This window comes from Arthrobacter celericrescens (assembly GCF_003614925.1).
Taxonomy (GTDB): Bacteria; Actinomycetota; Actinomycetes; order Actinomycetales; family Micrococcaceae; genus Arthrobacter; species Arthrobacter celericrescens.
In genome coordinates this window covers 57672-114348 of the sequence record NZ_QYLP01000100.1, presented here as the reverse complement: position 1 = coordinate 114348, position 56677 = coordinate 57672, and the positions used below count along the sequence as shown (strand labels likewise).

The window sequence follows — 56677 nt, the reverse complement described above, 5'->3', positions numbered from 1 at the left end:
TGGTGTCGTTCTTCACCACGGTGGGCAACTACGACTACGGCTTCTACTGGTACCTCTACCTGGACGGCACCATCGAGTTCGAAGCCAAGGCCACCGGCATCGTGTTCACTGCGGCCCTGCCGGACAATTCCTACGCCTACGCCTCGGAGATCGCCCCCGGCTTGGGCGCACCCTTCCACCAGCACCTGTTCAGCGCCCGCCTGGACATGATGCTCGACGGCGAGACGAACCGCGTGGAGGAACTCGACCTCGTGCGCCTCCCGAAGGGACCCGGAAACCCGCACGGCAATGCCTTCACCCAGAAGCGCACGCTGCTGGCCCGCGAATCCGAGGCCGTGCGCGACGCCGACGGCAGCAAGGGACGCGCCTGGCACATCAGCAACCCCGAATCGCTGAACCAGCTCGGCCACCCGGTGGGCTATACCCTCTACCCCGAGGGACAGCCCACGCTCGCCATGGCCGACGACTCCTCGATCGCCTCCCGCGCCGCGTTCGCCCGGCACCACCTCTGGGTCACCCGGCACGCCGAGGACGAGCTCTACGCCGCGGGCGACTTCGTCAACCAGCACCCGGGCGGCGCCGGCCTGCCTGCCTACGTGGCACAAGACCGCGACCTCGATGGCCAGGACCTGGTGGTGTGGCACTCCTTCGGCCTGACCCACTTCCCACGCCCGGAGGACTGGCCGATCATGCCCGTGGACACCACCGGCTTCACGCTGAAGCCGCACGGTTTCTTCGATGCCAACCCCACGCTCAACGTGCCGCCGTCGTCAGCGGGGCACTGCGCAGCGCCAGCAACGGCCGCCGCGGCCGCGGCGGAGCCGGCGAAGCACTGCCACTGATAAGGTGACGACGGCCGGGCGGTAACACGCATGACCAGGTGCCCGGCCGTCGTCGCACATCCGTCCCGGAAGGAGCAGCATGCCCCGCTTGGTCGACCACCAGGAACGGCGCCGTGCGATCATCGAGACCACGTGGCGGCTGATCGCCGGGCAGGGCATCGAGAACGCCAGCATGCGTGACATCGCCCGGGAATGCGGATACGCCGCCCCCGGCGTGCTGGCCCACTATTTCCCCAACAAGGACGCGCTGCTGCTGGCCTCCTATGAGCTGATCTGCGAGCGCACCAACGAGCGGATCGTCGCCGGCACCAAGGGACGCCGCGGGCTCGCGGCGCTGCGGAGCATGTGCCTGGAAATCATCCCGGCGGACCCGCTCACCGTGGTGGAGGCCCGCGTGGCCGTGTCCTTCTGGCAGCGGGCCCAGACGGAGGACGCGCTGCGCGCAGTCGGCCGGGAGGCGCTGCTGCACTGGCGGGGCCTGGTGATGGACTTCCTCGCGCAGGCCGAGCACGACGGCGAATGCGCACCTTTGGCCGATCCGGATGCGGTGGCCGATGAGCTGCTGAACATCATGATGGGCCTGCACGTGACCTCCATGCTGGACCCGGACACCGTCACGGGCTCCCGGCAGCGCCACCTCGTGGAGCGTGCCTTGGCGCGCCTTGCCCTGCAGACGGCACCGGCCTCCGGCTAGGAGCGCCTCCTGTACCGGCTGTTGCCGGGGTTGTAGGCTCGGGCACTATGGCTCTGCGACTCGTTCAGGTGAATTTCAAGGCCCGCGATGACGCGGCTCTTGGCCGTTTTTGGGCCGACGCACTCGGCTGGGGTGTTTCCAGCGAGGGACCCGGAGTGACCAATGTTGAGCCGCTGGGCTTCAACTGGCCGGATCCCACCGCGCTCTGCATCGATGTGGTTGCTGTTCCCGATCCCGAAACCGTGAAATACCGCGCCCACCTCGACCTCGCCACCACCTCTGCCGCCCACAAGGACGAACTGGTGGCACGCCTGCTGGAACTCGGCGCCACGCACGCCGACATCGGCCAGGGCGACGTGCCGTGGACGGTCCTGGCCGACCCCGAGGGCAATGTTTTCTGCGTCCTCGAGCCCCGGGAGATCTACCGGGACACCGGGCCGATCGCCACCGTGGTGGTCAACTGCGCCGATCCGCGCGCCATGTCCCGGTTCTGGAGCGAGGCCACCGACTGGACCCTGCACGAGGTGGACGACGATCATGCGAGGCTGCGTTCGGCCAGCGGGGTGGGTCCGTACCTGGAACTGCTCCGGACCGAGGGCCCGGAAACGGTATGGAACCGTGTCCATCTCGACGTGAAACCGTACGCCGGCGACGATCTGGACGCCGAGGTGGAACGGCTGCGGGCCCTGGGAGCCAGCGACGCCGATGTCGGCCAAGGCCCTGAGGTGTCGTGGCGGGTCCTCGCCGACCCGGAGGGCAACGAGTTCTGCGTCCTCGCACCGGACAAGGCAGGGGTTTCGGGCTGAGGCCCGGTTCCTACGAACGCGCCGCCTTCGCGGCGGCGATCTGGTGCCGGACCGCCTGCGCCACCGCACGCACCCGCGCCGTAGGGCGCTGCGTCCGCAGGTAGGCGAGCACGGTCTTCAGTTCCGGCACGTCGTCCCGGATTTCCACCGTGGCCAGCTTGCCGCCGTCGTACGTCAAACCGTGCTGCGGGCGCTGGTGCAGGATCGAATAACCCAGCCCGCGCGCCACGAAGGTGCGCACGGTTTCGTAGCTCGCAGAGCGGAACCTGATGTCCGGTTCCTTGCCGCCCAGCCGGGCGATGGACAGCATGAGGTCGCGGCTGTGCGGCAGGTCCAGCAGCACGAAGGGCTCGTTCTTCAGGGCTGAGAGCTTCACGCTGCCCGCGTCCGCAACCTTGTGGTCCGGGGGTACCGCCAGGTAGGGCCGGGCGGCATCAACCACGGAGGTTGCGATCGCGTCGGGGAGGTCCAGGTCGTAGCAGAGGGCGAGGTCGGCCTGTCCGCTGAGCAGCGCGGCCACGCATCCCGAGGTGTCGGATTCGATGACGTCCACTTCGAGGGCCGGGTGGTCTTCGCGCAGCTTGCTCAGGATGCCCGGGAGCAGGAACGGCGCGAGGGTGCTGAAGCAGGCCACGCGGACGCGCCCGGCGACGCTTTGGGTTTCGCCGCGGGCATGGTCAAGGCTCTCTTCGACGTGGGCCAGGATCGACTGCGCGTCGCGCAGGAACAGCTCCCCCGCCGGGGTGAGAACCAGTCCCTTGGACCTCTGCCGGATGAAGAACTGGGTGCCCACATGGCGCTCGAGCTGGGCGATCGCGGCCGACACCGCGGACTGTGCGACGTTCAGCCGGACCGAAGCCCCGGTCATGGACAGCTGGGCCGCGGCTTCGACGAAATACCGCAGTTGGGTGAGCGTGACATCCATTCCACAAGGATACCCGTTTCATCAATTTTTTCGATACAACTGTTCGAAAAAGACTGTTGGACAGATTCGGTTGGCGGAGGGAAGCTGAGTCTCAAGCATCCACCCAGCGAGACGAAGAGGCAGCGGCCACGTGAAACATCAGCGCATCCGTACGTTCAACACCAAGGAAACCTACCCGGAGCAGAACCTGGACAACGATCTCTGCCAGGCCGTGGTGGCCAACGGTGTGGTGTACCTCCGGGGCCAGATCGGACAGGACCTGGAAACGCGGGAGTCCGTGGGCATCGGCGACGTCGAAGCCCAGGCCGAAAAGGCCATGGCCAACATCGACATGCTGCTCAAGGAGGCCGGTAGCAGCCTTGAGGACATCGTCAAGGTGACCGTCTACATCATCGATCCGCGATACCGCGAGCCCGTCTACCGCACCATGGGCCGCTGGCTGAAGGGCGTCTTCCCGGTCTCCACGGGCATCGTCGTCTCCGCACTGGCCCGGCCTGAGTGGCTCGTGGAAATCGACGCCACCGCGGTGATTTCCGCGTCGAACACCACCACGGAGGGCGCGGCGTGACCTTCAGCATCGCCGCCACCGACGGCAACGGCCGCTTCGGCCTCGCGGTTTCCTCCTCCTCGCCGGCCGTCGCAGCCCGCTGCGCGCACCTGCGCGACGGCGTGGGGGCCGTCAGCTCGCAGAACATCACCGACCCCCGGCTGGGCACCGCCCTGCTTGACCGCCTCCAGGCGGGCTATTCCGCGCAGGAGGCGGTGGACGCCGTCGTGCAGGAATCCCCGGCGGCCGGTTACCGGCAACTGGTGGTGCTGGACGCCCGCGGCGGATCCGCGGTGTTCAGCGGCGAACATTCGCTGGGCGTGATCGGCGAGGGCCGCGGCCCCAACAGCGTGGCAGCGGGCAATATGCTCGCCGGGCCCGGTGTTGTCCAGGCCCTCTGCGATGAGTTCGAGGCCACCTCCGGCGAGCTTGAGGTGCGGCTGATGGCCGCGCTGCGGGCTGCCGAGGCGGCCGGCGGCGAAGCGGGGCCCGTTCGCTCGGCCGGCCTGTCGGTGGTGTCCGGCCACGGCTGGCGGGACACGGACCTGCGGGTCGACTGGCACGAGGATCCGATCGCGGAACTCGGACGGCTGCTGGAGGTCTGGCTTCCGCAGCGCAACGACTACGTGGTGCGCGGCCTGGACCCCGCGGCGTCGGTTGGTTACGGGGTGCCGGGCGATGAGCGCTGAACTTTTGGAATCGGGAACGCACACCCGCACGCGGGTCCTCGAGTCGATTGCGGCGCAGCATGCTGCGCTGATCGGGCTTTCCGAGACGCTGCACGCCAATCCGGAGCTCGGCTGGCAGGAACACCGCGCCGCCGGCTGGACGGCCGCGTATCTCGCCGGGCACGGCTTCGCCGTCGAAGAAGGGTACCTGGGCTTCCCGACGGCGGTGCGCGCCGTCGTCGGGAACGGCTCACGGCGGGTGGGGCTGATGGCGGAGTACGACGCCCTACCGGGCTTGGGTCACGCCTGCGGCCACAACATCATCACCGCGATTTCCTGCGGCGCCGCCGTCGCCCTGGCGGAGTTCGCCGCCGAGCGGGACCTGACCGTGGAGCTCTACGGAACCCCGGCGGAGGAGGGTGGCGGCGGGAAGATCGAGCTGCTGAAGAAGGGCGCGTTCAGCGGGCTCGACCTGGCCATGATGGCCCACCCCAGCCCCGTCGATTCCGCCGAGGCCAAACCCTACGCCGTGGCCCACAACCACGTGGAGTACCGCGGGAAATCGGCCCACGCTGCCGCCTATCCGGAGCAGGGCGTCAATGCCAACGATGCCTTCGTGGTGGCGCAGGTGGCCCTGGGTCTGCTCCGGCAGCAGCTGCCGTCCGGGACCCGGGTCCACGGCATCCAGACCCGCGGCGGCGAGGCACCGAACGCCATCCCCGACAAGACCGAGGGCCGCTGGTACGTCCGCGCCGAGTCACTCGCCCAACTGGGCGAGCTGGAGCAACGTGTGCACCGCTGCTTCGAAGCGGGGGCCGTCGCCTCCGGCTGCGAGCTCTCCGTCACCCCGGAATCCGAGCCCTATTCGGAGTTCCGAACGGAACAGCGGGCACTGGAGCTGTACATCCGGCACGCGGAATCCCTGGGCCGGGACTTCAACGCACCGCCCGAACAGGCCACCATGAACCGGGCGTCGACCGACATGGGCAATGTGTCCCAAGTGGTCCCGGCCATCCACCCCTACATCGGCCTGGGCTGCTTCCCCGCGGCCAACCATCAGCCTGAGTTCGCCGCGCACTGCGTCGGGGCGGCCGCCAACCAGGCAATCCATGACGGCGCCGCCGCCCTTGCGCTGACAGCTCTGGACTTCCTGGCGGACCAACCATGACAGATCGAACTTCTTCCCGGGAACCGGGAACCCGCGTGGAGCACGACAGCCTCGGGTACCGTGAGGTCCCCGAGGACGCCTACTGGGGCATCAGCACCCTGCGGGCCGTCGAAAACTTCCCCGTCAGCGGGCGGACCATCGGCAGCATACGGTCCCTCGTGTGGGGACTCGGCGCCGTGAAATACGCGGCTGCCCGCGCCAATGAAGGCCTCGGCCTCCTTGATCCGGCCAAGTCCGCGGCCATCCAGCAGGCCTCCTTGGAGGTGATGGACGGGCTCCTGGACGGCCAGTTCGTGGTGGACGCCATCCAGGGCGGCGCCGGAACCAGCACCAACATGAACGCCAACGAGGTCATCGCCAACCGGGCGCTGGAACTGATGGGCCGTGCCAAGGGCGACTACGCCGCGCTGCATCCGATCGACGACGTGAACCGCAGCCAGTCCACCAACGACGTCTACCCGACGGCCATCAAGATCGCCCTGCAACGGGAAATCAGCGGTCTCTGCGCCGAACACGCCAGGCTGATCGGTTCCTTCGGGGCCAAGGCCACGGAGTTCTCGGGCGTCCTCAAGGTGGGCCGCACCCAGTTGCAGGACGCCGTGCCGATGTCGCTCGGCCAGGAGTTCGGGGCCTTCGCCGAAACCCTTCGTGAAGACGGAAACCGGCTCGAGGAGCTGCTCCCCCACCTGCGCGAATCCAACCTCGGTGCCACCGCCATCGGCACCGGCATCACGGCCCCGCCGGGCTATCGGGACGCCGTCATCGCCGAGCTCAACGCGCTCGCGGGCCTCCGCCTGGTCTCCGCAGCCGATCTGGTGGAGGCCACCGGCGATACCGGCGTCTTCATGCTCGTCTCCGGCGTGTTGAAGCGGGCAGCCGTCAAACTCTCCAAGATCTGCAACGACCTCCGACTGCTTTCGTCCGGACCGCAGGCCGGCTTCGCGGAAGTCTTCCTGCCCGCGGTGCAGGCGGGCTCGTCCATCATGCCCGGAAAGGTGAACCCGGTGATCCCGGAGATGGTCAACCAGGTGGCCTTCCGGGTGGTCGGCGCGGACGCCACCGTGACCATGGCCGTCGAGGCCGGCCAGCTTCAGCTCAACGCCTTCGAGCCCGTCATGGCCGACGCCCTCCTGGAATCGATCGCCTGGCTCACGGTCGCGTGCAGGCAACTCCGCACCCATTGCGTTTACGGCATCAGGGCGAACACCCGGATCCTGGAACAGCGCATGTTCTCCTCGGTCAGCGTTGTCACGGGCCTGGCCCCTCTCCTGGGCTACGCGGCCGCGGCGGAACTGGCCAAGGAAGCCCTCGCCACGGAGCGGAGCATCGCGGAGCTCGTAATCGAGCGCGGCCTGCTGGGCGCACAGGAGACGCAGGATGCCCTGTCGGCGAGGTCATTGGCGGGGTTGGGGTAGGGAGCAGCGTCCCTGGCCTCTTACAAGTAGTCTTCGGCCCGTTCCCGGGCGATCTCCAACAAAGTGGACTGGAAAGCAACTTCCGCCGGGGCGTAGACCTTGTCCTGGCGTTGGGCCAGCAACACCCGCCGCAGGGGTGCATCAGGGCCAAGGCTGATGACGCGCACATCGGGATGTTGGAGGGCAACAGCAGTCTTGGGCACCATGGCTACGCCCATGCCGACACTGACCATGGCCTGGGCCTCCTGGTAGTCGTTGGCCAGGAAGCCGATGGTCGGCTCAAAGCCTGCCGCGTGGGCGGAGCGTTGCAGGACCTCCACCACCGGGTGGGCTTCGGCACGGACGATCCACGATTCCTTGCGGAGTTCCTCCATCCGGATCTCCTCCCGATCGGCGAGGGGGTGGTTGCGCGATACGAGGAGCACCGTGCTCTCGTGGAAAACCTCGGTCAAGCGGATGGTGTCATCGTGGAAGCGATTCCAGGGATAGTCCCATAGCAAACACAGGCCGGTGAGTCCGGACTGCAGATCATTGACGAGTTCATCGAAGCGCGCGCTCCGCAAGGACAGGCCAATGGCGGGGTACCGCTTCTTGAAGGCCCGGATCACCAAGGGCAGGAAAGAACCGGCAAGGGTGGGAAAGGTGCCTACGGCGAGCGAGCCGCGCTTCAGCCCCGCGATTTGTTCGAGGTCGGCATGGGCAGCCTTCATTTGCCCAACGATTTTCCGTGCGTGGCCGGCCAGTACCTGGCCTGCTTCCGTGGGCACCACGCCGCGGGAGCGCCGGTTCAGCAAAGGCTGGCCGACTTCCTGCTCAAGCTTCCTGAGTTGCTGGGAAACAGCGGAGGGCGTGTACAGCATCAGCTCGGCTGCGGCGGTGATGGATCCTTGCTCCACGACTTCAACAAGCAGCGCCAGGCGCCGGATGTCGAAAAGACTTGCGTGATCCTCGTTTAGCAACGCTTCACCCTTCAGTTCGAATGGTTAATTCTATGCATTCGCTCCAAGGAATCCTGCATCCTGGGCGGAAGTCATGCTATTTCCCGCGCGATCAGTCATTCATTCTTCCCCCTCACGACAATGAATGAAGCAATGCTACATACCTCTCCAGATATCCAACATTGTCTTCATTTGTGATCTGGCTCAATCTCGAATCAACCCCCTTCACCACCGGGGCCTCGAGAGAGCAAGGAAGAGATCATGAAGATCGAAGCGGAATGGATGCGCGGTGGCACCAGCAAGTGCTGGGTGTTCGAGACGGCACATCTGGAAGAGACCCAAACGAGCCCGGACGTCTTGCTTCCGCGGCTCTTCGGCAGTCCCGACCACCGGCAGATCGATGGCGTTGGCGGGGCAACCTCAACAACCAGCAAGGCCATGATCCTCAACCGGCCGTTTGGCGGTGAGGTCGACGTCGAGTTCACCTTCGCACAAGTGGGCATCGAGGAAGCAGCCGTGGACTGGGGCAGCAACTGCGGCAACTGCTCGGCAGTGGTCGGCCTCTACGCCATCGAAAAAGGCTGGGTGACGCCTGACGGCGATGTCACCCGGATCGTTACCCGCAACACCAATACCGGCCAGATCATCATCCAGCGGGTGTCCACACCGTCCGGCGCCCTGCCGATCGTCCCGCAGACGGAGATGCCGGGTGTGCCGTTCCCCGGCTACCGAGTGGGCCTCGGCTTCCAGGACCCGGCCGGCAAAACCACCGGCAAGTTGCTTCCCACCGGATCGGCCTCGGACACGATCACGGCCGGCGGAACCCGCTGGACCGTCTCCATGGTGGACGCCGGGGCGCCGGTCGTCATCCTCCGCGCTGAGGAGTCGGGCCTTGACCCTGAACGCTACGACACCTGGTTCGCCGGGCTGGAACTGCGATTGGAGACGCTGGAACACATCCGCCGTCAGGCGGCCGTGCGTATGGGCCTCGCAGCGACCACCAGCGAGGCGGCCCGCGCCGTCCCCAAGGTCGCAATCGTTGCTCCACCTGCCCGCTCCGACCGGGACAGTGACGCCAGCGTCATGATGCTCTCCATGGGCAAGCCGCACCCGGCCCTGGCCATCACCGGAAGCATCGCGCTGACCCTTGCCGCCCGGACCCCGGGCACCGCCATGAACGACTTCATGCGCGGCAGCACCCACTCAACCCTGCGCTTGCGCACGCCAGCCGGAGTGATCGAAACCTGGAGCGAGGAACGGGACGGATCCCAGCTCGTCGGCGTGGACCGAACAGCCCGCACCATCGCTTCCACCACCATCCACCTTCCCCGGGACGTCGACAGCACAGTCGGCGCCTCCCTCGCCGGCGCCACCAACTGAGCTGGGCCATCAACTGAGCAACGCTACTCAACGAAGAGAGAGCACCATGACCAAGACAGCAGAAAACACTGCACCAATCACTGACCTCGACGACCGTTCCCAGCGGTCCAAGCGCCGCCGTCGTATCCTGCTGGTGACGGCCATCGCCATCACCGTTTTGGGACTTTCTGCCCTCTTCTTCGGCGGTGCCATGGGCAACCCTTCGGCCGCTTCGGGATCGGAGCCGACCATGACCGCCACGCAAATCATCCCGCTGGTCATCCTGGTAATCATGTTCGTGGTGGCGACGAAGTGGCCGCTGAACATTGGGGTGATGGGACTGGTTGCCTCGTTCGGCGTCGGCTATTTCATGCTGGGCATGAAAGACAAAGAGATCCTCGCGGATTTCCCGGCCAACATCGTCATCACGATCATCGGAGTCACCTACTTCTTCAGCATGGCCCAAAGGAACGGGACCATCGACATCATCGTCCAGGCCTGCGTGCGCTTGGTCCGGGGCAAGACCCTCCTCATGCCTTGGGTCTTCTTCCTCATGGCCGCAGCACTGACGGCACTGGGCACCTTCTCCCCGGCCGCCGTCGCGCTCCTGGCACCGGCCGCGCTGGGGCTGGCCTATGAATCACGCATCCACCCCGTGGTGATGGGCGCCTTCGTTATCAACGGAGCGCATGCGGGAGGCTTCTCCCCGCTCTCCGTTGCCGGAGTGCTGGTCCACGACATCGCCCACAAGAATGAATTCCCCATCGACCAAGGCGCGCTGTTCCTGGCCAGCTTTGCCGTCAACTTCATCCTGTCGGTGCTGACAATCGTGCTCTTCGGCCTCCTGGGCAAGCTGCAGGACAACCACGCTAACGGCTATGCGGGCATCGATGCCGCACAGGCAACGCGGCCGCACGGCCAGCAGATCCTCACCCTGGGCCTTATCGCCGCGATCCTCGTGTGCACGCTGGGCTTCCACATGCCGATCGGATTCGTTGCCCTCTCGGCAGGCCTCCTCCTGGCTTTCGTCAACATCAAGGAACACAAGACGTTCATCGGCGGCGTCTCCTGGTCCACGGTCCTGTTGGTGGCGGGCATGATCACCTACGTTTCCCTGCTGCAGCACGTCGGCGTGATCGACACCCTGGCCGAACTGGCGCTCGCACTGGGTGCACCGCTCCTCATCGCCCTGGTCCTCTGCTACGTGATCGGCGTCGGGTCGGCGTTCGCCTCCTCCACTGCCCTGTTGACCGCCTTCATCCCGATGGCCGGTCCATTGCTGGCAACCAGCTCGCTGAGCGCCTCGGGAACTGTCGCCGCCTTGTCCGTCGCCGCCACCGTGGTGGACGTTTCGCCGTTCTCGACGGACGGAGCGCTCGTGGTCGCCAACGCGCGCGACGCCGACCGGCAGCGGGTCTACCGGCAGCTCATGGCGTACGCAGGCGGCGTTGTCCTCGTCGCCCCGGCGCTGGCGTGGGCCCTGCTCGTCCCGACCGGCATCATGTAGCCGGCACTAATTTAGCCGGCACAGACCGCCGGACTCGTGTCCGGTTAGCGCATGGGAACCTGCCCTCCGGCGCAACAGGAGACCCGAAAGACGGGCGCAGGAACACCCATACGCACCGAAGGCAGGGCGGCGATTCAGCCGCCCTGCCTTCGGCCTGTCCATGACTAGCTCGCCACTCCGGCCGGCACCCCGGCCGCTCCACCCGCTACAAGCGGCTGCTCCTCGTTGTGGGCCCGGTAGCTGCGCTGGATGGAAATCTGGTCGGCGACGTACTTGGCGTCGTGCCACACGCCCCAGATGAAGCTCGAGCCGCGGCGGGACTGCCACGGCAGGCCCAGGAAGTACACACCCGGTTCCGTAGAAACGCCGCGCTGCTGCCGGGGCTTGCCCTTTTCGTCGAACGCGTCCACCTCCAGCCAGCTGTAGTCCTGCACGAAACCGGTGGCCCAGATGATGGACGTAACACCCGCCGCAGCCAGGTCGAGCTCGCGGATCGGGGCGGCGAGGCTCTCCGGGTCCGGCCGCAGGATACGGGCTTCGGGCTCTTCCGGAAGGTCCAGGCCGTTGCGCTCGACATACGCATCGGCTTCATCGAGCAGACCCAAGTAGTGGGCATCGCCGTTGGCGACGTTGTTCCGCAAGTCCCCCGCGAACCGCATGATGCCGTCCTCGAACGCTTCGGTCCGGCCAACAAGCGCGATGCCACCCTCGGCTAGTTCGCGGAAATCGACGGTGCGGCCGCCGTCGGCCCCGCTCACCGCGATCGTCACGTGCTCCGCACCCTGCGGCGGCGTGGAGGCGTCCCACATTCCGAGCACCCCGAGCCACCAGCAGAAGTCGCGTCCGCGGTAGCTGCGCGGGGGACGGTCGTGCGGGCCCACCGAAAGGTGGACCTGCCGGCCCGACCGCTGGATCTCCGCGGCGATCTGCACGCCGGAGGAACCGGCCCCGACAACCAGGACGCCGCCGTCGGGCAGCTGTTCCGGGTTGCGGTACAGGCTCGAATGAAGCTGCACCAGCCCTGCGGATTCAGGCACGACGGCGGGGATCACCGGCTGCTGGAATGGTCCCGTTGCCGCAACGACGTAGCGGGCGTCGAGGTCGCCGTCGCTGGTCCCGACGTGGAAGCCGGGAGCGCCGGCCTTCCTGCGCACGGACGTCACCTCGACGCCGCAGCGAACCGGCGCGTCGATCTTGGCCGCGTAGGCCTCGAAGTAGTCGGCAACCTGTTCCTTCGAGGCGAACTCGCCGGGCTCGAGGCCGGTGAACTCCAGGCCGGGAAAGCGGTCGTGCCAGGCCGGCCCGTTCGCGACCAGGGAATCCCAGCGCATGGTGCGCCACCGCTCGGCGATGCGGTCCCGTTCCAGGACCAGGTGCGAAATTCCGCGCTCACCCAAGTGCTCGCTCATCGCGATCCCGGCCTGACCCGCGCCTACAACGAGGACTTCAACCTCTTGGCTAGCCATGTCAATACTCCTATGTAACTTGACGCGCACGACATCAAAGATCGCGCCCTGTGTGACGGTTTACCCATCATCACGCGCCAAACTGCATCTGCATAGCGAATAAATCCGGCCAAGAAAATCTGAATAATTGATGCAACGGCTTACTCTTCCAGGGAAATCGCACAGGCACGACGGACCCCACGTGTCACTCCCGCTACTCTTGTCCGTATGCAGAACCGTGAGTGGGAAGAACGCGTCGCCGCCTTGTGGGCCTCGCTCGACGAGCACGCGCGCGACGACTTCCATACCGCGATGAAAAGGCTTTGCGCGGAACTGCCCGAGGGCACGGCCGAAGCCGACTTCGAACTGGCGGCAGCCTACGACTCCACGGGCTATCCGGAACGCGCCGTTCCCCTGTACGGCAAGGCGCTGGAAACGGGGCTGAAAGGCGAGCGCCGGCGTCGGGCGGTCATCCAGCTGGCGAGCTCACTGCGGAACCTGGGCCGCCCGGACATCAGCGTGACGATGCTGACGGACGAGCGCGGCCGCGGCCGGGACCGGCTTTCCGACGCCGTGGACGCCGTGCTGGCCCTGGCCCTCGCCGATACCGGGCGGGAACGCGAAGGCCTCTCGCTCGCCCTCGCGGCGCTGGCGCCGCACCTTCCGCGGTACCAGCGCTCGATGAAGAACTACGCCCGCGCCCTCCTGGAGAAGCCGTCGACGACGGACGAGGGCTAAGCCCGCCGGGTCACCTGGCAGGGCGGCCTCCGTGGTGGCGCCTCGGAAAATGGCGGACCGACCTCGGGGCATGGTGGATGACGCCGCGCATCAGCACCACGGCAAGCGCGGTGACCCATGCAGGCGGCATGAGAAACACCAGAATCCCACCGGCACCGCTGGCGAATCCGCCGGCGTTGACGTAGCCCGTCAGCCCGATCCACCAGCACAGGAGCGCCACGAACGCGCAGGTTCCGGCCAGGGATCCCCGCAGCTGATCACGCCCGATCAGGACCCAATGGTCATCATTCCGTTCAGCCATGCCAACCCCCGAATGCTGTCCCGATACCACTCAGGTAAGCACTGTCCGGCTCTGTTGGCTAGGGCAACGCAAGACTGCCGGCCGCACCGTGACTGCTTGGAGGACGCCCCGCCGCAGGCCATGGCAAGCCGGTCACTTTTTGATCTTTTCGGACAGGGCATGGGCGTGCCTCAGCAGCAGCCGGCCGAGGACCGGACGGCGCTCGGCGGAGAACCGCGACTCGATGCCGGTGATGCTTAGCGCCCAGGCCGGCTGCCCGGCGGCGTCGAACACGGCGGCGCCCATCCCCCAGCTCCCGGGCACGACGAGGCCTGGATTGGTGGCATAGCCAGCATTCCTCGTCGCTTCTATTCCCTGGCGGATACGCTCCGGGCTGTGTTCCGGACCGTAGTGTTCCTCGAGTTCGGCGTGCGAGAGGTAGCGTTCAACGGCGTCGGACGGCATGAAGGAGAGGATGGCCAGGCCGGCTGACGCAACCCCGAGGGGGAAGCGCTTGCCCTCGTATAGGACGAACGAGCGGATCGGGAAGCTGCCCTCCTGGCGCAACACGCAGACCGTCTCACCGCCGCGGCGGGCGGAGAGGAAGGCACTTTCCCCGGTTTCCTCGGCGAGGGCCTGGACGTGCTCATGCGCCAGGTGGGTGATGTCATAGCGCTCGGCGGCGACCGATCCCATGAGGTAGAGCTCCGGCCCGAGATGCCACCTGCCGGCCTTCGAGTCGTGGTCGAGGAAGCCCTCGGCCGCCAGGGACGAGAGCAAGCGGTGGGCTGTGGGCCGCGCCAAGCCGGTGGCGCGGGCAACCTCGCTCGTGCCGATGCCACGGGGCATGGCACCGCTAACGGTCCGGAGAACTTGGCCGATCCGGCCGACGACTTGGGCGCCAGGAAGTGTTCCGCTCATGTCTACATTATGGACACTTTTGAGCGACTGGGCCACATTCCGAGCAATCTTCCCGCTCCGCGGCAAATCAATTGACTGCCTTCTGAGCCATCCATAGCCTGATCGGGAGCGACCACATAATGGACGGAGTGATGATGGCATCAAAAATTTGGGACAGCGCAGCAGAGGCGCTGGCCGGAACCATCCGGGACGGGATGACGCTTGCGGTGGGCGGTTTCGGCCTCAGCGGCATTCCCCGGGACCTCATTGAGGCGGTCCGGGATAGTGGCGCCCGGAACCTGACCGTCGTGTCCAACAACATGGGCGTCGACGGCAAGGGGCTGGGCCTGCTGCTGGAGAACCGGCAAGTCAGCAAGGTCCTGGCCTCCTACGTAGGAGAGAACAAGCTGTTCGCCGAGCAGTACCTGGCGGGGACGCTCGACGTCGAGTTTGTTCCCCAGGGCACACTCGCCGAACGCCTCCGGGCGGGAGGGGCCGGAATTCCCGCGTTCTACACCCCAACCGGCGTGGGAACGCCGATCGCCGAAGGCAAGCCGGAGGCCACATTCGACGGGAGGCGGTGCATCCTGGAACGCGGCATTGTTGCCGACATCGCCCTGGTTCGCGCACACCAGGCCGACGGCGAAGGCAACTTGCGGTATCGGATGACGGCCCGCAATTTCAACCCCCTCGTCGCATCAGCAGGCCGCCTCACCATCGCCGAAGCGGAAGAGATCGTCGATGGCTACCTCGATCCCAACGACGTCGTTACACCCGGCGTCTTCGTTCAGCGGGTCGTACACGTAGCCAACCCAAGCAAAGACATCGAGCAGCGGACCGTAAGGGTCCGCGCGGAGGTATGAACATGTGGACCCGTGATGAAATGGCCGCTATCGCGGCCGCCGAACTTGAAGACGGCCAGTACGTGAATCTCGGCATTGGGATTCCCACCTTGGTCGCCAACTATTTGCCCGACGGCGTCCGCGTCACCCTCCAGAGCGAGAACGGACTGCTTGGCATCGGGCCGTTCCCCTACGACGGCGAGGAAGACGCCGACCTCATCAACGCTGGAAAGCAGACCGTCACGGTGCTGCCGGGGGGAAGTTTCTTCGACTCGGCCGTCTCGTTCGGCATGATCCGCGGCGGACATGTCCAGACTGCCATCCTCGGTGCCCTGCAGGTCTCGGCCTCCGGCGACCTGGCCAACTGGACCATCCCGGGCAAGCTCGTCAAAGGCATGGGCGGCGCCATGGACCTGGTGGCCGGCACTCCCCGCGTCATCGTGGTCACCGATCACGTGGCGAAGGACGGCACCCCCAAGATCGTCGCGGAATGCGACCTTCCCTTGACCGGAGTCGGCGTCGTGAACCGCATTATCAGCGACCGAGCAGTTTTCGATGTGGTCGACGGGGAACTTGTCCTGCGCCAGGTCGCGCCGGGGCAAAGCATCGCCGAGCTCCGCGAGCTGACGGGCGCGGCGTTCAACGTTGGCCAGGAGCTGCAGGACCTGGCAGAGACCGTCGGGGCAGGCGCATGACCGCCCTGATCGCCGGCTACGCGCGAACCCCTTTCGCCAAGTTCAACGGACGTTTCGCCTCCATCCCGGCCACAGCGCTCGGGGCGCACGCGATTTCCGCGGCACTGAACCGCGCAGGCGTCAGTCCCGAGGAGGTCCAAAGGGTAATTGCCGGGCAGGTCCTGCAAGGTGGAGCCGGGCAGAACCCTGCCCGCCAGTCCGCCGTTGCCGCGGGCATCCCCTTGACCGTTCCGGCGTTGACGCTGAGCGCCGTCTGCCTTTCCGGCATGGAGGCCGTCACTGCTGCAGCACGCCTCATCGACCTCGGCGAAGCGGACATCGTGGTGGCCCTGGGCCAGGAATCGATGTCCCTCGCACCCCACGTCTTCAACGCCCGTTCCGGCCAAAAGTACGGAGCCCTCCAGGCGGTGGACACCCTTGAGGTCGACGGGCTGACGGACGCCTTCGAACAGCGTTCGATGGGCATGTCCACGGAGGACGGCAACGCCCACTACGGCCTGGACCGGGCCGTCCAAGACGCCTGGGCGGCGTCCTCCCATCAGCGTGCCGAGAAGTATGCGGTCTTCCATGCGGACGAGATCGCCGACTACACGGTCCCGTCGCGCGGGGGCGCCACGGTGATTGCCGACGACGACGGCGTCCGGACCGGGATGACCGACGAATTGCTCGGGGGCCTGCGCCCGGCCTTTAGCAAGGACGGCACGATCACCGCCGGCAACGCTTCGCAGATCACGGATGGCGCCGCCGCGTTGGTCCTGGTCAGCCCGGCAGCGGCCGAACGATTGGGCCTGTCGCCGATCGCCGTGGTGGAGTCCCACGCGTTCGTGGCCGGACCCGACGTCCGCCTGCACGAGCAGCCCGCCAGGGCCATACTGGCCGCCCTCGAAAAGATCGACGGCGGCGTCCAGGACCTTGCCGCCATCGAGATCAACGAGGCCTTCGCCGCGGTGGCCATCCGGTCGACCCAGACGCTCGGCGTCAGTGCGGACATAGTCAATACACGAGGAGGGGCGATCGCCCTGGGCCATCCCATCGGAGCCTCGGGGGCACGCATCGTCGGCACCCTTGCCCGGCAACTTGCCGAGGGCGGGCCGGGACAGATAGGAGCCGCGGGAATCTGCGGCGGCGGCGGACAAGGATCTGCAATCATCCTGAGGTCACTGTAGGGAGGCGCTGTCCGGCTGCCATGCGGCGAGGGAACTGCTCGCAAACGTCCCCACGCTTTGAGCGTTGTCCCTGGGGGTGTCAGTGTTGACACCCCAGGGACAAGTGCCGCCCAAGGACAAGGGCCGCCTAAGCGAACCGCGCCAGCGGGTTCTTCAGCCGCCCGGCCATTTGCAGCCCGCCCGAAGGATCCGCCAGGTCCAGCATCTGCTGGTTGTTGCGCAGCTGCAGGCGGTTCAGGCAGGACAGCTCGAAGTCCGGCGCGAAGAGATCATGCATGGCGAACTGATCCGCCAGTTCCGGGTGCCGCTTCTGGTAGGAACGCACGACGCCGGCCGTCACCTTCCAGAACTCATCCTCGGCGAGCGTTCCGTCCTCCGCGAGGATTGCGGACAGGAAGCGGAAGATGCAGTCGAAGACGTCTGTGAAGATGGCGAGCACCATTTCCTCGGCGGGGATGTCGGCCTTGATGCGGGAGACTTCCTCCGGCAGCTCGAGCCGCTCCCCCATCACCACGATCTCCTCGGCAATGTCCTTCATGATGGCGCGGACCGGCACGCCGTTTTCCAGCACCAGGATGACGTTCTCGCCGTGCGGCATGAAGGCCAGTTCGTACTCGAAGAGGCAATGGATCAGCGGAACCAGGTAGGCCTCGAGGTAGCGGCGCAGCCACTCGGCGGGTTCCAGTCCGGAGCGTTTGATGAGGGCCGAGGCCATGGAGGCGCCGTCGGCGTCCACATGGAGCAGCGACGCCATCGTGGCCAGCTGCTGCCCCTTGTCTTTTCCGCCGTCCAGCAGCGGCAGCGGACTTTCCCTCCATAGGGCCGAGAGCATCTTGCGGTACGCCGAGCCCTTGGCCGAGGCCGCCTCGTAGTAGTGGTTGTGGTAGCCGATCGCGGCGGACTCGCGGATCATTGCCAGGCCGCGTTCCTGCAGCTCGGCGTCCCTGGAAATCAGCCCGTGCAGCCAGTCGTTGATGGCCGGCGTGGCCTTCATGTACTGCGGCGAGAGGCCCCGCATGAAGCCCATGTTCAGCACGGACATGGCCGTCTTCACGTAGCACTTATTTGGCGCACTCGTGTTAAAAAACGTCCGGATGGACTGTTGTGCCTGGTAGGCGTCAGGCGCCGTACCCAGGTGGACGATGTGCCGCCGGGCGATTTCGGCCGCGAACGTTACGGTGAGCTTGTTCTCCCATTGCCACGGGTGCACGGGCATGAGCAGGTAGTCCTGCGGGCTGAGGCCGCGCGCGGACAACTCCCCGTCGAAGCAGGCCAGAAGGTCTGCGCCGAGTTCGACTTCGAAGTGGGCGCGGTAGCCCAGGCCGGCGCTGGAGGTGAATACGGCTTTGCTGCCGTGGACAGCGATCCACTGCAACTGCACGGCGGCACCGCTTTCCGGGGCGAAGGCGTGGTAGTCCGTGATCCCGAAACCGAGCCGGCCGTTGTTGGCCACGAAGCACGGATGCCCTTCGCTCATGGTCCGTTCGATGGCCTGGAAATCGGCGGCCACGTCTGCCCCGCCCGTAATGCCGGCCGCCAGTTCCGCCGAGCTGAGGGGGTTGCCCTGCTTGTAGGCGTGGCCGGCAAGGGTGCTGCTGATTTCCTCGAGGTAGACCGGCAGCTGCTCCTCGCGGATCGCCAGGGTGTCGCGGAACTCGGCGATGAAGTCCAGCGCGTCCAGCGGCAGTCTGCCTTGCCCGTCCCCCGCCAGCGACGTCCGGGTGATCGATTCCGCCGGGATGCTCCAGTGCTCCAGTTCGAGCACGCTGGCCTGGAAGCGGTACTCCACCGCGGCGTCGTCGCTCACCAGGCGGTACTGCCCGACGCCGGCGGACGCCTCCTCCAGGAGTTCGGGCACCAGGATGCGCTCGTGGGAGAACTCCGCAATGGCCTTGCGGACCAGGTGGCGGTTGGCGGCCGCCCAGCGTTCGGGAGTCAGGTGTTCCACCGGGCCGGAGGACCGGGTGCTTGCTTCGAGAATGGCGGTCATCGGCTCTCTCCTGCGGGTTCGGAGGCGGGGCGGGCTGCGGCAAGCACAGGGGTCAACGTGGCGAGGAAATCGGCGCGCGTGCAGAAGCTGAGGAGCGCTTCCTTGTGCGTTTCGGCGGGGTCGACGGCGGGAAGGGTCACCACCCGCTCGGGGCGGAAGCCCACCCGCTCGTTCAGGACGTGGATCTTGTGGTTCCGGGCATCGGGCTCGACGACGACCCGCTCGGCCTGCGGATCCTCGAAGAGCTGCGACATCACGGACTGCATGACGGCGGTGGTGTACCCGGGCTGCGGGTCACCGTCCGGCGGGGCCACGAGCAGGTGCATGCCGACATCCCCCGGCTGCACGACGTAGACCTCTGCCAAGGGTGATTCACCGGGCTGGTAACGCTCCATCAGGAAGGCGGGGACGCCGCCGTCGAGCCCCAGGAACGCCTGGTGGTGTCCGCTGGCGGCGATGCCCGCGTACTCTTCCTCAACATCCCGGACTGTGGAGGACACCATGCCCCAGAAGCGCGCATACGGCTGGCTCACCCAGCTGTGGAGGAGGGGTGCGTCGGCGACGGGGTCGACAGGGCGGAAGGCGAAGCTCATGCGTTCACCGCCACCGGTGCTTCTGGGGTGACCGGTGCGCCGGCCGTCACGGGGGCGCCGAACTGCTGGAAGGCGATGCTGCCCTCGATCGGGTAGACCTCGCGGCCGGTGATTTCGCGCAGGATCCAGGAATTGCGGTACGCGGCCATCCCGAGGTCCGGGGTGACGAAGCCGTGGGTGTGCAGTTCGGCGTTCTGGACGAAGATTTCCCCGGGTTCGACGCCGGTGCTGTAGTTGCGGGAGACGTCGAACCGTCCGCGGTAGTCGCGGCGGATGCGGTCCGCGATGCCGGCCAGGAAGCCTGGTTCCTGGTACTTGTAACCAGTGGCGAAGACTACGGCCTCGGACTCGAGGGTGAAGTCGCGGCCGTGCTCGTCGTGGCGCAGGTCAAGGGTGTGGGTGCCCTTGGCGGCGTCCCAGGCTGCAGCGTTGAGCGAGGAGTGCGTGAAGAGCTGAGTGTCCACGATGCCGGAGAGGCTCTTGGTGTAGAGGAGGTCGTAGATGCTGTCGATCAAGTCCGAGTTGATGCCCTTGTAGAGGTTCTTCTGGCTGTCGATCAACGAATCGCGCTGCTCCGCCGGGAGGGAGTGGAAGTAGTCCACGTACTCCGGGGAGGTCATTTCGAGGGTCAGCTTGGTGTACTCCAGCGGGAAGAAGCGGCCGGAACGGGTCACCCAGTTCAGCTGGTAGCCGTGGACGTCGATTTCGCCGAGCAGCTCGTAGTAGAGCTCCGCGGCGCTCTGGCCGCTGCCCACGATGGTGATGCTGCGTTTGGCCTGCAGCTCACTCTTCCTCGACAGGTAGTCGGCGTTGTGGAGGACAAGTCCGCCGGCGTTCTCGCCGGTCACTATTCCTGCACAGGCGGCCGGAATGTAGGGGCTGGTTCCGGTGCCGAGCACCAGCCGCCGCGCCCGCAGCACCTCAGCGCCGCCCGGGCCCTGCACGGAGAGAGTGTACACGCCGTCGTCGTACGAAACATCCAGCACATCCGTGCTAAAACACACGGAGTCGAGCTGGCCAGCCACCCACTGGCAGTACTGGTTGAACTCGGCGCGCAGCGGGTAGAAGTTTTCCCGGATGTAGAAGCGGTACAACCGCCCGGTCTGCTTGAGGAAGTTCAGGAAGGAGAACTTCGACGTCGGATCGGCCAGGGTGACGAGGTCCGCCATGAAGGGAACCTGCAGGTGCGCCGGCTCCAGCATCATTCCGGGGTGCCAGTCGAAGGACTCGCGGCGCTCCAGGAAGACGGCGTCAAGGCCGTCGATCGGTTCGCTCAGCGCGGCCAAGCCCAGGTTGAAGGGGCCGAGGCCGATCCCGGCGAGGTCGTAGATGCGGCCGGTATCCCGGGCGTTGTCCTGGGATTCCTTGGGGGCGGTAGTGCTCATGCTGCGTTGTCCTCGTTGTTGGTGCCGGCGCTGTTGGTGCCGGGGAGCAGGCCGGCGCCGGTGCGGCGCAGGAGATCGATGATTTCGCGGATGTCGTTCCGGCTCGCCTCGGCGTTGAGGAGGGTGAACTTCAGGTAGTGGTGGCCGTCCACCTTGGTGCCGGCCACCACGGCCTCGCCGGAGGCGAAGACGGCGGCGCGGATGGCGGGGTTGAGGCGGTCCGCCGCGGTTTCGTCCAGGCGGGAGCCGTCCACAAGCGGCCGGTAGCGGAAGACGAGCGTGCTCAGCTGGGGTTCGGCGGCGAGCTCGAATTCCGGGTCTTCGGCCAGCAGCGCACCGACGCGTCCAGCGAGGTCGATGGCTTCATCGAAGAGGGCACCGATGGCGTCGGCGCCCATGGTGCGCAGGGTCAGCCACAGCTTGAGGGCGTCGAAGCGGCGGGTGGTCTGGATGCTCTTGTCCACCTGGTTGGGGACTTGTGCCTTGGCGGCGCTTTCCGGGTTGAGGTAGTCCGCGTAGTAGGTGACGTGGCGCAGCATGGAGCCTTTGCGGACGATCAAGGCGCTGGAGCTCACGGGCTGGAAGTAGGTCTTGTGGTAGTCCACGGTGACGGAGTCGGCCAGTTGGGTGCCGTCGATCAGGTGTCGGTATCGGTTGGAGACCAGCAGGCCGCCGCCGTAGGCGGCGTCAATGTGCAGCCAGGAATCGTAGGCGCGGGCCAGGGCGGCGAGCTCCGCGAGCGGGTCCACCGAACCGAAGTCCGTGGTCCCGGCGGTGGCCACGACCGCCATCGGCACCAGGCCGGCGTCGTGCGTTTCCGCAAGGGCAGCCGCCAGCGCGGCGGGATCCATGCGGTGGTCCGCGGCGGTGGGGACGGCGACGACGGCGTCGAACCCGAGGCCCAGCATGGAGGCCGACTTCTGGATGCTGAAATGGCTGTCCTGCGAGGTGAAGATGCGCAGACGATCGAGCAGGTGCGGGAGGCGGGCCTCGCCGGCCTCGGGGCTTGAGGCGCGGAGCTTGGCGACGGCATGGTTGCGGGCGATCAGCAAGGCCTGGAAGTTGGACTGGCTGCCGCCGGAGGTGAACACGCCGTCGGCGTCATTGCCGAACCCGAGGCGTTCAGCCGTCCAGTCGATGAGGCGGCGTTCGATCATGGTGGCGCCGGCGCTTTGGTCCCAGGTGTCCATGGAGGAGTTGACGGCGGAGAGCACGGCCTCACCCACCAGCGCAGGGATCACCACCGGGCAGTTCAGGTGCGCGGCGTAGCGGGAGTCGTGGAAGTAGATGGCGTCCTTGAGGTAAAGCTCGTCGAGCTCCTCGAGGGCAGCGGCGGTGTCGCGGAGGGGACGGCCGAGGTCCACGGCGTCCACCTTCGCCTTCAGCCCTGCATGCCCGACGCCGGTGTACGGCCGCGCGGTCCGCTGGACCTTGGTGGCCACGGCGTTGACGCCCTGCAGCACCTGTGCGACATAACTGGGCGAGTTCCGCGCGTTGAAAAGCTGGTTGGTGGCCGCGAGGGCAAGCTCCACGTTGGACCCGAAGTCCGCTTCCGGGGCGTCGGTTTCACCGCGCCCAACCTCACCGCGCCCGGTTTCGTTGCGCTTGATATCACTGCGCTCGATATCTCTGCGCCGGACTTCCATGCTGGGCGACGTCACGTCGGCCTCCTTCCACTGGGTTCGAACAAATGCCCAGCAACACTCCGCGCGCTGTTAGGCAAGGCAAGCCTTACTTAGGCTTGCCTTTTCGTCAAACTTTTGTGCCCTAATTCATAAGGTGTGACGGGCGGGAAGGGTTGACTGGATCCGGCGGGCCGCTGTGCTGTAATTTGCCCGCCTTCACATGTTCGAAAGGTGCAGACGCGGGGCGGGGTGGGGGCGCGGGTCGCATCCGGGCGGGTCGGGGCAGGGCCGGGCGGGGCGCTCGCCCGGGGCGGGAGGCCATCGGCGGACGTTCTGCTGGATCACCCGTGTGGCCCGGATCCCGTCGGCCCGGAAGTACGGGGCTTCATAGTCTGTCGGAGCGGGGTGATCCAGCAAAATGTACCGGCTTGGACCGAGACCTGTACGGCCGCGCAGCGTGTAGAGTCCTCTGCAAACGCGCCCGGCGGGTCCCGGGCGCGGATACGGCATCCAAGGGGGAACGATGCAGGATACAAACAGCGCCAGTGCAAGCTTCAGGGAAATCGACGAACACGGAAACGCGCTACCACATGACCCGGCGGCCACGCCGGAGGAGACCCGGAAGTTCCGCGTGAATCCGTTCATCATGGTTCTCTGGGTCCTCAATGGAGCCCTCATGGTGCTCGTGGGCTGGGCAATCAGCGAAAGTTTCGAGCCGACGTTTTTTGGCGGCACCACATCGGAGTCCGGCGCTGTTCCCGTGTTCTTCGTCCTGATGAACTCCGTGCCCCAACTGCTGCTGATCTCGGCCCTGACCACCGTTGCGCTGCTGTTCTGGCACGCATGGCAATGGCAGAAGCGGCGGGCACGCTGAGAGTTGTCGGCGCCTCCTGCAACACTGCGGTCACTCGGAATCTTGTGAAACGGAACTGAAGGGAGCCAGACGTGGGCGCATGGAGTGAATCGGTCTTCGGCAACGATGACGCGGCGGATTTCCTCTTCGAAATCGAAGACGCCGGATCAACGGGAGAGGTCATCACGGTCCTTGAAGACGGCCTCAACGCCGTGGCCGGCGAGGACGGCTATGTCTACGCACCCGAAGGAGCGGTCGGCCTGGCCGCAGCGGCGCTGGCGATCTCCTGGGGGCATCCCGCGGTCCTCGACGACGCAACTTCGCAATCCTTGGGCGAACCGTGGCCGCGCACTTCGGAGGCACTCCCCGACCGGCTGCTGGCGAAGGCCGCCGCAGTCCTCGACCGGATGCGCAGGCCCGACGCCAACGAACTCGCGGACCTGTGGAACGACGCCGACAAGCAGGCCGACTTCGATTCGGAGCTGTCGCGCTGGCGGGCCCACTTGCCCTGAGCGGCAGGCCTGGACGGCTGCCCTGAACAGCGGGCAGAGGCGTTACTCGTTGCCGGGCTCTCCGACGGGCGGCTCTGCCGGCCAGTCGACGTCGAGCTCGTAGCCCTCGTGGTTGCGCAGGAAGGCGGCGATGTACGGGCAGTGCGGGATGATGCGCTTTCCGGAAGCCACCACGTCGTCCAGGGCAAACCGGGCGAGGACCTTCGCCAGGCCGCGGCCCTTGAACTTTTCCCGGGTCTCGGTGTGCATGAAATCGATATGGCCGGGCCGGTCCATGAACTGCGAGATCACCGCAATCTCACCGTTCACGAGGAGTTCGTAACGGTGGAATTTGTCGTTCCGGACGGTGGTGACGTCACCGTGGAAGGACTCTGCCAGGGAATCCGTGAACTCGGTCATGACTCGACATTGGCACGTAATCCGGCCTCTGGCAATGGCAACGCACGCCCTTGGCCTGCCTCCGTTTCGGGTCGGGAAGGCGAGGGTTGTGACGGCTCCACCACGCGCCCCAGCAGCAGCACCGCGAGCATGAAGCATGCCGCCCCTCCGCCCAGCAGGGCGACGTTGAGTCCGTTCAGCGCTGCGTCCAGCATGGGGATGAACACCACGACGCCGGCCGTCACTACGGCGGCAGGTGCGCGGCCCCGAGCGTGGACGGCCGCCGTCGGGCGTTCTTCAAGCCTGCCGCAAAGCAGCAGGACCGGCAGCAGCAGCACCACGACGGCGAGCAGCACCAGCGGCCGCGCCCACCACCACGCGGCGGTGCCGGCGGCCGGTTTGGGGAAGTCGCTGAGCAGCAGCAGGCCGGTCATCGCCACGAGCAGCGGCAGGTGCCAGAGGTAGATGGTCATGGAGCGGCGGCCGGCCGCCGCAACCATCCACATCACCCAGCGGACGCGGGCCAGCCAGGCGACCCCCGGCCGGAGCAACTGCAGGGTGGCTGCCTGCGACAGGCCCAGCAGCAGCATGCACAGGTTGGGCGGGTTCAGGTTCACGATCATGTTCCCCGAGTACACCCCGGCACCGGTGATCAGTCCGAGCAGCAGGTTGCTGCCCGCCACCAGCCCCACCAGCCATCCGCTGCTGCGCCCGGCGAGGAAACCGTCGGCGATGAAGAAGCCAAACTGCTGGACCGCGCACCAGACAAACACCATGTTGAGCGAGGCGATGAGGGGGAATGCGCCGCGCAGGCTGTCCACGGCGATCACCGCGGCGACCAGGACGGCGAGCGTCAGCCACGGCGCGTGCTCGTGCAGCCTGGCCAGCAACGGCACGCTTAGCTGCGCGGCAAGGTAGGCGGCCAGGAACCACAATGGCATCCCGGCACCGGTGGCCATCAATTGGACCACCTGCGGGTGGACGCCCAGCAGCTGCGCAGCGAACAGTCCCGGGAACATCACGGCAAGCAGGGCAGTGGCGGGCCGGATGAGGCGCAACAGCCGCAACTGGGCGTAGTCCACGCCGGTTCCGCCTCGGGCACGCAGCCGCCGCCAGGATTCAAGCCCGGTGATGCCGCCCAGCACGAAGAACAGCGGCATGACCTGTAGGGCCCAGAGCACCGGCTCGAACCAGCGCTGCTCCATGAGGGTGTTTTCCTGGGTCACAGTGCCGTCGGCGTGCAGCACGGGGCTGACCATCATGCAGTGCGAGAGGACTACCAGGGTGAGGCAAAAGAAGCGGGCGATATCGATGACCGGGTCGCGCCGGGCACTGCCGGCGGCCTGCCCGGCAGCTGCCTTGCCCTGCCTCAAGAATCCCATCGCGCCCCCTGCGGCTGATGTTCCCTGTTGGCTCCATTGTCCGCCGAGTTGGCGGATTAGGGCAGGGGCCTGGAGGGACTGCCAGCACGTGGCTCGCCCGGCGCGGACAGGCAGCAAGGTCAAACGGACAACGCCACCTTGCCGGACACGTGGCCGTCTTCCAGGTATCGGAGGGCGTCCGCAGCCTCAGCCAGCGTGAAGCTCCTGTCGAGGGCCGGCGCTATGTCACCGGCCTCGATGAGCTGCGTAAGTTCCTGAAGGTCGGCAGCACGGACCAGACCGAACAACATGGTCAACCGCTGGCCGATGAAGGGTGACAGGACGACGGCGCCCAGCTGGCGGTGCAGTCCCCCGCCCAGCTTCCCGCCGCCCTCACCGCCGACAATGACCGCCGTTCCCTTAGCTGTGAGGGCACGACGCAAGCGCGGGATCCGGGGGTTGCCCGCGATGTCCAGGATGAGGTCGAAGGGGCCGGCGTCTACGAAGTCTTCCCTGGTGTAGTCGATGACCTGGTCGGCGCCAAGGTCGCGGACAAACCCGATCTTTCCGGTACTGCAGGTGCCAGTGACGTGCGCACCGTAGGCTTTGGCCAACTGGACCGCGAAGCTTCCCACGCCGCCGGATGCGCCGGTGACCAGCACTTTCTGTCCCGGCTGGATCTTTCCGGCGCGGAGGCCTTGGAGAGCGGTGACGGCGGAGACCGGCACGGCCGCGGCCTGCTCGAATGAGAGACCCTGGGGCATTGCCGCCAGTTTGGCCTCCGGCGCAACGGCGTATTCGGCGAAGGAACCCCGGCCGCTGCCGTAGACCGCGTCGCCGACGGCGAACTTTGTGACCTCGGGGCCCACGGCCTCCACGATGCCGGCGAGGTCCATGCCCAAAGCCGGGTCTTTCGGCTTCCGGAGGCCAAATGCGAGACGCGCAATGTACGGCAGGCCGGTCATTATGTGCCAGGCCCCGCGGTCGACACCGGCTGCCCGGACCCGGACCAGTACATCCTTGCCTTTGACGACTGGGCGCGCCACCCGCTCCAAGCGCAGCACCTCCGGCCCGCCGTAGGTCTCCCGGCCGATAGCCCGCATGTCCGTTGTTTCGCTGCCCTGACGATGAGAGCGTTCTTGGGTTTTCACGGCAATCCCTCCTGTGAGCCAACAACTTTCGTACGCTGTACGAAAGACGCTACAGTACAGTGTACGAAAGTGGAAGAGCAAAGAGGAGCACGAAATGACAGGTGCAGCCAAAGGCGCCGCAGGCCGGCCTGAGCTCAGCCGCGGGAAGGTTCTGCAGAAGGCTCTCGAACTGGCCGATGCCGGGGGCATCGCTGCCCTGTCGATACGGTCGCTCGCCCAGAGCATCGGCACGAAGCCGATGTCCCTCTACTACTACGTGGCCAACAAGGAGGAAATCCTGGACGGGCTCGTGGACCTCGTCTTTGCCGAGATCAGCACACCGCAGGCCGGCAGCGAGTGGAAGGAACAGATGCGCCGCCGCGCCCACTCGGCCCGGGAAGTGCTACGGCGCCATCCGTGGGCGATCGGACTGCTGGAGTCCCGCAAGGCTCCCGGCCCGGAGACCCTGAAGCACCACGAGGCAACTTTGGCCACATTGCGCGAGGGAGGCTTCACCGTGGAACAGACAGCCCGCGCCTACTCCCTGCTGGACAGTTACATCTACGGGTTCGCCCTCCAAGAGGCCGGGCTCCCTATCTCAGGCGGCGAGCCGATGGCTCAGGTGGCAGCCCCCATCATGGAGCGGTTTGCGACCGGGGAATACCCCTACCTGGTTGAGATCGCAACGCAGGTTGTCATGCAGCCCGACTACGACTACGGCAACGAATTCGGCTACGGGCTGGAGCTGATCCTCGAAGCGCTGCAGCCGGCATCGGCTGCCTAGCCCCGGAGGTGCCAAAGGCTGTCAGCCCAGCGCAACCGCCAGGATGCCGAGCACGACGGCGAGCAGCGGCGTGGTGCCCTGCAGCACCGCAGGGCGGAGGTACTTCCGCCCGCTGGCCGCCAGCACCAGCGAGGCCAGCAGCATGGAGCCGCACGACGCGAAAACCAGGGTCCAGCCGATCTCAGGACGCCCGAAAACCACGAAACAGATGCCAGCGAGCGCGCCCACGGCGAGGAACAGGTTGTAGAAGCCCTGGTTGAAGGCCATGGGCTTGGTGGTTTCGGCGTCGGCCTGGGACGCGACGCCGAAACGCTTCCAGGTGGCCGGGCGGGTCCATGTGAGGGACTCCATCGTGAAGATGTACACGTGCAGGAGGCCGGCGAGGAGCGCAAATACCAGGGAAGCAACGGTCATGGACCGATCCTAGCCGCGCCGCCCGCGGTCAGGCCGCACGCCAACACGGCGCCGCCCACCAACAACACTCAGCCCAGCAGCCGCTCGCGTTCCCGCGGATCCACCGCGGCAGCCGCCGCAGCCATCGCCAGGCCGAACGCGGCGTCGAGCACTGCCCGGTCCGCCGAGGCGGTGGCCCCGTGCGCGGCGAACTCGGCGGTGTGGTGCGCCGCGCCGCCCACCTCGTAGCCCACCAGCGGGTGGATGCTCGGCACGAGCAGCGAGACGTTGCCCATGTCGGTGGACGCCACCGGCGCCGGATCGAAGGCGACGTCGCGCCCACGGATCACCATGGCTTCCCGGTAGGCCTCGGACAGGTAGCGGTCCTGCCGCAGTTCCGCATAGGGATTGCCCGACGGCGTCACGGTCAGCGCAGCTCGGCTGGCCAGCGCCCCGGCGTCGAGGCAACGCCGCACGCGGTCCTCGATCACGCGCAGCGTGGTGATGTCCGGGGCGCGCATTTCCACGCTGGCACGGGCCCGCTCGGGTATCACGTTGACCGCGCTTCCGCCCTCGGTGACGATCAGCGAAACGATGGCTCCGGCGGGCAGCTGCTGCCGGGCCAGGGCGAGCGCGGTCTGCGCCACCACCAAGGCGTCCAGGGCGTTGATGCCCTCCTCCGGAGCGGCCGCCGCATGAGCGGGCCGGCCCTCGTAGAGCACCTCCCACATGCCCATCGCCAGGGACGTCCCGCCCACCACATCCGACGCGGCTGCGTGGGCCATCATGGCCAGCGAGACGTCGTCGAAGAAGCCTTCCCCGATCATCGCCACCTTGCCGCCAAAGCTTTCCTCCGCCGGGGTGCCGAGCACCTTGACGGTGATGCCGAGGTCATCGGCGACGGCGGCGAGCGCCAACGCGGCGCCCACGGCACTGGCGGCGTTGACGTTGTGCCCGCAGGCGTGGCCGATGTCCGGCAGGGCGTCGTACTCGACGCACAGCGCGACGACCAGCTTCCCGCTGCCGTACCGTGCGCTGAAGGCGGTGGGGAGCGAGGGCTGGACGGCGTCGAAGGCGAAACCGGCCGCGCCGAGCAGGGCACGGACTCGCTTGGCCGCCCGGAACTCCTCCCCGCTCAGCTCGGGGTCGGCGTGGATCGCGTGGCTCAGCCCCAGGATGTCGGCCTCCCAGCGTTCCAGCGCGGATTCCAGGTGCTGTTGCACGGCTGCCGGAGCCGCAAGTGCCGCGTTGCTCATGCGGTCACCTTCACCTTCGGGTAACGGGCGGACACCGCCGAGGCAATCAGCGCGGCCAGCGCGAGCGCACCCCAGATCGCGAAGAGCCCGCCCTCGCTGATCCGCCCGCCGTCGGCGGTGCTTGAGGAAATCAGCTTCACGACGGCGGCGCCCACCGCGATCCCGACCGACAGGGCCAGCTCGTTCAGGCCGGCCGCCGTCGAGGTCTCCTCCAACGGAACACCCTCGACGGACAGGGCGCGGGTGCCCGCCTGGTACATGCCCAGGCTGAGGTTGAACAGGGCGAAGCCGGCGCAGTATCCGGCGAGGGAGCCGTGGGCGAGGGCCATGACGGCGAAGCCGCCGGCCAACAGGACGCCGGCGGAGACCAGGGTGGCGCGTTCGCCGAAGCTGCGCAGCACGCGGGCGGTCAGCAGCGAGGACACCAGGGACAGCACCGAGCCGAGGGCCAGGATGACCGCGATGTTGAAGGAACTCAGGGCGAAGCCGTAACCGGTCTTCTCCGGGTTGGCGTGCAGGAAGATGCCGTTGGTGCCGAAGTAACTGATGGAGGCGAAGCCGAAGAAGAACGTGGCGAGCGAGACCGCGCGGATCCGCGGCTTGGCGAGCATGCGCAGGTCCATGAAGCGCCTTGCGTTCCCAGCCGCACCGGGCAGCCGCGAATCGATCTTGGCCCACACGGCGAGCAGCGCGAGCCCAAGCAATCCGGCGAGCAGTGTGCGGGCATCCAGCCAACCCCATTCCGGCCCCATGGACAGCGCCACCACGAATCCGATCAGGCCGAGGGAGCACGACATCAGCGGCGCCAGGGCGAGGCCTTCACGGGTGGGGGTTCCGGCGTCGGGCAGCAGGAAGGAGGCAACAAGGGCGGCGACGGCGAACGGCACGGCGACCCAGAGGCCGAGGGTCGGCTGGGAGGCGCCGATGATCCCGGCCAGCAGCCCGCCGGCACCGAAGGTGATCATGAGGACGCCGATCATCACGCTGACGCCGGTGCGGGTGTGGGCAGGGCTGCTGACGCGCAGGATGCCCATCATCAGCGGGATGAAGCCCACCACGCAGGTGAGCAGCACGACACCGGCCGTCACCGTCCACAGCGACGGCCAGAAAGCCATCATGAACGCGCCCAGCGCCACCACTGCTGCGGAGCATCGCAGCACCAGCCGGTAACCGTAGCTGTCGCCCAGGCGGGAGATGATCGGGGTGAGGACGGCGAAGCTGACGTTGGAGATCAGGAAGATGCCGTTGATGGCGGGGTCGTCGATGGCGAAGACCGGGCCCAGTGCGGGGAGGATCGGATTCAGGTATCCCTGGGTGACGCCGCTGAGGGATTCGACCAGGGCCATGGCCAGGATCATTCCCAGGATCGTCCTGCGGGTGAGTGCGGCCGCGGCCGGTGGCATGGTCCGGGGCGGCATTGCCTTGCTTGCCATATGCTTCCTTGGGGGTTCGGGGCGCCCGGAGTGGCGCGAGTCACAACGTTATTCAGCCCCTCACGCACCATCGGATTATTGATGAAAACCTCCATCAAGCCCGCAGATTTGAAAGAATCTTCCATGATCTCCGAGTTGGATCTTGAAATCGTCAACGCCCTCCAGATCAATCCACGGGCCGACTGGTCCCGGGTGGCGGACGTCCTGGAACTGTCCGGCCCCACCGTGGCGCGGCGCTGGAGCGCGCTGGCGGATCAGGGCCTGGCGTGGATCACGCCGTCGCCCGGCCCGCGCTACTTGAGCGCCGGCTGGTCGGCGTTCATCAACCTGTCCTCGGTTCCGGAGCAGCACGGGGCGTTGATCGAACGGCTGTGCGCCGAGCCGGCGTTCGGCACGGTGTCCTTGGTGTCCGGGCCGCACGACCTGTTCGTGGACTGCTTCGCTTCCAGCCACGAGGAACTGATGGCGATCGTCACCGGCTCCTTCGCGGACCTGCCCGGCGTGACCCGGCGCGAGGTGGTGTTCGTGACCCAGCTGTACCGGCAGGCTTCCGACTGGCGCAGCGGCACCCTCGAGCCGGCGCGGGCCAGGCTCATGGCCAAGGAATCCACGCCCGCTCCCCCGGCCTACTCCCCCGACACGCTCGACGCCGCCCTGCTGGAGGCCCTCGCCCGGGACGGCCGCGCAGGCTGGGCCGAGCTCGGCGCCAGCTGCGGGGTCTCCCCCCAGACCGCGCGCCGCCGCGTGGAACGCTTCCTCGCCTCCGGCTACATCACCATGCGCTGCGACACAGCGGCCGCCGTGCAGCAGAACCTGCGCGAAGTTAGCCTCGCTCTCAACGTCCCGGCCAGCCAGGTGGACGACGTCGGCCGCTACTTCGCCGCCCTGCCCAGCTGCCGGCTCAGCGCCCAGGTTCTGGGCACCCAGAACCTGGTGGTCACCTTCTGGGTGCGCGACTACCTCGAGGTCCAGGCCCACGAACGCGAGCTCGCGGCCCGCGCGCCCGGCAGCACGGTGATCTCCCGGCAGGCAGTGGTGCGCACCTACAAGCGGCTGGGGCACATCCTCGATGAGAACGGCCGCAGCACCGGGGTGGTGCCGCTACCGCTGTGGCGGGAGGGGAGCTGACCACAGAATTCCGGAGCAGTTGGGCCTCGCCCTGCCTGTTGCTGCTTAGGCCGTCGGCGGGTGGACCGGGGCCCTTTCAGCCGGGACCGGGGGCCTTTTCAGCCGGGGTCATGTTGCCTGCGCTCCAACTGGCAAGGAAATCCAGTTGGTCCTGCGCGCGGCTGCCCGGTTCGGCGGTGTAGGCGATCAGGGTCAGCCCTTCGCCGGGCAGCTCAAGGGCGTCGCCGGTGAGCTCGATCTCGCCGACGAGCGGATTGCGCATGGTTTTGCGGGCGGTGCGGTGAAAGCGGACATTGTGCCGCGCCCACCGGGTGGAGAATTCGGAGCTGCCGGCGGCGAGATCGCCGATGAGCTGGTTCAGCGCCCGATCGTGGGGGCTGCGTCCGGACTCAGCGCGCATTGCCGCGGCAAAGTCATCGGCGAGGGTTTCCCACTCAACGAAGAAGTCCCGGGAACGCGGATCCAGGAACATGAAGCGGGCGAGGTTCAGCGGCAGCGCGGTCGGGCTGAGGATGTCCGCGTAGAGAGCGAAGCAGAGATTGTTGGCCGCAACGACGTCCATACGCGAGTTCCGGACGTAAGCGGGCGTTCCGGTCATCCCGGCAAGGAGCCTTCCAATGCTTGGCCGCAGTTCGGACCGTGTCCGCCGGACACCGGACGCCGGAGCAGGCGTGGCAGCCTTGGCCAGATCGTGCAGGTGGGCACGTTCTGCCTCGTCGAGCTGCAAGGCACGGGCGAGGGAGTCCAGTACGGAGTCGGAGACTCCCCGCAGGTTTCCGCGTTCGAGGCGGGCGTAGTACTCGGTGCTGACGCCGGCGAGCACGGCCACTTCCTCGCGCTTGAGTCCGGCCACCCGCCTTGTTCCGCCATAAGCGGGCAGCCCTGCCTGTGCGGGGGTGAGGCGCGATCGCCGGCTCATCAGGAACTCGCGGACATCGTTCGTCTTGTCCATGGCTTCCACGCTACGGCGGGTCACGTCGTTCTAACAGGAACTGCCAGTACACCGCACAGCAAGCACTCCCGCGCCGGTGGAAGGGCTGGTTTTCTGGAAGCACGAACAACGCAAAGGAAGATCCATGAAGAACGTCACGCTCAACAACGGCGTCGAAATGCCGATCCTCGGCTTCGGCGTCTTCCAGATTCCCGCGGAAGAGACCCAGGCAGCGGTCGAAGCGGCACTGGAAGCCGGCTACAGGCATCCGGATACGGCGGCCTCCTACGGCAACGAACCGGCCGTGGGAGCCGCCATCAAAGCCAGCGGGATCGCCCGCGAGGAACTGTTCGTCACCACCAAGCTCTGGATCCAGCACGCGCCCGCGGGCAGCGTCTACGACGACAGCAAGCGTGCGTTCCGGAATTCCCTGGACCGGCTTGGCCTGGACTACCTGGACCTCTATCTGATCCACCAGCCGCTGGGCGACTACTACAGCGAGTGGCGCGCCATGCAGGACCTGAACAAGGAAGGCCTGGCCCGGGCCATCGGCGTCTCCAACTTCCATCCCGACCGGCTCGTAGACCTCATCGACCACAACGAAATCGTCCCGGCCGTGAACCAAATCGAAACGCACCCCTTCCACCAGCGCGCCGCTGACCAGGAACTGATGCAGGAACGCGGCGTCCAGATCGAGTCCTGGGGCCCGTTCGCTGAAGGCAGGAACCAACTGTTCACGGATCCGGTCCTCACCGCCATTGCCGAAGCACACGGCAAGTCCGTTGCGCAGGTGGTGCTGCGCTGGCTGATCCAGCGCGACGTCGTTGTCATTCCGAAGTCGGTCCGGCCGGAGCGCATGGCCGAGAACCTCGACGTTTTCGGCTTCACCCTCACCGAAGGGGAGATGGCGCGGATCGCAGCCATGGACACCGGCGCCAGCCTCTTCTTCGACCACCGCGACCCCGACAAGGTCAGCTGGCTGGGCGGCCGCCGGTACAACTAGGGGAGGGCAGTCGTGATCACCAAACCAGCGGCCATCAGCCGGCGGTCCGCCCTTCGCGGTGCGGCCGCCGGCCTGGGCGGGGTGCTGCTCACCGCCGGGGCAACAGGCTGCACGGCACAAGGAACGGACGCAATGCCCTCAGGTGACGACGCGCCGTCGCCTGGCGCTGCCGTTCCCGGCCAAGACGGCCGGCGCGTTCTGCTCGCCTGCTTTTCCCGTGCCGGGGAGAACTACCATTACGGCGGCAGAACCAAGCTCGACGTCGGCAACACCGAGATACTCGCCGGCATGGTCAGCGCGCTGATACCGTGCGATGTGCACCGAATCGAGGCTGCAGAGCCCTACCCGGAAAGCTACGACGCCACGGTGGCCCGCAACGTCCGCGAACAGGACCAGGATGCCCGGCCCGCGATCCTCAACCCGCTGGCCGCCGTCGGCCGGTACGACACCGTGATCCTCGCCAGCGGCATCTGGAACGTGAGGGCACCGATGATCATGGCCACATTTGCCGAAAGCTACGATTTCACCGGCAAGACCATCCTTCCGCTCACGACCCATGCCATGAGCGGGCTCGGCACCACCGTCCGCGACTACCGGCAGTCCTGCCCGGGGGCGACGATCGGTGAAGGCCTCGCAGTCAAAGGCGAGGAAGTCCGCAATGCCGGACCCGGCGTCGGGTCCTGGCTCCAGCGCGCGGGGCTCCTCCCTGCCCGGCGCTAGTGCGGCATTCCGGAGTTCCAGACAAAACCGGGAGTAATGCGGCCCGCACCACAGGGCATTCGTCGTTTAGTTGGAACAGCCGGCTGCAACGACGCCGCCGGCACCAGCAGAACGAGACCCAGGATCCCCATGCTTCCCGCCGCGCCCCTCCGCCAGCCCCGTGCCGCAGCCGCCTCTCAGCACGGACCGCACCTTTCCGACACGACGCCCGACGCCGGCACCCGCCTCCCGGGCCACCTCACCGGAGCCGGGACTCCAACTGTCGGAACTCCCGGCAGCGAGGTGCCCAGCAGCGCCTGGCGGCTGAGGGTGGATGCGTGGGAGTACCTGGGCTACGCGGTCAAGCAGGCGGCCGCCGTCGGGCACGAACGCGGAACGGACGGCCCCCGCAACGGGCGGCTGTCCGCCGAAGCCGCACGGCTGCTGCCCACACTGGAGGCCCTGGAACTGTACTGGGCCGCGCCAGGCCAGGGTTACGTGGCGGAGCTGCGGCATAGCCTGGAACAGGGCGACTACGCCACCGCGCTGGCACTGATCGAGCCGGTCACACGACGGTTGTCCCGGCACGGGCAGGCATCCCCGGAAACCGCGGCGGACACGGAGCGGGAAACAGAGCAGCCCGAAAGCCATGCGGAAACACGCCGGCGCTTCGAGGTGCTGGTGATCGACGACATGTCCGAGGCCGAGCGCGAGGCCATGCGCGCCGATCTGCTGGCCCAGCGCCGCCCGGCCGACGAGTTCGTCTACGAGCCGGTGTTCGTGCCCAGCTTCGAGGATGCCTTGGTGGCCGTGCTCCTCAACCCGGACATCCAGGCCTGCGTGCTGCGGCCCGGTTTCGTGGCCCGCAGCCGGCAGCGGCTGAGCCGGGACCTGCGCGCCTTCCTGGCCGGGTTCACCGGCGGCGAGGTGCCTGCCCGGCCGATGGACCGGATCCTAATGCTCGCGGAAAAGCTCGGCGAACTGCGCCCTGAGCTGGACCTTTACTTGGTGGCCGGGGTGTCGATCGAGGAACTGGCGGGTTCCCTGACCCGCCGCTTCCGCCGGCTGTTCCGCCGCCAGGACAGCCTGGAACTGCACCTGTCCCTGCTGGGTGGTGCGGCGGCGCGCTACGAGGCGCCGTTCTTCCACGCCGTGCAGCAGTACAGCCGCAAGCCCGCAGGGGTGTTCCATGCCCTGCCGGTTTCGCGCGGCGGTTCCGTGGTCAACTCGAAGTGGATCGACGACCTGGGCGAGTTCTACGGGCTGAACCTGCTCCTGGCCGAAACCTCGGCCACCTCCGGCGGGCTGGACTCCCTGTTGGACCCGCACGGCTCCCTGAAGAAGGCCCAGTCCCTGGCGGCCCGGGCCTACGGGGCGCAGAAATCGCTGTTCGTCACCAACGGAACGTCCACGGCCAACAAGATCGTGCACCAGTCGATCGTGGCGCCCGGGGACGTGGTGCTGGTGGACCGCAACTGCCACAAGTCCCACCACTACGCCCTGATGCTGGCCGGCGCGCAGGTGGCCTACCTGGACGCCTACCCGCTGGACGAGTTCTCCTTCTACGGCGCGGTGCCGCTGGAGAGCATCAAGCGCATGCTCCTGGACTACCGGCGGGCCGGGCGCCTGCACGAGGTCAAGATGCTCGCCCTGACCAACTGCACTTTCGACGGGATCGTCTACGACGTGGAACGCGTCATGGAGGAATGCCTGGCCATCAAGCCGGACCTGGTGTTCCTGTGGGACGAGGCTTGGTTCGCCTTCGCCGGCTTCCACCACATCTACCGGCGCCGCACGGCCATGGCGGCGGCGCAAAAGCTCGAAAAGCAGTTCCGCGATCCGGCGTACGCGCGCCGGTACGCCGAGCAGCAGCGGCGGCTGACCGGCACAGGCGGCACAGGCGGCACAGGGGCGAACAGCGCCGCCGTCGGGAGCTTGGATTCAGTCAGTGACGAGCAGCTGCTGCAGACCCGGCTCATCCCCGACCCGGCGCGGGCGCGGCTGCGCGTCTACGCCACCCAGTCCACGCACAAGACCCTTACCTCGCTGCGGCAGGGGTCCATGATCCACATCCACGACCAGGACTTCGGGCAGCTGAACGCGGAGAGTTTCCACGAGGCGTACATGACGCACACCTCCACCTCGCCGAACTACCAGATCCTGGCCTCGCTGGACGCGGGGCGCCGGCAGGTGGAGTTCGAAGGCTACGAGCTGGTGCAGCGGCAGGCGGACCTCGCGGTGAGCATCGCGCAGGCCGTGGCGCGGCATCCCCTGTTGAAGAAGTACTTCCGGATCCTGGGCACCCGGGACCTCATCCCGGCGAAGTACCGCGAAACGCAGCGGCAGATGCCCCTGCGCGACGGCCTGGCCGCGATGGCCGAGTCCTGGAGCCGGGACGAGTTCGTGGTGGACCCCAGCCGGCTGACCCTGCACATCGGGCTCACCGGGGTGGACGGGGACACCTTCAAGCACGAATATCTGATGGACAAGTACGGCATCCAGGTCAACAAGACCTCGCGGAACAGCGTGCTGTTCATGACCAACATCGGCACCTCGCGCAGCTCGGTGGCGTACCTGGTGGAGGTGCTGGTGAAGCTCGCCGAGTCCTTCGAGGACGAACAGGCGGCCCTGAGCGGCCTGGGCCGGCGCGCGCACGAAGCCCGGGTGGCGGCGCTCACCAGTTCCCCGCCGCCGCTGCCGGACTTTAGCCGCTTCGCCGCCCGCTTCCGGGTGGACGCGCAGACGCCGGACGGGAACATGCGGGAGGCGTACTTCGAGACGTACAAGCCGGGGGCCACGGAATACCTCTCCGTGGCCGAGCTCGCCCGCCGGGTGGCGGCGGGCGAGGAGCTGGTGTCGGCGTCGTTCGTCACCCCGTACCCGCCCGGCTTCCCGGTGCTCGTGCCGGGCCAGGTGATCACGGCGGACACCCTGGCCTTCATGTCCGCGCTGGACACCCGGGAAATCCACGGCTTCAACGCGGAGCTTGGATTCCGGGTGCTGACGGGTTAGTCCCCCAGGGTGCGCAGCGTGGCTGCCGCGAACTCCCTGGCCGTGGCGTTCCAGCGGCCCAGCAGGCCTTGGAGGTTCTCGCCGTCGGCCCGGTGCGGGGTGGTCTCCGCTTCCAGGGTGGCGAGGATGCCGGTGCGCAGCTCGGTGTTGAAGTTGACCTTGCCCACGCCCAGGGTGCGGGCCTTCAGCAGCTCGTCGGCGGGAATGCCGGAGGCGCCGTGCAGCACCAAAGGTACGTCCGTTTCCGCCGAGATGCGCTCCAGCACGTCCCAACGGATCTGCGGGGCGCCCTTGTACTTGCCGTGCACGTTGCCGATGGCCACGGCCAGCAGCTGCGCGCCGGAGCGCTCCACGAAGTCGCGCACCTGGGCGGGGTCGGTGAGGCCGGCCGCCTCCTGGCCCGCGTGGCCCGGGTCGCCGGCAGCGAAAGCCTTGTCCTCGTCCCCAGCCAGCCCGCCAAGTTCCGCTTCGAGCACGACGGCGGCGGAGCCGCGGCCGGACGGGCCGCCGTCGGCGTCCATCGCGGCCCAGACTTCGCGCACCAGGGCGATGTTCTCCTCGAAGCCGAGGGCGGAACCGTCCGCGAGGACGCAGTCGGCGCCGGAGCGGACCGACTCAACAATGACGGCGAGGTCCGAGGCGTGGTCCAGCTGGACGCACACCGGAACCGCGGCGCCGTCGGCCAGACCGCGGAGGGCGGTGATGAGCCGCTGCCCGGCGCGGGTGGCGGCGGTCTTGGGCGCCACGTTGAGGATCACCGGCAGGCCGGTTTCCTCGGCGGCTTCCACCACGGCGGTGGCGGTGGTGAAGTCGTAGCAGGTGAAGGCCGGAACGGCCGCCCCGCGCTGCAGGGCGGCCGTTACCAGTTCGTCGAGTTTGGCTCGCATCAGTGGGCCAGGCCTCCGACCAGGATCCAGGCCACGTAGGTCAGCGCGAAGCCGGCCAGGCCCAGGATGGTGGTGAGTACGGTCCAGGTCTTCAGGCCGTCGGAGACGGTGAGGCCGTAGTAGCGGACTACGGTCCAGAAGCCGGCGTCGGTCACGTGGGAGAGGCCGAGCGAGCCGAAGCCGATGGCAATCACGATCACCGCGATCTGCGCCGGCGAGTATCCGCCTTCCATCACCGCGGAGGTGAGCAGGCCGGTGGTGGTCACGATGGCGACGGTTGCCGAACCCTGGGCGGCGCGCAGTGCCAGGGAGATGATGAAGCCGAGCACGATCACCGGCAGGCCCAGGCTGTCCAGGGTGTGGGACAGGGCGGCGCCGATACCGGAGGTGCGCAAGACCTCGCCGAACACGCCGCCGGCGGCAACCACCATCAGGATGGAGGCGATCGGAGGCAGGGCGCCTTCGAAGATCTCGCCGGTTTCCTTGAGGGACCAGTGGCGGCGGACGGCCAGCAGGAAGAAGGAGAGCGCCACGGCAACGAGGAGCGCGAAGAACGGGTTGCCGATGAACGCGGCCACGCCGTACCAGTAGTTGTCCTTCGCGAGGGTGAGCGTGCCGACGGTGCCGAGAAGGATCTGGACGATCGGAGCGGCGATCAGGAACATGATCAGGCCGGGACGCGGCGGAGCGATGGCGCGGGCGCCGGGGCCGTCGTGGCCCACGTGCACGAGGGACTTCGAACCGAATTCCTCTACCTGGGCCTTGATGCCGGGCAGGAGTTCGTAATCCTTGCGGTTCATGATGCTGGCAACCCAGTAGGACAGGAAGCCAAGCGGCACGCAGATGAGCAGGGAGATGAGGGTGATGAGTCCGATGTCGGCGCCGAAGACGCCGGCGCCTGCAACGATGCCCGGGTGCGGCGGGACGGCCACGTGGATGGAGAGCATGATGCCGGCCATGGGCAGGCCGAATTTGATCGGGTGGACGTTGGCGATCTTGGCGAAGGCGTAGACGATCGGGACGAGGACGATCACGCCGACCTCGAAGAACACGGGAATCGCCACGAGGAAGCCCACCGCGGTCAGTGCGATGGCGACGCGCTTGGCGCCGAGCTTCTCGGTGAAGTGGGTGGCCAGCGACTGAACGCCGCCGGAGACCTCGATCATGCGTCCGAGGACGGCGCCGAGGGCGATTAGGAGCGCCACCTTGCCCATGGTGCTGCCAACACCGGTGGATACCACGGTGAAGATGTCCTTGAGCGGGATCTGCGCGGCCACGCCCACCAGGATGCTGACGGCCAGCAGGGCCACGAACGCCTGGATCTTGAAGCGGATGATCAGCACCAGCAGCAGCGCGATACCGGCCGCGGCGATGGTCAGCAGGAGGGGCGTGCCCAGCTCCACTGCGGGTTTGATGGCGGGCGCGTCGGCGGCGCTGACCACCAACGGGCTGATGAGGGGGTTCATTGGGGGTGTCTCCTTTGACATACCAGTCTAAAGACCGGCGGGAGGTGCGACGACGGCGGAGGGGGGACCGCCGTCGTCGCGGCTTCTGGTTGGGGAGGTACTGCTACTTGCGCTTGGTGGGCGCGACCACCTTGATGACGGCGGAGTCATCGGCGGCGGCGAGGCCCTGGGCCTGGCCCAGCAGGTAAAGCTGCTCGGCGGCGGCTGCCACGGGTGCGGCGAGGCCGGCGGCCCGGGTGGCCTTGCCCACGATGCCCATGTCCTTGACGAAGATGTCCAGGCGGGACAGGACCTCGGCGCCCTCTTCGGTGTAGGCCTCGAGGATGCGCGGGCCGCGGTTGGAGAGCATGAAGGAACCCGCGGCGCCGGCCTCAAGGGCGGCGAGGGTCTTGGCCTGGTCGAGGCCGAGGGCGTCGGCGAGGGCCAGGGCCTCGGCGGCGGCGGCGATGTGCACGCCGCACAGGAGCTGGTTGACGGTCTTCAGGGCCTGGCCGTCGCCGGGCTTGTCGCCCACGATGCTCAGGGTGGAGGCCAGCAGTTCCAGGGCCGGGCGGGCCTTTTCGAGGGCGGCCGGAGCAGCGCCCACCACGATCAGGAGGTCGCCTTCGCCGGCGCGCTTGGGTCCGCCGGACAGCGGGGCGTCAACGAGTTCGACGCCGTACTCCGCCAGCCGCTCGACCGTTGCCGGGATCGCTTCGGTTCCCACGGTGCTGCCGAGGATAACGACGGCGCCCGGTTTGAGCACGGAGGCCACGCCGTTCTCGCCGAAGAGGACGTCGTTGAGCTGTTCGCCGTTGCGGACGGCCAGCAGCAGGGCATCGGCGTCCTGGGACGCTTCGCGGGCGGAGGCGAAGGTCTTGATGCCGGCGTCGCGGGCCAGGTCCAGGCGGGGCTCGGCGATGTCGAAGCCGTGGACGGTCAGCTGGGAGGCCATGCGGGTGGCCATGGGCAGGCCCATGGCGCCAAGGCCCAGGACGGTGAGGGTGTAGTTGCTGGTCATGGTGTTCTCCATTGAATTTTTTTAGAAAGAGGTGCTGAGTTTGCGGGTGACCTGGGCGAGGGAGTCGTCGTTGCCCACGTTGCCGGCGAAGACGATGTACGGGATGCCCTTGGCGGGGCCGTCCACCGGCTCCCAGAGGGAGACGATGCCCGGCAGCATGGGGCCGCGGACGATCGCGTGGCGGATTTCCAGGCCGTGCGCCGCGACGTCCGAGGAGGTGATGCCGCCCTTGGCGATGACGAAGCGCGGCGGGAAGGTCTTCAGGGTGCGGTTCACCACGGCCACGACGGCGGCGGAGACGGTGCGGGCGATCTGCAGGCTCGCGGCGGCGTCGTCGGTCTTGATGAGCAGGCGGCTGGTGTGGACGATCACGTCGCCTTCGTGCAGGGCGTCGACGACGTCGGACACGACGGTGCCGATGTAGTTGTCAGCTCCTTCGGCGAGCAGCTTCTCGACGTCGATCTCGATGATGCGGGCGGAGCCGTGCTCCGCGGTGAGGACGTTGAGCTGGCGGGTGGTGAGGCCCACGTGCGAGCCGACCACGATCAGGCCGCCGGCGGTGGAGGGGGTGTTGCCTTCGAAGGCTTCCTCGCCGCTGAGGGCGGCACGGATTTCCTGGCCGATGCGGCCGCGCACGAAGGGCGGGCCCACGCGGTAGAGCAGCTTCTTGCCGCGGCGTTCGGCTTCGTCCAGGCCGAGGGCGAGGAGGCGGAAGTCGTTTTCGGTAACGATGTCCGCCACGATCGGCGTGGAGTTGGTGGCGGATTCGATCGCGTCGGCGATGGCCTTGGCGGCGATCTGCGGATCGTTTTCGGACCCGGCGGCGCGGATGGTGTTCAGGTCCAGCACGATCACGTCGCCGGCGGCGAAGCGGCCTTGGGACTTCTCCTCCACATACTTGGCCATCTCCGAGTTGGCGAAGCCGAAGGTGGCGTCCTTGGCGAACTCGGTCTCGGCCACAGGGGTGAGGCTGCCGGCGTCGCCGCGCATGTAGTGCACGCCGCCGATGGTGACACGGCCGGCGTCGGGGAAGGCCGGAACGATCACGACGCCGTCGGTGGCTTCACCGGTTTCCGCCGCGACGGTGGCGGCGATGACGTCCGTTTCCAGGGGGTAGTGGCCGCGCAGGGTGGAGTCCGAGCGGCTGACGAAGCCCACGCGGACGCCGGCGGCCGGGGCCGCGGCGAGGGCGTTGCGGACGATTTCCTCGTTGCGGGCGGCGGCCTCGGCAGGATCGAGGCTGCGGGTGTTGGTGAGGACGTAGACGGCGGGTTCCAGGCCGTTCTCGACCACATGGGTGAACGCCCAGCCGAAGTCGGCGACATCCCAGCGGGTCAGCACCGGCAGCTTGGCCACGGACTGGGTTCCGGTGGGGTCGTCGTCCAGCACCATGAGGATGCGCGGCGAGGCGGCCGCGGACGCCGCGACGGCGTCGGCCACGAGCTGGGCGGGAACCTGGACTTCGGCCGGGAAGGCGGCCAGGACGTCGGCTTCAAGGGCCACGGGGCACTCCATTGTGTGGGAAGGCTGTTCTGTTCATGAATGTAAGATGTCAGACATCTTGCATTTGCTCCAGTGTGACACACGTCCCGCGGCCACGCAAGGTGGCACCCGTCACTAAAATGGCGGAATGGCTGAGACCTTGATCTGGACCGGTTCCTACACCGCCGACGCCGGCGGCAACGGCGAGGGAATCACCGCCCTGCGGGCCAGCCCGGACGGCTCACTGGAGCCCCTTGGCCTCGCGGCGGCCTGCGAGTCGCCGTCGTTCCTGGCCGCACACCCGAGACTTCCGGTCGTCTACGGGGTCCACGAACACGCCCGGACGGTCCGCGCCTACCGGCGGAACGGAGCAGGCTTCGCCCTCGAGCCGCTCGGCGAAGCCTGGACGGCGGGCGCCGCCGCCTGCCATGTCGCCGTCGATCCGCAGGGCCGCTTCCTGGTGGTCGCCTGCTGGGGCGACGGCCAGGTGCTCCTGTACGAATTGGACGACGACGGCGCCATCACCTCGCGCCTGGCGGCGGAGCCTTCGCGGGATCCGTACGACGCCGCCCGGCCCAGCCGGGCGCACGCCACCCTCTTCCTGCAGGACGGCGGCATCATGACCACGGACCTCGGGCACGACCTGCTGCGGTTGTGGGACTACATGCCGGGCGGGGGCCTGCGGCTGGCGCAGACCGTGGTGCTGCCGAAGGACTCGGGGCCGCGGCACCTGGTGCAGCATCCGGACGGGACGGTCTTCGTGGTGACGGAGTATTCCATCGAGGTCGCCGGGGTGCGGGCCGGGGCGGGCGGCCGCTTCGAACTCACCTCCATCGGCCCGGCGGGCGTGGCGCAAGCGTCCGACGGCGACGCCGCGGCGGAGATTGCCCTGTCGCCTGACGGGCGCCATGCCTATGTGGGCGTACGCGGTTCCAACCGGATCTGCACGCTGCGGATTACCGGCGGGCGGGCCGTTGACGGCGGCACCCGCCTCGAGCCCGTGGCCGACACCCCCAGCGGCGGCAACTGGCCTCGCCACCACCTGGTCCGCGACGGCTGGCTGCACGTGGCGCACGAGCGCTCCAACGACATCGTGACGTTCCGCCTAGGCCCCGAGACCGGGCTGCCTGCAGGTCCGGCCGGCCGGCTGGAGACCGGCTCGCCCACGGCCCTGATCCCCGGAGGCACCGCCTAGCCATATCCCAAGGAGCCCGAACGGGCGTACCGCCATTTCGACTGCAAACGTTTCCAGAAAATTCACCAGAATGGCGACTTACTGAAAGGCGCGCCCAGAAAACTCATAGATTAACAGCCCGCAAACGCTTACAGTTGTGACTTGCCACACAGCATCCTCGTATCGTGAAAGGCTCAATCACTTGTCATTCCCCAGAAACTCCACGCGCACAGCCGCGCGCCGGGGCGGCCACCGTCGGCATCTTGGCCGGGCCGCCGCCGTCGTCCTAGCCACGGCGCTGGCCTGTTCCGCCACGGCACCGGCAGGCGCTGCCGAAGCCGCCCGGAAGCCCTCGCCCGACGCCGGACACTCGGTCCGCGGAGGCGTCAGCGAGCAGAACTTCTACTTCGTCATGGCCGACCGATTCAACAACGGCAGCACCGCCAACGACACCGGCGGCCTCGGCACCGACCCCCTGGTGTCCGGCTTCGAACCCACCCGCAAGGGCTACTACAACGGCGGCGACCTCAAGGGCCTGCAGGACCGCCTCGACTACATCCAGGGCCTGGGAACCAACGCCCTCTGGCTCACTCCAAGCTTCAGGAACAAGGCCGTCCAGGGCGGCGGGCAGTTGGACAACAGCTCAGCCGGCTACCACGGCTACTGGGTAACGGACTTCACCCAGATCGACCCGCACCTGGGCACGAACGCCGAGCTGAAGTCGCTGATCGACGCCGCACATTCGCGCGGCATGAAGGTCTACTTCGACATCATCGCCAACCACACTGCGGACGTCATCCAGTACCGGGAGACGTCCTCCGCGCCTTACATTTCCAAGGCAACGTCGCCCTACCGCTCGGCAAGCGGCGAGGTCTTCGACGACCACGCCTACGCCGGCACCCAGGATTTCCCGGCCCTCGACGCCGCCACGTCCTTCCCGTACACGCCGTTCGTTCCCGACGCGGAGAAGGACGTCAAGGTCCCGGCCTGGCTCAACGACCCCACGCTCTACCACAACCGCGGCAACACGAACTTCGCCGGCGAGGACTCCACCTACGGCGACTTCTTCGGCCTGGACGACCTCTTCACCGAGCACCCGCGCGTGGTCAACGGCATGGTGGACATCTACACCGGCTGGATCCGGGACTTCGGGATCGACGGCTTCCGGATCGACACCATGAAGCACGTCAACGACGAGTTCTGGCAGCAGTTCGGCCCGCAGGTCCTCAGCTACGCCAAGGCCCATGGCAAGGACGAGTTCTTCATGTTCGGCGAAGTCTTCGACACCTCCAAGACCATCACCTCGAAGTACACCACCAGGAACCGCATGCAGGCCGTGCTGGACTTCGGCTTCCAGGGCGCCGCCCGCAGCTTCGCCTCCCAGAGCAGCAAGGCCTCGGGCCTGCAGGACTTCTTCGGCGGGGACGACTGGTACACCGACGCCGACTCCAACGCCTACCAATTGCCCACTTTCCTGGGTAACCACGACATGGGCCGCATCGGCACGTTCATCTCCCAGGACAACGCCGGTGCCACGGACTCCGAGCTGGTGAAGCGGGACAGCCTGGCCCACGAACTGATGTACTTCTCGCGCGGCAACCCCGTGATTTACTACGGCGACGAACAGGGCTTCACCGGAGCCGGCGGGGACCAGGATTCCCGCCAGCCGCTGTTCGCCAGCCAGGTCCAGGAATACCTCGACGACGACCTGCTGGGCACCTCAGCCACGCACGCCGCCGCCAACTTCAACACGGGACACCCGCTGTACCGCAAGATCAAGGAACTCGCCGCCCTCGCCAAGGCGCACCCCGCCCTGCGCGACGGCGCCCAGCAGCACCGCTACGCCGCGGACGGCGCCGGCATCTACGCCTTCTCCCGCACCGACGCCACCGAGCAGCGCGAATACCTGGTGGCGCTGAACAACAGCGAAACCACGCAGACCGCGGCCGTGCCCACCTACCGTGCCAACGCCGGATTCAAGCGGATCTACGGCGACGCGGCAAAGGAGCTCACGACGGCGGCGAACACCACCCTGACCGTCACCGTACCGCCGCTCTCGGCAGTCGTGTACCGCGCCGTCGACAAGCTCCCGGCCTCGGAGGCGGCTCCAGCCGTCGCGCTCGGCAAGCCCGTCACCGCAGCAGCGGACAGCAGCCGCATGAAGGTCAGCGCCGCCGTCGACGGCTCGTCGTTCAACGAAGTCAGCTTCGAGGCCCGCGTTCCGGGCGGCGACTGGCAGCGCATCGGCGTTGATGACAACGCCCCGTACCAGGTGTTCCATGACGTGTCCGCGTTGGCGGCGGGCACCGCGGTGGAATACCGGGCCGTGGTGCTGGACAACGCGGGCCACACCGCCCCCAGCGGCGTCCGCAGCGGCACCGTGGGCGAACCCACCCAGCCGGATTCGGTCACGGTGGCCGGCAGCCTCAACAGCGAACTGGGCTGCTCCGCGGACTGGCAGCCCGGCTGCACGCAGGCCGGCATGAGCTACGACCCCACGCACCGGCTCTGGCTGCTGCGCGTCCCGGAGCTTCCGGCCGGGCACTACGAATTCAAGGCCGCCCTCAACGGCAGCTGGGACGAGAACTACGGAGCCGGCGGGGAGGCCAACGGGGCCAACATTGCCCTGGACCACCCGGGCGGCGCTGTCACGTTCATCTACGACCACAGCACCAACGTCATCCGTGCGGCCTACGCCGACCAGCAGCCCGCGGCGGTGTCCGTGCCGGGCAGCCTGGACTCGGAGCTGGGCTGCGCCGGAGACTGGATGCCGGACTGCGCCCAGGCCCAGCTCGCCTATGATCCGGCCGACGGCGTGTGGAAGCTTTCGGTGGCCGAGCTCCCGGCAGGCAGCTACGAATTCAAGGCCGCCATCAACAATTCCTGGGCGGAAAATTACGGGCTGGGCGGTGCGGCCAACGGCAGCAACATCCTGCTCAACCACCCCGGCGGTCCGGTGACATTCCGCTACGACCCCGCCAGCCACCTCATCACGGCCGGCTGAAACCCTCCACCCCGATAGACTCGTGGAAACTGGGCCCGCGTTGCGTCGATTGTGCGCAACGCGGGCCCGTGTTTCACCCGGGTGACAGGCGGAGCGCTGCAGCACAGCGTAAAATGTCAGACATCTATGGTGTTGCCTTCGCGGCGGCACCGGCAAGCCGGCCCGGCCGGCGCAAGAGAAGGAGCACCATGGCACGCAAGTCGCTGGTCGGCGTCGTCGCTGATGAGTTGCTGGACCGCATCGTGGCGGGCGAATTCCCCCCCGGAACGGTGGTCCCGGGGGAACTCGAGCTCAGCGCGAAGCACGAGGTCAGCCGGATGACCGTCCGCGAAGCCATGAAGACCCTCCAGGCGCAGCAGATCCTCAGCGTGGAACGCGGCCGCGGCACGTTCGTGAACCCGCTGAACCGCTGGGCCTCCCTCGAGGCCGTGCTGCGTGCCGCGTCCGAAGGGGAGAACGACGCCGCCGCGGCCGTCCAGCTCATCGAACTGCGCCGCATGCTCGAAACCGGGGCCTGCGAACTGGCAGCCTCCAGGATTTCGGCTGAGGATGTGGACCGGCTCCGCCGCCACGTCGACGCCATGCAGGCGGCCCACGAGGGCAACGACGTCTCCGCGTTCGTGGAGGCGGACCTGGCCTTCCATGACGTGATCCTGCACGCCTCCGGCAACGTTTTCGTCGCCGTGCTCTTCGAGCCTTTGCACCGCGTCCTGGAAACCCGGCGCACCCAGACCTCCAAGGTTCCCGAGATCCAGGAACACGCGATCGGGCACCACCGCAACATCCTCGACGCGCTGGCCGCCGGCAGCCCGGACAAGGCCCGCCAGGCGATGGACGCCCACATGCAGCAGACCCTGGACGACCTGAAGAACTACGTGCTGGAGGCCTGAGCTTCTCTCCTCCCCCTTAGAACAGCGGGACTTGGACTTCCTTGATCCATTGGCCGCGGCGGTAGTCGCGGGCCTTGATGATCACGCAGTCCTGGTAGACCTCCACCTGCAGGCCGCTGGCCTCCCGGCCGTCCAGTGCGCGTTCGCCGCCGGTGCCGTTGTCCTCCCACAGGGTCTGGTTGGTCTTCTCATGAGCGTCCCGGACGGACGCGCGCCGCCGAACGTGGTGGTACTTGCGCTGGCGGCGCCTGCGGAGGCTGCGGTGGCGCCGACGGCGGCCAGGCCGGCGAGGGACGCGGCAATCGCCGTGCGGCGACTGGGGGAAGTCATGGGAGTGTTGCCCTTCAGCTTGCGGATGGATGCTTCAACCCCCGCAGCGTAGAGACATCGGATGAATATGGAATAAGCGCCCTCTTATCATTTGGAACTTGCACGAAAATCCGCGCCGTACCGCCTTGAAACAACGGATGAAACCCCGGGGAACCTACCCCTAGCCGCAAGCCCCGGGCTGGGCTAGTCTGCTCTCAACGCCTGCTTGCCAGGCCGGGCCTGCCCACAGGCATCAACGACGATCGCGAGGAGCACACAATGGCTGACCACACTTACAGCATTTCCGAGATTGTTGGGACTTCTTCCGAAGGCATCGACGCCGCCATCAAGAACGGCATCGCCACCGCAAAACAGACCCTCAGGCACCTCGACTGGTTCGAAGTGAAGGAAATCCGCGGCCACCTCAACGAGGGCGACGTGGCCGACTGGCAGGTCACCATCAAGCTTGGCTTCCGCTTGGAGCGCTGACCCACTCACTCCGACCGCCCCGGGAAGCCGGGAGGATCATGGGGAGGACCGGCACCCTTGGGGCGTCGGGCCCTCCCCGTTTTTCGTCCTCAGCGGGGCCGGCGTCCGGGGTTACGTGGGTCCGGCGCCGGGTCCCTTCGCCATCCGGTCGATGATTGCCGTGATGATGTCCAGCGCACGGGCGAGTTCCAGGTCCGAGGGCGCGCCGTAGCCGATGACCAGCCCGTTCTCCGGGGCGGCTTCGGCAAAGTACCCCTCCAGAGCCACCACGCACACGCCCTGTTTCAGTGCTTCTTCCACGACGACGCGGGCATCCACCTTCCCGCCGATGCGGATGATTGCGTGCAGGCCGCCGTCGAGGGCTGCAAGCTCAAGGCCATCCCGCGTTCCCAGGCGGTCGAGCATCAGCGCCCGGCGGTGGGCATATTGCCGCCGGGCGCGGGCAATATGCCGTGCCAGCCCACCGCCGTCGACGTAGTCCGCAAGCGCGGACTGCAAGATGCCGGAAACGGGGGTGTCCAGTTCTTCCCTGGCCCTCTTGATGCGCTCCCCCGCGGTTCCCCGGACCACGAGGTAGCCGCAGCGCAGCCACGGACTCAGGGTCTTCGAGAAAGTGCCGATCAGGATCACCTCGGCGTTGGACGGCAGCGAGGCGAGCGCCGGCAAGGGCATCCTCGTGTGGCGGAATTCGCTGTCGTAGTCGTCTTCAAGGACCGTCACGTGGTTCCGTTCGGCCCAATCGAGCACGGCGAGGCGTTCCTGGACGGGCATCCGCCCGCCGCGCGGATACTGGTGGCTTGGGGTCAGCAGGATGGCATCCGGGCGGGACCCCAGGGCGTCGAGCCGGCTCGCCTCCGCCCCGTCCTCCCCGACCGGAATAACCTCGACGACGGCACCCGCGGCGCTGAGGACCCGCCGGGCGGTGGGGTATCCGGGGTCCTCGACAAGGATCCTCGGACCTTTGGTCTTGCTTCGCAGTGCCGTGGAGATGAGCTGGAGTGCGTCGCTGGTGCCGGCTGTGATGACAATGTCCGCCGCATCCACGGTGAGTCCGCGGGACGCGCCCAGGTGGCGGGCCAGGGCGGCACGCAGGGCTGGCATTCCCGACGCCGGCGGGAGCCCAACCTGCACCGGCCCGGCGATGGCCTTCTTCCAGGCCGACCGCCATTCGCGGTCCCGGAACGGCTCGCCTGACGGCCTGCCGGGCGTCAGATCGATGACTGCTTTTGGCGCCGTCGCGGGCTTGGGAGCGGCTTTCGGCGCCGGAGTTCCCCGGCCGTCGAACCGCACCGCCACGCGGGTGCCGGCCGATCCGCGGCTTTCCAGGTATCCCTCACCGGAGATCTGCTCGTAAGCGCGCACCACCACGCCGCGGGAGACGCCCAGTTCCGCGGCAAGGCGCCGCGAGGCGGGCAGGGTGTGTTCGGGCCGCAGGGTCCCTTCGAGGATCGCTTCCCGGAGCCGGCCGGCGAGTTGGGCGGCGAAAGGAACAGGGCTGGCGCGGTCCAGGACGATCGGAAGTTCCGCCTCCACTTTGGTCCTCTCATTCTTCTGATTCTTGGATCTATGTTAGAACCAAGCCCGCCATGAACATGGGTATGGACCATTCTGACGAAGCCCACCCGAGGGAGCCCACCATCATGTTCACCGGCCTCAACGCCTTTCCGCTGACCCCTTTGGCTGACCAGCGCATCGACGAAACAGCCTTCACCGGCCTGGTGGAGCGCCTCGTGGCGGCGGGCGTCGACGGGATCACTGCCCTGGGATCGACCGGCTCCTACGCCTATTTCACCCGGGAGGAGCGGGCCCGCGTTGCACGCCTGGCCGTCGAGAGCGCCGGCGACGTACCCGTGATGATCGGGGTGGGCGCGCTGCGCACCAAGCATGTCCTCGAACTCGTGGAGGACGCGCAGAACGCCGGCGCTTCGGGCCTGCTGCTGGCGCCCGTCTCCTACCAGGCCCTCACCCCGGAGGACGTGCTCGGACTGTTCGAGGACGTGACCCGCGACCTGTCCGTCCCGCTGGCGGTCTACGACAACCCCGGCACCACACGCTTCACCTTCACCGACGAGCTTTACCAGTCCATCGCCGCACTTCCGCACGTTGCCTCCATCAAGATCCCCGGAGTTCCCGCCGGCCCCGCTGCGGCGTCCGCACGCAACGCCGGGCTGCGCAGCATCCTTCCCGCCCACGTCACCATCGGCGTCTCGGGGGACGCGTTCGCCGCGGCCGGCCTGAACGCCGGGTGCGACGCCTGGTATTCGGTGATCGGCGGGACCCTGCCGGCCCTGGCCCTTGCCCTGACCCGGGCCGCCCGATCCGGAGACGCGGACGGCGCACGGGAGATCTCCGGAAGCCTGCAGCCGTTGTGGGACCTGTTCAGCCGCCACGGCAGCCTCCGGGTGACGGCAGCGATCGCCGAACACCTCGGCCTGGTTCCGTCGCACTGCCTCCCCCTGCCGATCCGCGGGCTCGACCGAAGCCAGCGCGACGACGTCGAGCGCGTCTGCGAGCTGCTGGACCTCAGCGCGGGGATCAGTCTCCGGTGAAGGCTCCGGTGAAGGCTCCTGCGAAAAGCGTGAGCGCCGCCGTCGAGGGGCAGCAGCCGCGCCTGCCGGACGGTCCACACAAGGCGCCCGCTGGCCTGGCCCGGTACGTCGCCGCCGCAACCCTTGCCCGCACTGCCGATGGCGGCGCGGTGGTCGCCATCGTGCTGCTGGCAAGCACCGGCGGCGCACCGGGTTGGCTTGCCGGACTGCTGGGTGCGGCCATCACCGCCCCGCACCTGGCAGGTCCGTTCATCGCCCGCGTGCTCGACACGGCCAAGGACGGGCGGACAGTGATCGCCTGGGCCTGTGTTTTCCATGGCGCGACGCTGGCCGCCGCCGTCCTCGCCTACCCGCATATGTGGACAGGGGTCACGGTGGCCCTGCTGCTTGTTTCCGGGCTGGTCGGCCCCCTGCTCACCGGCGGCGTCAGCAGCCGCCTCCCTGCGATTGCCGGGCCTGACCGTTCGAGCCAGCGGCGGGCACAGGGCTGGGATGTGGCCACCTATGGCATCGGCGGAACCATCGGCCCCTCGCTCGTGGCAGCGGTCTCCGCGTGGTCCAGCCCCACCGTGGCGGCACTCGTGCTCGCCGCCGGGACCTTCGCCGCCGCGGGACTCATCCGGCTGCTTCCCTATGCCGGACCTCCGGCCGGATCAGGCGAGGTTCCGCATCCTGCACAAACCCTCCGGATGATGCTCACCACCGGCCCGCTGCGCCGCACCCTCTACCTGACCGTGATCGTGGCGTTCTCCGTCGCCGCGCTCCCGATCACCGCCGTCGGCGCTACCGGCTCCCTCGGCGTCGCCCCGGCCGCTGCCGGGATCCTGACGGCGGCCTACGGGCTGGGCGGTTTGGCCGGTTCCGCGGTGCTGATGATCAAGCCGCTGCCCGGCGACGCCGACCGTACCATGACGCTGCTGGCGTCGATCGTCGCTGCCGCACTGGGCCTCGTCGCGCTCACCGGCGTCTTCTGGGCAGCCGTTGGCGCTTACGCCGTCGCCGGTGCAGCGAACTCGCTGTTCTTCGCCGCGACGCTGGCCGCACGGAGCGAATACGCGCCCGCCACGGCACGGGGCCAGGTGTTCGTCTGGGTGGGGGCGCTGAAGATCGCCGCAGGCTCCGCCGGTACCGCGTTCGCGGGGGCCACCATCGCCGCGGCGCTTCACACCCCGTTGGCCATCGCCGTCGCCGCTACGCTGGTCTCTTGCGGGGCATCGTTCCTCGACCGCATTCGCGAACGCCGGAAGGCTTGAGGCCCCGCTGCCGCGCTGCTGGGCCCCGGAGGCAAGGCGCCCAGGAAGCTAGGCTGCCCAGACTTCGAGGGGATCGTTGCCGCAGATCAGGCGGCGCCCGCCCTGCTCCAGGACGATCCACAGCATGCGGAGTCCGCCGGCAACTTCGTCGACGATGCCGGTGTCGTAACCCCAGCCATCCTCATGGACCCAGACGGCGTCACCGCGGTTGAACGTGGACCAATCGGCGGGCGGGACGAGCTTGGCTTCGGGTGCGGGCTTGCTCGGTGCAACCGCGGGAATCATGCCGAAACCGCCATCGCCGGACGCGGCCGCCACATGGTCGGAATGCCGTTGTGGGCCGGGAACACGTGGCCTTCGGCGAAGGTCTGCACGGCCTGCGGCTCGGCGTCGGGGCTCCACGGGCCGGAGGCGGGGACGTGGGAACCGGTAGGGCTGACAGGGGCAACGCGGTTGCCCAGGAGTGCGATGCGCTTCATCGTTGAACCTCATGCTTGGCCGTTAGTGATCGGGACTTCCTCAAGCCTAGAAAGTCGCGCAGCTCACACCAATGGGCATTTGGCCAGAGATGGCGAAATACGATGTGCAGTCAGACAGTCGCCGCGATTCATCGCCGATCGTTGACTTGTCTCGTGGACATAACCTAGCGTTCCCCGCATTGACAACGTTGTCTACGGGGGAGACACGCGCGATGAAGGGCGAATCCACACACATGCACAAGAAACGAACCATCCGCCTGCAGTCACTTTCAGCACTGACGCTCGCCGGGCTCACCCTCGCGGGAGGACTCGCCGGAGCGGGTCCCGCTGCGGCAGGCAAGGCCGACGTCGGAAGCCACTGGGCAGGTATCGCAGCTTCCGGCGAAACCTTGGGGCAGGAGCAATACCGTCCCGCGTTCCACTATTCGCCGGCGAAGAACTGGATGAACGACCCCAACGGCCTGGTCTTCTACAAGGGCGTCTACCACCTCTTCTACCAGCACAATCCACACGGAAACACATGGGGAAACATGTCCTGGGGCCATGCCACGTCCAAGGACCTGGTGAGCTGGAAGGAGCAGCCGCTGGCGATCTCCACCGACACACAGGAGGACGTCTTCTCCGGAAGCGTCGTGGTGGACCAGGACAACTCTTCGGGCTTCGGCACAGCAGAGAATCCGCCGCTGGTGGCGATCTACACCAGCGCCTACAAGGACGCCTCACCCCACCGCGGCCTTCAGGCACAATCCCTTGCTTACAGCCTTGACGAGGGTCGCACCTGGACCAAGTACAGCGGCAATCCTGTGTTGAACCGTAACTCGGCGAACTTCCGGGACCCCAAAGTGTTCTGGTACAGCTCCCCCAGTGGTGGCGGCTACTGGGTAATGACGGCCGTGGAGGCCCTTGACCACAAGGTGCTGCTCTACAAGTCGGACAACCTCAAGGACTGGACGGCCCTGAGCGAGTTTGGCCCCGCGAATGCCACGGGAGGCCTGTGGGAATGCCCGGACTTGTTCCCCCTGGCCGTTGACGGCAACACCAACAACGTCAAATGGGTCATGGTGGTGAACATCAACCCCGGCGGCGTTGCCGGCGGTTCGGCCGGCCAGTACTTCGTGGGTACCTTCGACGGCACCACGTTCACCTCCGAGACCACCAAGCCGGCGGACGCGCTTCCCGCCGGCACCCCGATCGCCGGATTCAACGACGGCACGTACAACGGATGGACCGTGAACAACAAGCCGGGCAACTGGAAGGACGGTCCGTTCGCGCACACCCCTGCGGACGGATCCCTGCCCGGGCAGAATCCCGTGAGCGGCTTCGCGGGCGCGGGGCTGGTCAACTCCTTCAACGACGGCGACTGGCCATTGGGGTCCATGTCCTCCCCCGACTTCACAGTGGACAGCGACTACATCAACTTCCTGGTGGGCGGCGGCCAGCACCCGCGCGTTTCCGACAAGCTGGACAACACCCCGCCGCCCGGGGACCTGCTGTTCGCTGGCTTCGAGGTCCCGGACGGCAGCACCTTGGCGGAAGCCGGTTGGACCGGCACCGGCGACCTCGCGCCGTCGTACCAGCCGGCCACTGCGGGCGGGGACTATTACCTCGGGGCCAAGCGCATCAACACTTTCGAGACCGGCGGCGCGCCGGGCGACGACCGGCAGGGCACGCTGACCTCGCCCGAGTTCACGGTCTCGCGGAACTTCATGAGCCTGCTGGTGGGCGGCGGGCATCGCGGCCCCGAAACGGGGCAGACCCTGGAAGCCCAGTTGCTGGTGGACGGCAAGGTCGTGCGGAGGGTCGCGGGAGACGACGCCGGGCAGCTGAACTGGAAGGGCTGGGACGTGTCCGAGTTCGCGGGTAAGCAAGCCCGGCTCCGGATCGTGGACCAGGCTACCGGCGGATGGGGGCACCTGACCCTGGACCACGTCATGCTGACGGACTCCGCCGCGGTGCCCCGCTCGGACGAAACCACCGTGAACCTCGTGGTCGACGGCCAAGTGGTCCGTTCCGCCACGGGCGCCAACAGCGAAGTCCTGGATTGGGCCTCCTGGAACGTCTCGGAGTTCAAGGGCCGCAAGGCGAACATCCGGATCGTGGACAACAACCGCTTCGGCTGGGGCCACATCCTGGCGGACGAGTTCATCGCTTCCGCCCAGCCCGCAAGGCCCCGCATCAACGGCTATGACTGGCTGGACTACGGCCGGGACTTGTACGCCACCGTGTCCTTCGGCAACATGCCGCAGGACAAACGCGTAGTGCTCGGCTGGATGAACAACTGGGACTACGCCAACGCCATTCCCACCTCCCCTTGGCGCAGCGCCATGTCGTTGCCCCGCGAGGTGGCATTGACCCAGACGGCCGACGGGCCGCGGCTCACCCAGAGAGCCGTCAAGCAGGTGGACTCCCTCGCCCTGAAACCCAGCTACCAGGACAAGGCAGGCGGGCCCATCGCTCCCGGCACGCAAGTGCTGCCGCGCCAGGCCTCCGGCGACGTGCAAAGGATCGACATCACCTTCAACCCGGGCACGGCGCTGAAGTCGGGGATCACCGTGCTCGGCAACGGCACGTCGTCGACCGTCATCGGCTACGACGCCGTCACGAAGGAACTGTACGTGGACCGCGGAAACTCCGGGAATACCGGGTTCCACCCCCTTTTCACTTCCTTGGATTCCGCCCCCGTCTCCGTTGATGGGCAAGGCAACATCACCCTGCGCATCTACATGGACCGCTCCTCCGTGGAAGTCTTCGCCCAGGACGGCCTCCGAAGCATCACCGACCAGGTGTTCCCGGATGCCGGAGCTACGGACGTCGCGCTCTTCGCCGAGGGCGGGACGGCGCACCTCAAATCCCTGACGGTAACGCCGCTGCGGCAGTCAATGTTCAAATAGCGCCGGCAGCCCAACTGACTCGCAATAGATGTCGTTATGAGCCCTCAAAACGACATCAACTGCGAGTCAGTTGGGGTTGGGGGATGTTCAGGCGAGCGGTTCGAGCCAGGTCAGCACCGAGCCGTCTTCTTCGATGTGCTCCGTGAGTTCGGCATTGAAAACGGCCCCGTAGTCGGCGGTGATGTGCTCGCGGAAGGCGTCATCGTCCCGATACACCTCGAACACGAAGTACTCCCGCGGGTTGGATTCGCGGGTGTACGGCAGGAACAACTGGTTGCCGGGTTCCTCGCGCACGCGGTCCGTCAGCTCGCGCATCATCCCGGCGACCCTATCCTCGCTGCCGGGCTTGACGGTGAATTCGGCATACAGTGTCTTGGCCATGCGTGGCTCTCCTTGCTTTGGTGATGGCTTCTTGGGACGGGCTTAGTACGACGGCGGCAACTCGCCGGAGCCGCGCACGATCAGTTCGGAGGGGACCACGTAAGTCCGCGGCGCGCCGTCGTCGCCGTCTATCCGGGCAAGCAGCCTTTCGGCCGCGAGCTTGCCGATCCGTTCAGGATGCTGGGCAATCACGGTGATTCCGGGGTCCATCATGTCGGCAAGGGCAAAGTCGTCGAAGCCCACCAACGCCACGCGGCGGCTCGCGCCCATTTCCTTCAAGGCGCGCATGACCCCGAAGGTGACCAGGTTCTGGCTCGAGAAGATGGCGGTAGGCGGTTCATCCGAGGCCAGGACGGCAAGGGCCGCAAGCCGCGCTGATTCAACATCCCGCAGCCCTTCCCGGACGGAAACAGTAGAGGTGGGGATGCCTGCCTGGCCCAATTGCTCAAGGAAGCCGCGGCGGCGTTCCCGCGCCGTCTGGATGTCCGGCGTGTCACCAAAATAGGCCAGCCGGGTGTGGCCGTGGCCCAGCAGGTGGGCAGCCGCCCGGGCGGCTCCGGCAGCGTTGTCCGTGACCACGGCGTCCGCCTCAATGCCCACCGGTTCGCGGTCGATGAAAACCATTGGAAGGTCCCGTGAATGCTCCGGGATCACGTACGCCTGGCTCCTGGCGATCGGCGTAAGCACCATGCCATCCACCCGCCGGCCGAGGAAGGCTGCCACGAGAGCCTTTTCCCGCTCGGGGTCGTCATCGAGGCTCGCCGCGAAGACCGCGATGCCGCGCTCGGACAACGTGTCCTCAAGCGCGCGGTGTATTTCGCTGCTGAACGGATTGGCCACGCTTGGCAGAAGCAGTCCGATGGACAGGGTCTGGCGTCCGGACCGGCGCAGGCTGCCGGCGGCCATGTCCAACTGGTAGTTCAACTGCTGGCTGGCCTGCAGAACACGCTGCCGGGTTGCTTCGGATACCCCCGGCTCGTCGTTCATGACGCGCGAGACGGTCTTGATACCGACGCCCGCGA

At 67.4% G+C, this 56677-nt stretch carries 52 protein-coding genes (2 of these 52 only partly in view); 27 read left to right on the top strand and 25 right to left on the bottom strand.

Annotation, left to right across the window (positions count from 1 at the left end; translation table 11 throughout):
* The 3 genes from D3654_RS19390 to D3654_RS19380 all read left to right on the top strand — a co-directional run.
* Positions 1-842, top strand: the 3' portion of a protein-coding gene (locus D3654_RS19390; protein WP_120523090.1) for a primary-amine oxidase. Its footprint begins 1162 nt before the window's first position; only the last 842 of its 2004 coding nucleotides appear in the window; its start codon lies beyond the left edge, outside the window; it ends in the stop codon at positions 840-842.
* 79 nt (positions 843-921) lie between these two features.
* Entirely contained in the window at positions 922-1536 is a 615-nt protein-coding gene (locus D3654_RS19385) for a TetR/AcrR family transcriptional regulator (protein ID WP_120523089.1), read from the top strand.
* Positions 1537-1583: 47 nt separating this feature from the next.
* On the top strand, positions 1584-2342 hold the full coding sequence (locus tag D3654_RS19380; RefSeq protein WP_120523088.1) for a VOC family protein: 759 nt from the start codon (positions 1584-1586) through the stop codon (positions 2340-2342).
* Positions 2343-2352: 10 nt separating this feature from the next.
* Here the strand turns inward: D3654_RS19380 and D3654_RS19375 are convergent, their stop codons facing one another.
* Complete coding sequence (locus D3654_RS19375; RefSeq protein WP_120523087.1) at positions 2353-3267, bottom strand: LysR substrate-binding domain-containing protein; 915 nt, start codon at positions 3265-3267, stop codon at positions 2353-2355.
* A 130-nt stretch (positions 3268-3397) separates the two neighbouring features.
* Here D3654_RS19375 and D3654_RS19370 point away from each other — a divergent pair, with 130 nt between their 5' ends.
* From D3654_RS19370 to D3654_RS19355, 4 genes are read left to right on the top strand one after another with little or no spacing between them, the layout of a single operon-like run.
* Positions 3398-3835 carry a RidA family protein gene (locus D3654_RS19370; RefSeq protein ID WP_120523086.1) on the top strand — a complete coding sequence of 146 codons (438 nt, stop codon included), beginning with the start codon at positions 3398-3400 and terminating at the stop codon, positions 3833-3835.
* Positions 3832-4503: a DUF1028 domain-containing protein gene (locus D3654_RS19365; protein WP_120523085.1), complete on the top strand. Its 672-nt coding sequence runs from the start codon at positions 3832-3834 to the stop codon at positions 4501-4503. The genes D3654_RS19370 and D3654_RS19365 overlap by 4 nt, the downstream gene beginning before the upstream one ends.
* A complete protein-coding gene (locus D3654_RS19360) occupies positions 4493-5650 on the top strand; it encodes a M20 family metallopeptidase (RefSeq protein WP_120523084.1) in 1158 nt (385 codons plus the stop codon). Before D3654_RS19365 ends, D3654_RS19360 begins: the two co-directional genes overlap by 11 nt.
* Positions 5647-7065 (top strand): aspartate ammonia-lyase, encoded by a 1419-nt coding sequence (locus D3654_RS19355; RefSeq protein WP_120523083.1) that lies wholly within the window; start codon positions 5647-5649, stop codon positions 7063-7065. The genes D3654_RS19360 and D3654_RS19355 overlap by 4 nt, the downstream gene beginning before the upstream one ends.
* Positions 7066-7085: 20 nt before the next feature.
* Here D3654_RS19355 and D3654_RS19350 read toward each other — a convergent pair whose 3' ends face one another.
* A complete protein-coding gene (locus D3654_RS19350) occupies positions 7086-8024 on the bottom strand; it encodes a LysR family transcriptional regulator (protein WP_120523082.1) in 939 nt (312 codons plus the stop codon).
* Positions 8025-8264: 240 nt separating this feature from the next.
* Between D3654_RS19350 and D3654_RS19345 the strand changes: the two genes are divergently transcribed.
* Both D3654_RS19345 and D3654_RS19340 read left to right on the top strand, forming a co-directional pair.
* A complete protein-coding gene (locus D3654_RS19345; protein ID WP_120523081.1) occupies positions 8265-9383 on the top strand; it encodes a PrpF domain-containing protein in 1119 nt (372 codons plus the stop codon).
* Between the two features lie 46 nt (positions 9384-9429).
* Positions 9430-10869 carry an SLC13 family permease gene (locus D3654_RS19340; RefSeq protein ID WP_120523080.1) on the top strand — a complete coding sequence of 480 codons (1440 nt, stop codon included), beginning with the start codon at positions 9430-9432 and terminating at the stop codon, positions 10867-10869.
* Between the two features lie 164 nt (positions 10870-11033).
* Here D3654_RS19340 and D3654_RS19335 read toward each other — a convergent pair whose 3' ends face one another.
* Positions 11034-12335 carry a flavin-containing monooxygenase gene (locus D3654_RS19335; RefSeq protein WP_120523079.1) on the bottom strand — a complete coding sequence of 434 codons (1302 nt, stop codon included), beginning with the start codon at positions 12333-12335 and terminating at the stop codon, positions 11034-11036.
* Between the two features lie 207 nt (positions 12336-12542).
* Between D3654_RS19335 and D3654_RS19330 the strand changes: the two genes are divergently transcribed.
* A complete protein-coding gene (locus D3654_RS19330) occupies positions 12543-13052 on the top strand; it encodes a tetratricopeptide repeat protein (RefSeq protein ID WP_120523078.1) in 510 nt (169 codons plus the stop codon).
* Between the two features lie 10 nt (positions 13053-13062).
* Here the strand turns inward: D3654_RS19330 and D3654_RS19325 are convergent, their stop codons facing one another.
* Both D3654_RS19325 and D3654_RS19320 read right to left on the bottom strand, forming a co-directional pair.
* A complete protein-coding gene (locus tag D3654_RS19325) occupies positions 13063-13353 on the bottom strand; it encodes a hypothetical protein (protein ID WP_120523077.1) in 291 nt (96 codons plus the stop codon).
* Positions 13354-13485: 132 nt separating this feature from the next.
* Complete coding sequence (locus D3654_RS19320; protein WP_120523076.1) at positions 13486-14253, bottom strand: IclR family transcriptional regulator; 768 nt, start codon at positions 14251-14253, stop codon at positions 13486-13488.
* Positions 14254-14387: 134 nt separating this feature from the next.
* On the opposite strand from D3654_RS19320, the gene D3654_RS19315 reads away from it, so the two are divergent.
* From D3654_RS19315 to D3654_RS19305, 3 genes are read left to right on the top strand one after another with little or no spacing between them, the layout of a single operon-like run.
* Positions 14388-15095, top strand: a complete 708-nt coding sequence (locus tag D3654_RS19315; RefSeq protein ID WP_120523111.1) for a CoA transferase subunit A — start codon at positions 14388-14390, stop codon at positions 15093-15095.
* Positions 15096-15097: 2 nt separating this feature from the next.
* Positions 15098-15769 (top strand): CoA transferase subunit B, encoded by a 672-nt coding sequence (locus D3654_RS19310; RefSeq protein WP_120523075.1) that lies wholly within the window; start codon positions 15098-15100, stop codon positions 15767-15769.
* On the top strand, positions 15766-16935 hold the full coding sequence (locus tag D3654_RS19305; RefSeq protein WP_120523074.1) for an acetyl-CoA C-acyltransferase: 1170 nt from the start codon (positions 15766-15768) through the stop codon (positions 16933-16935). The genes D3654_RS19310 and D3654_RS19305 overlap by 4 nt, the downstream gene beginning before the upstream one ends.
* Positions 16936-17062: 127 nt before the next feature.
* On the opposite strand, the gene D3654_RS19300 is transcribed toward D3654_RS19305, so the two are convergent.
* Genes D3654_RS19300 through D3654_RS19285 form a run of 4 tightly spaced genes read right to left on the bottom strand, consistent with a single transcriptional unit; the run spans position 17063 to position 22549 of the window.
* The gene (locus tag D3654_RS19300) at positions 17063-18925 is read right to left on the bottom strand and encodes an IucA/IucC family protein (RefSeq protein WP_120523073.1); all 1863 of its coding nucleotides are present in this window, start codon (positions 18923-18925) and stop codon (positions 17063-17065) included.
* Complete coding sequence (locus D3654_RS19295; protein WP_120523072.1) at positions 18922-19518, bottom strand: GNAT family N-acetyltransferase; 597 nt, start codon at positions 19516-19518, stop codon at positions 18922-18924. Before D3654_RS19295 ends, D3654_RS19300 begins: the two co-directional genes overlap by 4 nt.
* Positions 19515-20903, bottom strand: coding sequence for a lysine N(6)-hydroxylase/L-ornithine N(5)-oxygenase family protein (locus D3654_RS19290; protein WP_120523071.1), 1389 nt, complete (start codon positions 20901-20903; stop codon positions 19515-19517). The genes D3654_RS19295 and D3654_RS19290 overlap by 4 nt, the downstream gene beginning before the upstream one ends.
* On the bottom strand, positions 20900-22549 hold the full coding sequence (locus D3654_RS19285; protein ID WP_120523110.1) for a pyridoxal phosphate-dependent decarboxylase family protein: 1650 nt from the start codon (positions 22547-22549) through the stop codon (positions 20900-20902). The genes D3654_RS19290 and D3654_RS19285 overlap by 4 nt, the downstream gene beginning before the upstream one ends.
* A 502-nt stretch (positions 22550-23051) precedes the next feature.
* On the opposite strand from D3654_RS19285, the gene D3654_RS19280 reads away from it, so the two are divergent.
* Entirely contained in the window at positions 23052-23402 is a 351-nt protein-coding gene (locus tag D3654_RS19280) for a hypothetical protein (RefSeq protein ID WP_120523070.1), read from the top strand.
* Between the two features lie 71 nt (positions 23403-23473).
* Positions 23474-23893 (top strand): DUF4259 domain-containing protein, encoded by a 420-nt coding sequence (locus tag D3654_RS19275; RefSeq protein ID WP_120523069.1) that lies wholly within the window; start codon positions 23474-23476, stop codon positions 23891-23893.
* Positions 23894-23935: 42 nt separating this feature from the next.
* On the opposite strand, the gene D3654_RS19270 is transcribed toward D3654_RS19275, so the two are convergent.
* The 3 genes from D3654_RS19270 to D3654_RS19260 form a co-directional block, all read right to left on the bottom strand.
* Positions 23936-24292 (bottom strand): GNAT family N-acetyltransferase, encoded by a 357-nt coding sequence (locus tag D3654_RS19270; protein WP_120523068.1) that lies wholly within the window; start codon positions 24290-24292, stop codon positions 23936-23938.
* On the bottom strand, positions 24289-25653 hold the full coding sequence (locus D3654_RS19265) for an acyltransferase family protein (RefSeq protein WP_120523067.1): 1365 nt from the start codon (positions 25651-25653) through the stop codon (positions 24289-24291). Before D3654_RS19265 ends, D3654_RS19270 begins: the two co-directional genes overlap by 4 nt.
* 119 nt (positions 25654-25772) lie before the next feature.
* A complete protein-coding gene (locus D3654_RS19260; RefSeq protein ID WP_245413337.1) occupies positions 25773-26783 on the bottom strand; it encodes an NAD(P)-dependent alcohol dehydrogenase in 1011 nt (336 codons plus the stop codon).
* 94 nt (positions 26784-26877) lie between these two features.
* On the opposite strand from D3654_RS19260, the gene D3654_RS19255 reads away from it, so the two are divergent.
* A complete protein-coding gene (locus D3654_RS19255; protein ID WP_120523065.1) occupies positions 26878-27546 on the top strand; it encodes a TetR/AcrR family transcriptional regulator in 669 nt (222 codons plus the stop codon).
* 21 nt (positions 27547-27567) lie between these two features.
* Here the strand turns inward: D3654_RS19255 and D3654_RS19250 are convergent, their stop codons facing one another.
* The 3 genes from D3654_RS19250 to D3654_RS19240 form a co-directional block, all read right to left on the bottom strand.
* Entirely contained in the window at positions 27568-27960 is a 393-nt protein-coding gene (locus D3654_RS19250; RefSeq protein WP_120523064.1) for a DUF1304 domain-containing protein, read from the bottom strand.
* Positions 27961-28028: 68 nt separating this feature from the next.
* Positions 28029-29195: an amidohydrolase gene (locus D3654_RS19245; protein ID WP_205571865.1), complete on the bottom strand. Its 1167-nt coding sequence runs from the start codon at positions 29193-29195 to the stop codon at positions 28029-28031.
* Positions 29192-30628 carry an MFS transporter gene (locus D3654_RS19240; protein ID WP_120523063.1) on the bottom strand — a complete coding sequence of 479 codons (1437 nt, stop codon included), beginning with the start codon at positions 30626-30628 and terminating at the stop codon, positions 29192-29194. Before D3654_RS19240 ends, D3654_RS19245 begins: the two co-directional genes overlap by 4 nt.
* Positions 30629-30751: 123 nt before the next feature.
* Here D3654_RS19240 and D3654_RS19235 point away from each other — a divergent pair, with 123 nt between their 5' ends.
* Positions 30752-31756 carry an Lrp/AsnC family transcriptional regulator gene (locus D3654_RS19235; RefSeq protein WP_162943804.1) on the top strand — a complete coding sequence of 335 codons (1005 nt, stop codon included), beginning with the start codon at positions 30752-30754 and terminating at the stop codon, positions 31754-31756.
* A gap of 76 nt (positions 31757-31832) precedes the next feature.
* On the opposite strand, the gene D3654_RS19230 is transcribed toward D3654_RS19235, so the two are convergent.
* Entirely contained in the window at positions 31833-32708 is an 876-nt protein-coding gene (locus tag D3654_RS19230) for a helix-turn-helix transcriptional regulator (RefSeq protein ID WP_120523061.1), read from the bottom strand.
* Between the two features lie 124 nt (positions 32709-32832).
* Here D3654_RS19230 and D3654_RS19225 point away from each other — a divergent pair, with 124 nt between their 5' ends.
* The 3 genes from D3654_RS19225 to D3654_RS19215 all read left to right on the top strand — a co-directional run bounded on the left by D3654_RS19225 (position 32833) and on the right by D3654_RS19215 (position 37401).
* The gene (locus tag D3654_RS19225; protein ID WP_120523060.1) at positions 32833-33690 is read left to right on the top strand and encodes an aldo/keto reductase; all 858 of its coding nucleotides are present in this window, start codon (positions 32833-32835) and stop codon (positions 33688-33690) included.
* A gap of 12 nt (positions 33691-33702) precedes the next feature.
* Positions 33703-34410: a flavodoxin gene (locus tag D3654_RS19220; protein ID WP_205571864.1), complete on the top strand. Its 708-nt coding sequence runs from the start codon at positions 33703-33705 to the stop codon at positions 34408-34410.
* A gap of 129 nt (positions 34411-34539) precedes the next feature.
* Entirely contained in the window at positions 34540-37401 is a 2862-nt protein-coding gene (locus D3654_RS19215; protein WP_120523058.1) for an aminotransferase class I/II-fold pyridoxal phosphate-dependent enzyme, read from the top strand.
* On the opposite strand, the gene D3654_RS19210 is transcribed toward D3654_RS19215, so the two are convergent.
* From D3654_RS19210 to D3654_RS19195, 4 genes are all read right to left on the bottom strand, one after another.
* The gene (locus tag D3654_RS19210) at positions 37398-38288 is read right to left on the bottom strand and encodes a class II fructose-bisphosphate aldolase (protein WP_120523057.1); all 891 of its coding nucleotides are present in this window, start codon (positions 38286-38288) and stop codon (positions 37398-37400) included. The genes D3654_RS19215 and D3654_RS19210 overlap by 4 nt on opposite strands.
* Positions 38288-39754 (bottom strand): GntP family transporter, encoded by a 1467-nt coding sequence (locus D3654_RS19205; RefSeq protein WP_120523056.1) that lies wholly within the window; start codon positions 39752-39754, stop codon positions 38288-38290. The genes D3654_RS19210 and D3654_RS19205 overlap by 1 nt, the downstream gene beginning before the upstream one ends.
* 103 nt (positions 39755-39857) lie before the next feature.
* Positions 39858-40754 carry an NAD(P)-dependent oxidoreductase gene (locus D3654_RS19200; RefSeq protein ID WP_120523055.1) on the bottom strand — a complete coding sequence of 299 codons (897 nt, stop codon included), beginning with the start codon at positions 40752-40754 and terminating at the stop codon, positions 39858-39860.
* Positions 40755-40775: 21 nt separating this feature from the next.
* Positions 40776-42257, bottom strand: coding sequence for a four-carbon acid sugar kinase family protein (locus D3654_RS19195; RefSeq protein WP_120523054.1), 1482 nt, complete (start codon positions 42255-42257; stop codon positions 40776-40778).
* Positions 42258-42384: 127 nt separating this feature from the next.
* Here D3654_RS19195 and D3654_RS19190 point away from each other — a divergent pair, with 127 nt between their 5' ends.
* The 4 genes from D3654_RS19190 (at position 42385) to D3654_RS19175 (ending at position 48102) form a co-directional block, all read left to right on the top strand.
* Entirely contained in the window at positions 42385-43431 is a 1047-nt protein-coding gene (locus D3654_RS19190; RefSeq protein ID WP_205571863.1) for a lactonase family protein, read from the top strand.
* Positions 43432-43612: 181 nt separating this feature from the next.
* The gene (locus D3654_RS19185) at positions 43613-46414 is read left to right on the top strand and encodes an alpha-amylase family glycosyl hydrolase (RefSeq protein ID WP_120523053.1); all 2802 of its coding nucleotides are present in this window, start codon (positions 43613-43615) and stop codon (positions 46412-46414) included.
* 188 nt (positions 46415-46602) lie between these two features.
* Complete coding sequence (locus tag D3654_RS19180; protein ID WP_120523052.1) at positions 46603-47304, top strand: FadR/GntR family transcriptional regulator; 702 nt, start codon at positions 46603-46605, stop codon at positions 47302-47304.
* Between the two features lie 588 nt (positions 47305-47892).
* Positions 47893-48102 carry a dodecin gene (locus tag D3654_RS19175; protein ID WP_120523051.1) on the top strand — a complete coding sequence of 70 codons (210 nt, stop codon included), beginning with the start codon at positions 47893-47895 and terminating at the stop codon, positions 48100-48102.
* Positions 48103-48213: 111 nt separating this feature from the next.
* Here D3654_RS19175 and pdxR read toward each other — a convergent pair whose 3' ends face one another.
* Positions 48214-49635, bottom strand: coding sequence for a MocR-like pyridoxine biosynthesis transcription factor PdxR (gene pdxR, locus D3654_RS19170; RefSeq protein WP_162943803.1), 1422 nt, complete (start codon positions 49633-49635; stop codon positions 48214-48216).
* A 107-nt stretch (positions 49636-49742) separates the two neighbouring features.
* Here pdxR and D3654_RS19165 point away from each other — a divergent pair, with 107 nt between their 5' ends.
* Both D3654_RS19165 and D3654_RS19160 read left to right on the top strand, forming a co-directional pair.
* Entirely contained in the window at positions 49743-50651 is a 909-nt protein-coding gene (locus D3654_RS19165; RefSeq protein ID WP_120523106.1) for a dihydrodipicolinate synthase family protein, read from the top strand.
* A gap of 29 nt (positions 50652-50680) precedes the next feature.
* Positions 50681-51904 (top strand): MFS transporter, encoded by a 1224-nt coding sequence (locus D3654_RS19160; RefSeq protein WP_245413336.1) that lies wholly within the window; start codon positions 50681-50683, stop codon positions 51902-51904.
* 48 nt (positions 51905-51952) lie between these two features.
* Here D3654_RS19160 and D3654_RS19155 read toward each other — a convergent pair whose 3' ends face one another.
* Positions 51953-52189, bottom strand: a complete 237-nt coding sequence (locus D3654_RS19155) for a hypothetical protein (RefSeq protein WP_120523050.1) — start codon at positions 52187-52189, stop codon at positions 51953-51955.
* Positions 52186-52383: a hypothetical protein gene (locus D3654_RS19150; RefSeq protein ID WP_074588009.1), complete on the bottom strand. Its 198-nt coding sequence runs from the start codon at positions 52381-52383 to the stop codon at positions 52186-52188. The genes D3654_RS19155 and D3654_RS19150 overlap by 4 nt, the downstream gene beginning before the upstream one ends.
* Before the next feature lie 233 nt (positions 52384-52616).
* On the opposite strand from D3654_RS19150, the gene D3654_RS19145 reads away from it, so the two are divergent.
* Positions 52617-55274, top strand: a complete 2658-nt coding sequence (locus tag D3654_RS19145; RefSeq protein ID WP_245413335.1) for a glycoside hydrolase family 32 protein — start codon at positions 52617-52619, stop codon at positions 55272-55274.
* Between the two features lie 87 nt (positions 55275-55361).
* Here D3654_RS19145 and D3654_RS19140 read toward each other — a convergent pair whose 3' ends face one another.
* Both D3654_RS19140 and D3654_RS19135 read right to left on the bottom strand, forming a co-directional pair.
* Entirely contained in the window at positions 55362-55655 is a 294-nt protein-coding gene (locus D3654_RS19140) for a putative quinol monooxygenase (protein ID WP_120523048.1), read from the bottom strand.
* 42 nt (positions 55656-55697) lie between these two features.
* On the bottom strand, positions 55698-56677 hold the 3' portion of the coding sequence (locus D3654_RS19135) for a LacI family DNA-binding transcriptional regulator (protein WP_120523047.1). The gene runs 19 nt beyond the window's last position; the window shows 980 of its 999 coding nt (coding positions 20-999); its start codon lies beyond the right edge, outside the window; its stop codon occupies positions 55698-55700.

Bases quoted from the DNA above. Each gene is read 5' to 3' on its own strand.
- D3654_RS19200 (WP_120523055.1), bottom strand. From the start codon at position 40,754: ATGACCAGCAACTACACCCTCACCGTCCTGGGCCTTGGCGCCATGGGC.
- D3654_RS19245 (WP_205571865.1), bottom strand. From the start codon at position 29,195: ATGAGCAACGCGGCACTTGCGGCTCCGGCAGCCGTGCAACAGCACCTG.
- D3654_RS19140 (WP_120523048.1), bottom strand. From the start codon at position 55,655: ATGGCCAAGACACTGTATGCCGAATTCACCGTCAAGCCCGGCAGCGAG.
- D3654_RS19165 (WP_120523106.1), top strand. From the start codon at position 49,743: ATGTTCACCGGCCTCAACGCCTTTCCGCTGACCCCTTTGGCTGACCAG.
- D3654_RS19345 (WP_120523081.1), top strand. From the start codon at position 8,265: ATGAAGATCGAAGCGGAATGGATGCGCGGTGGCACCAGCAAGTGCTGG.
- D3654_RS19295 (WP_120523072.1), bottom strand. From the start codon at position 19,518: ATGAGCTTCGCCTTCCGCCCTGTCGACCCCGTCGCCGACGCACCCCTC.
- D3654_RS19190 (WP_205571863.1), top strand. From the start codon at position 42,385: ATGGCTGAGACCTTGATCTGGACCGGTTCCTACACCGCCGACGCCGGC.
- D3654_RS19215 (WP_120523058.1), top strand. From the start codon at position 34,540: ATGCTTCCCGCCGCGCCCCTCCGCCAGCCCCGTGCCGCAGCCGCCTCT.
- D3654_RS19180 (WP_120523052.1), top strand. From the start codon at position 46,603: ATGGCACGCAAGTCGCTGGTCGGCGTCGTCGCTGATGAGTTGCTGGAC.
- D3654_RS19225 (WP_120523060.1), top strand. From the start codon at position 32,833: ATGAAGAACGTCACGCTCAACAACGGCGTCGAAATGCCGATCCTCGGC.
- D3654_RS19335 (WP_120523079.1), bottom strand. From the start codon at position 12,335: ATGGCTAGCCAAGAGGTTGAAGTCCTCGTTGTAGGCGCGGGTCAGGCC.
- D3654_RS19145 (WP_245413335.1), top strand. From the start codon at position 52,617: ATGCACAAGAAACGAACCATCCGCCTGCAGTCACTTTCAGCACTGACG.
- D3654_RS19310 (WP_120523075.1), top strand. From the start codon at position 15,098: ATGTGGACCCGTGATGAAATGGCCGCTATCGCGGCCGCCGAACTTGAA.
- D3654_RS19315 (WP_120523111.1), top strand. From the start codon at position 14,388: ATGGCATCAAAAATTTGGGACAGCGCAGCAGAGGCGCTGGCCGGAACC.
- D3654_RS19205 (WP_120523056.1), bottom strand. From the start codon at position 39,754: ATGAACCCCCTCATCAGCCCGTTGGTGGTCAGCGCCGCCGACGCGCCC.
- D3654_RS19155 (WP_120523050.1), bottom strand. From the start codon at position 52,189: ATGATTCCCGCGGTTGCACCGAGCAAGCCCGCACCCGAAGCCAAGCTC.
- D3654_RS19210 (WP_120523057.1), bottom strand. From the start codon at position 38,288: ATGCGAGCCAAACTCGACGAACTGGTAACGGCCGCCCTGCAGCGCGGG.
- D3654_RS19305 (WP_120523074.1), top strand. From the start codon at position 15,766: ATGACCGCCCTGATCGCCGGCTACGCGCGAACCCCTTTCGCCAAGTTC.
- D3654_RS19240 (WP_120523063.1), bottom strand. From the start codon at position 30,628: ATGGCAAGCAAGGCAATGCCGCCCCGGACCATGCCACCGGCCGCGGCC.
- D3654_RS19235 (WP_162943804.1), top strand. From the start codon at position 30,752: ATGATCTCCGAGTTGGATCTTGAAATCGTCAACGCCCTCCAGATCAAT.
- D3654_RS19375 (WP_120523087.1), bottom strand. From the start codon at position 3,267: ATGGATGTCACGCTCACCCAACTGCGGTATTTCGTCGAAGCCGCGGCC.
- D3654_RS19285 (WP_120523110.1), bottom strand. From the start codon at position 22,549: ATGGAAGTCCGGCGCAGAGATATCGAGCGCAGTGATATCAAGCGCAAC.
- D3654_RS19250 (WP_120523064.1), bottom strand. From the start codon at position 27,960: ATGACCGTTGCTTCCCTGGTATTTGCGCTCCTCGCCGGCCTCCTGCAC.
- D3654_RS19360 (WP_120523084.1), top strand. From the start codon at position 4,493: ATGAGCGCTGAACTTTTGGAATCGGGAACGCACACCCGCACGCGGGTC.
- D3654_RS19255 (WP_120523065.1), top strand. From the start codon at position 26,878: ATGACAGGTGCAGCCAAAGGCGCCGCAGGCCGGCCTGAGCTCAGCCGC.
- D3654_RS19320 (WP_120523076.1), bottom strand. From the start codon at position 14,253: ATGAGCGGAACACTTCCTGGCGCCCAAGTCGTCGGCCGGATCGGCCAA.
- D3654_RS19355 (WP_120523083.1), top strand. From the start codon at position 5,647: ATGACAGATCGAACTTCTTCCCGGGAACCGGGAACCCGCGTGGAGCAC.
- D3654_RS19270 (WP_120523068.1), bottom strand. From the start codon at position 24,292: ATGACCGAGTTCACGGATTCCCTGGCAGAGTCCTTCCACGGTGACGTC.
- D3654_RS19150 (WP_074588009.1), bottom strand. From the start codon at position 52,383: ATGAAGCGCATCGCACTCCTGGGCAACCGCGTTGCCCCTGTCAGCCCT.
- D3654_RS19340 (WP_120523080.1), top strand. From the start codon at position 9,430: ATGACCAAGACAGCAGAAAACACTGCACCAATCACTGACCTCGACGAC.
- D3654_RS19330 (WP_120523078.1), top strand. From the start codon at position 12,543: ATGCAGAACCGTGAGTGGGAAGAACGCGTCGCCGCCTTGTGGGCCTCG.
- D3654_RS19380 (WP_120523088.1), top strand. From the start codon at position 1,584: ATGGCTCTGCGACTCGTTCAGGTGAATTTCAAGGCCCGCGATGACGCG.
- D3654_RS19265 (WP_120523067.1), bottom strand. From the start codon at position 25,653: ATGGGATTCTTGAGGCAGGGCAAGGCAGCTGCCGGGCAGGCCGCCGGC.
- D3654_RS19290 (WP_120523071.1), bottom strand. From the start codon at position 20,903: ATGAGCACTACCGCCCCCAAGGAATCCCAGGACAACGCCCGGGATACC.
- D3654_RS19385 (WP_120523089.1), top strand. From the start codon at position 922: ATGCCCCGCTTGGTCGACCACCAGGAACGGCGCCGTGCGATCATCGAG.
- D3654_RS19300 (WP_120523073.1), bottom strand. From the start codon at position 18,925: ATGACCGCCATTCTCGAAGCAAGCACCCGGTCCTCCGGCCCGGTGGAA.
- D3654_RS19280 (WP_120523070.1), top strand. From the start codon at position 23,052: ATGCAGGATACAAACAGCGCCAGTGCAAGCTTCAGGGAAATCGACGAA.
- D3654_RS19175 (WP_120523051.1), top strand. From the start codon at position 47,893: ATGGCTGACCACACTTACAGCATTTCCGAGATTGTTGGGACTTCTTCC.
- D3654_RS19230 (WP_120523061.1), bottom strand. From the start codon at position 32,708: ATGGACAAGACGAACGATGTCCGCGAGTTCCTGATGAGCCGGCGATCG.
- D3654_RS19325 (WP_120523077.1), bottom strand. From the start codon at position 13,353: ATGGCTGAACGGAATGATGACCATTGGGTCCTGATCGGGCGTGATCAG.